Origin of the sequence: Cryobacterium sp. TMT2-17-1 (assembly GCF_004402765.1) — a bacterium.
Lineage (GTDB): Bacteria > Actinomycetota > Actinomycetes > Actinomycetales > Microbacteriaceae > Cryobacterium > Cryobacterium sandaracinum.
In genome coordinates, this window is sequence record NZ_SOGC01000038.1 from 57,672 (window position 1) to 114,470 (window position 56,799).

Genomic DNA, 56,799 nt, shown 5'->3' on the forward strand with positions numbered 1-56,799 from the left:
CGCGCACGTTCCCGATCCCGGGCGTCGCGGACCAGGCCATCGGTCTGAAGACCATCGAGGAAGCCGTCGCCATCCGTGACCGCGTGCTCACCAACTTCGACAAGGCTGCCCAACTTCCGGCCGGCCCCGAGCGCGACCGCCTGCTCACCTTCGTCGTCATCGGCGGGGGCTTCGCCGGCATCGAGGTCTTCGCAGAGCTGCGTTCCTTCGCGTCATCGCTGCTGAAGTCCTACCCGCAGATCGGGTTCGACGACACCCACTTCCACCTGATCGAGGCGATGGGGCGCATCATGCCCGAAGTTTCGCTGCCGACCAGCCTCTGGGTCATCAAGCACCTCGACGAACGCGGCGCGCAAATCCACCTGAACACGCAGCTGACCAGCTCGGTCGACGGCAAGGTCGAACTGTCCACCGGTGAGAGCTTCGAGACCGATCTGATCGTCTGGACAGCCGGAGTCATGGCTAACCCGGCCATCGTGCGCCATACCGACCTGCCGATCGAAGATCGTGGTCGCCTGCAGGTGCGCCCCGACCTGCGCGTCGGAACCGATGACGAGATCATCGCGGACGCCTGGGGCGCCGGCGACATCACCGCCGTTCCCGACCTGAGTGGCGGGGGAGTGGGCGGCTTCTGCGTGCCCAACGCTCAGCACGCGGTTCGCCAGGGCAAGCTCCTCGCGAAGAACATCGTCGCGGTGCTGCGCGGCGAGAATCCCGAGGAATACCTGCACAAGAACTTGGGTGCCGTCGCCGGCCTCGGCATCGGTTCCGGTGTCTTCCAGTCCGGCAAGATCGCCATCACGGGTCTGCCGGCCTGGTTCGCCCACCGCGGCTACCACGGCCTGGCCATGCCCAGCTGGGAGCGCAAGCTGCGCATCATCTGGGGTTGGATGAACAACTTCTTCCTCGGTCGCGACATCGTCTCGTTGGCCGCGGTGCAGAACCCGCGGGCCACGTTCGCGGAGTTCGCCTCGCGGCCCAAGCCGGTCGTGGATTCTGCCGCTCCGGCCAAGGCTCCGGTGACCGTCGCCGCATCGGCCAAGGCAGCGGCCACCGTAGCCGGCCCCGGCACGGGTCCCGCCGCCAAGGCAACGGCGCGTGCACCCCGAGCCCCGCGAAAGACCGCGGCCGACAAGGCTGCGGAAGTCGCTCCGGCAGGGACGACCGAGAAGGCCGCGGCGACCGCAGCCGTCAAGTAACAGCGTCTGCGGGCGTCACCGAGAGAAACCGATGACGCCCGCAGCCCCTACGCTTGAGGCGTTCGGTTTCGCCGGGCGTGCCCCCGTAGCCCAATGGCAGAGGCAGACGACTTAAAATCGTCACAGTCTGGGTTCGACCCCCAGCGGGGGCACCACACGGTACGTCACAGCGTCACAGCGTCACCGCGTCACGGCCCCGACTCCCGCCGCCCGGGCGACAGCATGCATGCCTAGTCGTTCAACCGGCCGGCAGACCCTGAACGGATGCCGCGGTAAATCCCTGCCCCCGGTCTGTGCCGGGTGAGGCAGCCTGTCCGGCCCGGTTTCGTCGCGCTACGATCCGCGAGTGAAACGGTCGATGCCTCCTGCCACGTGCCATTCCCCGATGTAGGAACGGTGTCAGGGGCTTTCTGCAAACAACGTGGGACATCACCCGGTTCTTCTTCTGGAAGTGATCACCACGTCGAAGGTGCTGCCCGGGCGCGGAACCATCACGACCGGCGAGGGCGCCGCTCACGGCCAAGGTGCTGCGCCGACCCGGCCGCTCCCTCGGCGTCACCGGCGCTTTGCACCACCGACGCCCCGCGCGCTTTCCGCTCACGGCGTCACTCTGTTGGAGTCCAGACGGCCGAGGGCGGAACCAATTCGACGGAGATTTTGGCCTCAGAGCCCGGTTCCCGTCTGTTTGGCGCCATTCTCGGCAGAATCTCCGTCGAATTGGTTAGGGGCAGCTACTCCAGGTGGTCCAGATACCTCAGGATGATGCCCTCGCGGAGCGCCCACGGCGACACTTCCAGCTCGGTCACCCCGAACGCGGCCATCGCCGCGTGGAGCACGATGCCGCCGGCCACGATCTGGAAGGTGCGGTCGGCGGTGATGCCGGGCAGCGCCGGGCGCGCCTCAGCCGGGATCCGGGCCAGCCGGGGGACCCAGTCGCTCAGCTGCGAGCGGCTCAGCTGCATCCGCTCGCCTGAACCGAAACCCTCCGCGGTGGAGCCGGCCAGTTTGGCCAGGGAGCGGATGGTCTTGGACGAACCGACGACGTGGTGCGGCGCCGGGAGCCCCTCGAACGCCACCAGGGCTTCCGCGAGCACGGCGGCGGCGTGCTCGCGGAGGGCGGAGACCTGCGCGGGCAGCGGCGGGTCGTCGTGCAGGAAGCCGATGGTGGAACGGCCGGCGCCCAGCGGCAGCGACAGCGCGACCGCAGGCACCTCGTTCGCGCCGGCGGCGATCTCCAGGGAGCCGCCCCCGATGTCGAAGAGCAGGATGTCCCTGGCGGACCAGCCGTACCAGCGCCGCACGGCCAGGAACGTCAGTCGGGCCTCGTCCTCGCCGGACAGGACCTGCAGGGCGACCCCGGTTTCCCGTTCGACCCGGGCGAGCAGTTCGGGCCCGTTCACGGCCTCACGGAGTGCGGAGGTAGCGAACGGCAGGAGGTCGTCGACGTGGTGGCGGCGGGCCACCTCGGCCGCGTTCCGCACCGACTCGAGCACGGCGGTGCACCCCTCCTCGGTGATGGCGCCCTCAGGGGTGAGGTAGCGCATCAGGCGCAGCACGGCCTTGTCGGAGGCCATCGGCACCGGCTGGGCGCCTGCGTGCGCGTCGACGACCAGCAGGTGGACGGTGTTCGAACCGACATCAAGGACTCCGAGGCGCACGCTCTCGACGATAGCGTGCGCCGCGGACGCGCCGTTACGCGCTGATGCTGTGGCGGCTCGTCGTTCGGGTGCCGTCGACCATGGTGTGCAGGGAGTCCACCAGCGGCAGCAGCCGCTGGTCGTGGGTGACCAGCACCGTGGCGGTGTCGTGCTCGACGGTGAGCCGCGCGGGCCGTTTGCCGGCCTGGCCCAGGAGACCCACGGCATCCGGCAGCAGGTTCGACTGCTGGAAGACGATGCCGAGCCGATCCCAGCGCAGCTGCGTTTTTTCGGCCAGGGACAGCAGGGTCGCATCGATTTCGCCCATGTGCACGGACCCGCTGTCGGGCGTGATCAGGGTGGATGCCACGGCGAGCAGGCTTGACGTGCCGCTGGATGCTCCAGACCGTGAAGAATGCGCCGAAGACCAGCGCCGAGATGCCGAACAGCATCGCCACCACGAGCAGCAGGCCGCCACACATCTACCCGAAGCTCGGGGTGTCCTCACGCCCGGCAGGCCGGCCTGATCCGTCGGGCCTGACCGGCCGTGTGACCTCTTGGCGGGCCTGACCCCGCGCCCTCTCGGCGGAATCATCGGGGGGGGGGGGCGAGGCTCAGACTCGGGCGGGCGTGACGAACCGCTGCCAGGCCCAGGCCCCGATGNTGCCAGGCCCAGGCCCCGATGCTGAGGGCGGCGAACAGGGTGCCTGCCACCCACCACAGGCTGAGGCTGCCACCTTCGTGCCAGAGTTCCACCGCCGGGGACAGCACTCCGAACATGATCGTGAAGGCGAGCACGGTCAGGCACGCCCAGATCGGCGGTGACCAGGCGAGGATGCTCCGTCCGCTGGTGCGTCCGATCGGGATCAGCACCAGCGCTGCCGAACCGATCGCGGCCAGTACCACACTGTTGATGATCTCGGCCGCCAGCGCGCTGAGGAAGCCGTCCGCGGCCGGCAGCAGGCCCAGCGTCAGCCAGCCGACCACGGCCAGCCCGATCAGGCTGCCGGCCCGAACGGCGGCGAGTGGGCCGCGCCTCGGCGTCAGTACCTCGGGGGCCACGGTGACGCTGCCGAGCAGCCCGAAGACCAGCGCCGGGTGAACGTCGAAAGCCCGGGAGGCCAACGCGGTCAGGGCGACCAGCAGCAGGTAGCGGGGCAGGAAAGTCACGGATGCTTTCGTCCGCCACATGCGGGAGCTCCACCAGAGCGGAACGAGCGCTCCGACCGCGTTGACGATGAGGAGGGCCAGCGCCACGGCGAGGAGCAGCCGCAGGTAGGCAGGCTGGCTGGTGACCGGCCCGGACAGCATGACGAGGGTGGCCGCGGCCAGCACGGCGGCGCCGGCCACCAGCCACCGGTTCAGAGGTAGTTCGGGAACGGTCTCGAATTCCTCGCGGGACCGGTTGCGGCCCGCGATCGGCATGCTCTGCCAGAGCGGGTGGCCGTCCGTGGCCCGGAACACGGTCCCGGCGAGGAGGCGCGCGGGGATGCAGAGCAGCAGGAGGGCACCGAGCGCCAGCAACGCCGCCTGGAACCAGGAGAGGTCGGGGGTCGACCACGGCGGCAGCACTGCCGTGGCGAACCGGGTGGGGTCGTTCCAGCCGCCCGGCAGCGGTGTGGCCAGGGCCACGGCCGGACGGTCTGCCTGCGGTGCCGGCGAGGCCGGGGCTGCAGAACCGGGCGGGGCTTCCGCCGGTGCCGTCTCCTCGGCCGGCGGCGGGGCGGCGGGGGCGTCGGCGGACGGGGCGGTCGCCTCGGGGCCGGTCGAGCCGGAAGGGGAAGGGGTGGGGACGCCGTAGAGCACGTCCACCCCGGGGCTGCCCGGGCCGAGGTTGCCGGCCAGGTCGAGTTGCACCGCGATCACCCGGAAGGTACCGGCAGCGACTCCGCCCGCCGAGCAACTCCACGACCCGGATGCGACGACGGCGCTGCAGACCGAATATGACCCGGCGAAGACGGTCACGGTCGCACCCTCTTCTCCGGTGCCCGTGTACCCGGCGTCGGTGAGCGGCAGCTGGGCGCCGCTCGCCGGCGTGGTCAGCGTGGGCGGCGCCGGACGGTCGAGGTCGAAGACGAGGTCGACCGGTGCGCTCGAATTGGACCATGAGGGATTGCTGTAGCTCGTCTGCTGGCTGGCCGAGACCTCGGCCTGCCCGCCGGCGAGGCCGTCGGCGAACGTGCACGACCAGTTGCCGGAGGAGTCGGCGGTGGCCGTGCAGCGCGGGCCGCCGCTCACCGTGATGACGACGGAGGCCCCCGGATAGCCGGTGCCGCGCACCGTGCCGTTGGTCAGGCTCCCACCGGTGGGACCGCCCGTCACCCGGGGGGCGGACAACACGGCGATCGTGTGCTCGTCGGTCAGGTCGGCGGCTCCGTTGACGACGACGCGAAGCGGCACGGATGGCCCGCTCGGCAGGGAAAACGCGGCGCAACTCCACTGGCCGGCGCCGTCGACCACGGCGAAGCAGGGGTCCTGACCGTCGACGGGGGAGAGCAACCAGATCTCCCGGCCGGCTTCGCCCGTGCCGGAGACGGTGGTGGTTCCGCTACCCACGAAACTGCCCGGCGGTGGGCTGACGATGGCCGGCGCGTTCGTCGGCGCCGCCTTGGCGTCCCGCTCGCTTGTGGGAGCCGGTGTGGGAGCCGGCGTGGCTGCGGCAGTCGGTTCGGCGAACGCCGCGCCCGGCACGCCGAGGAGAGACAAGCCGACCAGGGCGACGAACAGAGGCAGGGTGCCGGGCGTCCACCGTCGACGACGGCGCCCGGGCGTTCCGCCCGAACCGGCCATACGTGTCCCGTACATTATTCCCCCTGTGACCATTTCACGGGCCAGCGCCGGGAAAGTCAACGTGCGACACGCAATTTGACGGCGACGGCACCCATTCGTGATCGGCGGGGGCCATAGGGCATACTGGCGTCGGAACATCCACGCTACTGCTTCCCCGCGCAAGAGCACGGGGCGGCTGTGGCTGGGTCACCGCGCCGGGTATCCTCAATCCCGGCTACTGAAAGCGGTGCGCCGATGCTCGACCTCTCCCACCGCCTTACGGGCCGGCCGTGGCAGACCCCGGGGCTGTTCTGGCCCGAGCTCACGGCCGCGACGGCGCACCTGGACGCCCCCGTCGCCGCCCTCCACCTGGGTGCCCTGCGCCACAACGCGCACGACCTGCTGGACCGCGCGGCCGGCACCTCCCTCCGGGTCGCTTCGAAGTCGATTCGGTGCGCGGCGTGCTTGAGGCCATCCTGGCCGTGCCCGGCTATCGGGGTGTGCTGGCCTACACCCTGGCGGAGGCGCTCTGGCTGGCTGAGACGGTGACGGATGTCGTCGTCGGCTACCCCACGGCCGACCGGTCCGCGATCCGGAAGTCGGGCCGCTCGCCCGAGCTGGCCAGGGCGGTCACCCTGATGGTCGACTCGATCGCGCACCTCGACGTCATCGACGCCGTGCTTCCGCCCGGCAGCCGGACCCCGATCCGGGTCTGCCTCGAACTCGACGCGGCCTGGGACGCCCCCGTGCTCGGCCATCTGGGCGTCTGGCGTTCACCCGTGCACACACCCGGCGAGGCCCGCCGGGTCGCCGCGGACATCGTCGCCCACCCCGGCTTCGTCCTCGTCGGCGTGATGTCCTATGAGGCGCAGGTGGCTGAGATCGGCGACAGGCCGGCCGGGAAACCGCTCCGGGGCCTGGTCACCCGCTGGGTGCGGCGCCGGTCCGTTGGCGAGCTCAGGGAGCGGCGCAGCGCGGCCGTCGCCGCGGTGCGCGAGGTCGCGCCCCTCGAGTTCGTGAACGGGGGCGGAACCGGCTCGGTCGAGAGCACGCGCGCCGACGCATCCGTCACCGACATTGCCGTCGGCAGCGGCTTCTTCGGCGGCCACCTCTTCGACAATTTCGCGAGCTTTCGGCCCGCGCCTGCGGCCGCGGTCGCGGTCGCCCTCACGGTGGTGCGGAAGCCCAGCCCCGACACGGCCGTACTGCTCGGCGGCGGCTGGATCGCGTCCGGCGTGCCCGGGGCCGACCGGCTGCCCCGCGTGGTCTGGCCGGAGGGCCTCAGCCTGGCGCCGCGGGAGATGGCCGGTGAGGTGCAGGCGCCGCTCACCGGTGTCGGTGCGGCCCGGCTCCGCGTCGGTGACCGCGTCTGGGCGCGGCACACCAAGTCGGGGGAGCTGAGCGAGCACGTGAACGAGTTCGCGCTGGTCGAGAATGGAAAGGTGGTCGATATCCTGCCGACCTACCGGGGTGAGGGGAAGGCCTTTCTGTGAGTGCGAGCGGAGCGGTGTGGCGCAACTGGGCCCGGAACCAGGCGGTGACCCCGGTGCGCGTGGAGCGGCCGTCGAGCGTCGCCGCCGTGCAGCGCGCCGTGGTGGCGGCCGGGGCGGTGGGCCTTCGGGTCAAGGCCGTGGGCTCCGGGCACAGCTTCTCGGGCATCGCGCTCGCGCCCGGGGTCCAGCTTGACCTGTTTGACCTCGCCGGGCTGATCGGTGTGGACACCGTGGCCGGGCAGGTCACTCTGGCCGCGGGCACCCGACTGTTCGAACTGCCCCGGCTGCTGCGGCCCTACGGTCTGGCCCTGCCGAACCTGGGCGACGTGGACCGGCAGACGATCTCCGGCGCCACGTCCACCGGGACCCACGGCACGGGCGGCCGGTACGGCGGCCTGGCCACCCAGATCGTGGCGCTGACCCTGGTGGTCGGTGACGGCACCCTGCTGCGCGTGAGCGCCACGGAGAACCCGGAGCTGCTGCCCGCGACCCGGCTCGGTCTCGGTGCGCTCGGAATCGTGGTGGACGTGACCCTGCAGTGCGTGCCCGCGTTCCTGCTGCACGCGGTGGAGGCGGCCGAGCCGCTCGAGGAGGTCCTGGAGCACTACCTCGACCGGTCCGACCACAGCGATCACTACGAGTTCTTCTGGTTCCCGCACACCGAGACCGCCCTGACCAAGACCAACACCCGGCTGCCCCTGGAGTCCGGCCGGTCGCCGCTCGGCAAGGTCGCCCGCTTCGTCGACGACGAATTGCTCGCGAACGGGGTCTACCGCGGCATTTGCGCCCTGGGCGCCGTGGCGCCGGCGACAGTCCCCGGATTCAACCGACTCGCCGCCCGCCTGACCGGCAGACGCGAATTCACGGATGTCTCCCACCGCGTGTTCCTGACGAACCGCACGGTGCGTTTTCAAGAAATGGAATATGCCCTGCCGCGCGCCCTGGTACCGGCCGCGCTGCGGGAAGTGCGGGCGCTGATCGAGGCGCGGGGTTGGCGCATCTCGTTCCCGATCGAGGTGCGCTCGGCCGCCGCCGACGACGTCTGGCTGTCCACCGCAGCGGGCCGGGAGACCGGCTACATCGCCGTGCACCGTTACTACCGGGAGGATCCGGCTGCGTATTTCCAGGCGGTCGAGGCCATTATGCGCGCGCACGGCGGGCGTCCGCACTGGGGCAAGACGCACGACCGGGATGCGGCGTCCCTCCGCACCGACTATCCGCACTTCGACGACTTCCTCTCGGTGCGTGACAGGCTTGACCCGGAGCGCCGCTTCAGCAACAGCTATCTGGAAAGAGTCCTGGGTCGATGAGCAACAGCAACACCCCCGCCGCCCGTGCTTGGGAACACCGTGCGGGGGAGCTGGGAGACCGGCTGCCCGACGGCTTCACCGTGGGCGTGGCAACGTCCGCTTTCCAGATCGAGGGTGGCGCCAGGCAGGGCGGTCGCGGCGAATCGAGTTGGGACACGTTCACGGCCACCGCCGGGCGCATCCGTGACGGCTCCAACGCATCCGTTTCGACCGATCACTTCAATCGGCTCGAGGAGGACGTCACGCTGCTCCGCGAACTGGGCGTCGACGTCTATCGGTTCTCCCTGGCCTGGTCCCGGCTGCAGCCCGATGGCCGCGGCTCGCTCAGCCGGGCCGGCCTGGCCTTCTACGACCGGCTGCTCGACGGGCTCCTGGTCGCGGGGATCAGCCCGATGGCGACCCTGTTCCACTGGGACACCCCGTTGCGGTTGCGCGGCGGCTGGCTGAACCGAGACACCGCGATGCGGTTCGGCGACTACGCCCACCAGGTCGGCGAGGTGTTCGGGGACCGGATCGACTCCTGGCTGACCCTGAACGACCCCGCGACGGTGACCCTCAACGGCTACGCCCTCGGCACGGATGCCCCGGGGGAGGCCCGGCTCTTCGGTGCCCTGCCGGCGGCGCACCATCAGCTGCTTGCTCACGGACTCGCTGTGCAGGGGCTGCGCGCCGCCGATGTGCGCGGCCGGATCGGGATTTCCAACGTGCACTCGCCCGTGCAATCCGCCAGCGGCCGCGAAGCCGACGAGGTCGCCGCCGCGCTCTTCGACGTGCTGCACAATCGCGTCTACGCCGACGCGGTGCTGCTCGGCCGCTACCCGGAACCGCCGGAGCCCTACCAGGTGCCGATGCGGATGCTGCTGGAAACCGACCCGGACGACCTCCGCACCATCCACCAGCCGCTCGACTTCTACGGGCTGGGCTACTCCCAGCCGAGCCGGATCAAGGCCGGCGCCGCTGCCCCGAAGACCCCGAACGGGCCGCCGCCCAGCGGGCCGCCGGAAAAGGTCGTGGCCTTTCCCTTCCACGTCACCCCGTTTCGCGAGTTCCCGGTGACCAACGCCGGCACGGCCATCGCGCCCGAATACCTCGGTGTGGCCCTCGGCGAACTGCGCGACCGCTACGCGGAGAACCTGCCGCCCGTCTGCATCACGGCCGGGGGAGCGAGCTTCCCCGACGTCGCCGACACGTGGGGTGCCGTGCACGATCCGGCGCGGATCGACTACCTGGCCGAGCACATCACGGCGGCGCTCGCCGCGGTGGCCCCCGGCGGGATCGCCGACGGGGTCACCCTGCAGGGCTACCTGGTCTGGTCCCTGCTGGACAGCTTCGAATGGACGGCCGGCTACACCCAACGGTTCGGCCTCGTGCACGTCGACTTCCAGAGCGGCACCTGCACCCGCACCCCCAAGTCTTCCTACCGCTGGCTGCAGACGGTGCTCTCCGCCCGCTGACGGTCGCGTGGGGCCGGTCGTCGCCGCGTTACTTGGAGTGTGTCGGGAAGCGCATGTGAGCCTCAGGGCGCGCGGTTATGATAACTCGTGCGTCGTAAAAAACGCCGCCGCGGCCTGCTTGCCCGCCCCGCCTCACCTCAAGGAGAAGCTGCCATGGAATGGCTCATCCCGGTCCTCATCGTTGTTGCACTCGTCGTCATCATTGGGATTTACCTCTGGGCCACGTACAACTCTCTCGTCACCCTCAAAGTGCGCGTGGACGAGGCATGGAGTGATATCACCGTTCAGTTGAAGCGCCGGGCCGACCTGATCCCGAACCTGATCGAGACGGTCAAGGGCTACGCGGCACACGAGCGGGCCGTTTTCGAGAACGTCACGAAGGCACGGGCCGAGTCGCTCAACGCGCAGGGTCCGGCCGAGGCCGCCGCCGCCGAGAACCACATGCAGACCGCGCTGCGCAGCATCTTCGCCGTAGCGGAGGCGTACCCGCAGCTGCAAGCCAGCCAGAACTACCTGCAGTTGCAGGGCGAGCTTGTCGACACGGAGGACAAAATCCAGGCCTCACGCCGGTTCTATAACGGCGGCGTTCGGGAACTGAACACGAAGATCCAGGTCTTCCCCAACAACCTCATCGCCCGCAACCTCGGGTTCACCCAGCGAGACTTTTTCGAGGTGTCCGACTCCGCCGCCATCGCGGAGCCGCCTCGCGTTCAGTTCTAGCGGACGGCTTCCATGTACAGCGCAATTGCGCGCAACAAGCGCAACACCGTCTTCATCATCATCCTGTTCATCGCCATCATCGCGGGTCTCGGCTGGCTCGCCAACGCGGTCTATAGCACGCCCGGTGACTACAGCATCCTGATCTTCACGGTCGTCTTCGCCACGGGGTATGCCGTGGTGCAGTACTTCGTGGCCGGTCGCCAGGCGATCGCGATGAGCGGCGGCATCCGCATCACCAATCAATCGGAGAATCCGAGGCTCTGGAACATCGTCGAGAACCTCTCGATCACCACCGGCACGCCGATGCCCGCGATCTATGTCATCAACGACCCGGCGCCGAACGCCTTCGCCACCGGGCGCGACCCGGAACACGCGATCGTCGCGGCCACCACCGGCCTGCTGGAGATCATGACCGACTCCGAGCTCGAGGGCGTCATGGCGCACGAGCTCGGCCACGTGCGCAACTACGACATCCGCCTGTCGATGGTCGTGTTCGGCCTCGTCGTCGCCGTCGGGTTCATCTCGGACATCTTCCTTCGAATGGCGTTCTTCGGCCGGAACAGCAAAAACAATGGCAGCCCCGTCATCATGGTGGTCGGTCTCGTCGCCATGCTCGTGGCGCCCCTGATCGCCACGATCGTGCAGCTTGCGGTGTCGAGGCAGCGCGAATACCTGGCGGATGCGACGGCCGCCCTGACCACGCGGCATCCGGACGCCCTGGCCAGCGCACTCGGCAAGCTCGAGGCCTTCGGGCGCCCGATGAAGAAGCAGAATACCTCGATGGCCCACCTCTGGATCGCCGACCCGCTCAAGCCCGGCGTGATGGACAAGCTCTTCGCCACGCACCCGCCGATCGCCGAGCGCGTCGAGCGCCTGCACACGATGGGCCGCAAGTTCTGACCTGCTTCGACGGCCGCTAACGCAGCTCGGCGGCCAACGCCTCGGCGAGATTGCCGCGCCGTTCCACCTCGATCTGTGGCAGGCCCTGCCAGGCGGCGGCCTCCTTGAGAACAGATGAGAGACGCCCGGCCGTGTCCGACGGCGCGCCCGGCTCCACCCAGGCCGCGCGCACCCGCAGCACCTGCGCCTGCCGGTCGTTCTTCAAGTCGACCCGGCCCACGATCGTGTCTCCGAGCAGCACGGGCAGGCAGTAGTACCCGAACACCCGCTTCGGTTCGGGCGTGTAGATCTCGATCCGGTAGTGGAACCCGAACAGGCGCAACGCGCGCGCCCGTTCCCAGACGACCGGGTCGAACGGCGACAGCAGGGTCGCGGCATCCACCCGGCGCGGGAGCCGCGCGTCGCGGTGCAACCAGGCGCCCCCCGATGCGCCGCCCGCACCCCAGCCCGGCACCTCGACCGGGATGAGCTCGCCGGCATCCTCGAGGTCGTGGATGGCCGCCAGGGTCGCCGGGCCGCGCAACCGGAAGTAGTCGGCGAAGTCCTTCCCCGTGCCGATTCCGTGCGCTCGCGCCGAGCGACTCACCAGCTCGCGGTGCGCGTCGTCCCGGCCGATCGTGCGCTCCCGCAACTCCCGCGGGAACACCTGCTCCGGCAGCCCGTAGACCCGCTCGAACCGTTCCCGGCCCGAGATCGCCACGTCGCCCCAGCGGAACAGGGTCTCCAACCCGGTCTTCACGTCCGACCAGCCCCACCACGGGCCGCGGCGGCGGTTCGCGTCGTGCTCGATGGCGCTCGCGCGCAGGGGACCGTTGGCGGCAAGCTCGGCGAGCAGCCAGTCGAGCATCGGCCGGTTGCCCTGAGCCCACGCCTCGGTTGCCGACCGGGTCCGGAATTCGCGCATCCGCCAGCCGAAGAGCGGCCAGGCGTCGCGCGGCAGGAACGATGCCTCGTGCGCCCAGTACTCGGTGAACCGGGATTCGCGGCCCGAGGTCAGCCGGTCCAGCTGCGCCTTGTCGTAGGCGCCGAGTCGGCTGAACGCCGGCATATAGTGGCTGCGCTCGAACACGTTCACGGAGTCGATCTGCAGCAGCCCGAGCCGGTTCACCAGGGCATCCAGTTGACGGATGCCCGGCGTCACTGACGGCGGGCGGCCGAAGCCCTGCGCGCCGAGCGCGATCCGGCGGGCAAGGGCTGGGGAGATCGTCTGCACCACTCTCCGACCCTAGTGGCACGCTTCAGACGGCATTCACCCGATGTTCAGCGGCGCACCCCCTCACGGTCGACGGCTGCTCCTAGCCTCGCTTTTACCGGCTACCCGGCTCCACACGTCCGCGTTCTCGCGCGGCGGCCGACACCGGTCCGACGGAGGAAACTTGTTCACCACCCGCATCCTGGCCGCCCTGGCCACGGCCACCGCCCTCGCCCTGAGCCTGTCCGCCTGCTCCGGTGCCGCGGATGCCGGTCCCGGCACCACGGGGGTCGATGCCGCCTCCGCGACCAGCCTCTCCGCCTTCGGCGACCTGGCCGCCCTCGAGGACGCGGCCCGGGCCGAAGGCGCCCTGAACGTGATCGCCCTGCCGCGGGACTGGGCCAACTACGGCGCCGTGCTCGACGCATTTTCCGAGAAGTACCCGGAGATCACCATCACCGAGGCCTCGCCGGACGCGTCCAGCGCCGAGGAGATCCTGGCCGCGGACAACCTCGCCGGGCAGGACACTGCCCCCGACGTATTCGACCTGGGCCTCGCGGTGGCGCTGTCCAGCACCGATCGCTTCGCGCCCTATCAGGTGGCGGCATGGGCCGAAATCCCGGATGCGCTCAAGGAGGCCTCCGGGCTGTACACGGGCGACTACGGCGGCTACCTGGCGGTCGGCTACGACCCCGACGCCGTTCCCGCGCCGACCGAGCTGCGTGACCTGCTCGGCGCCGAGTACACGGGCAAGGTCGCGATCAACGGCGACCCGACACAGGCCGGGGCTGCGTTCGCCGCTGTCGGGCTGGCCACCGTGCAGAGCGGGAGCGATGTGAGTGACTTCCAGGCCGGCATCGACTTCTTCGACGAGCTCAACCAGGCCGGCAACTTCGTCAAGATCGACCCGACTTCGGCGACCATCGCGTCGGGTGAGACCCCGGTGGTCTTCGACTGGGACTACCTCAACGTGGGCTACGGCACGAGTCTGGCGGGCGAGCGCAACTGGGAGGTCGTCGTCTTTCCGGGAACCGGGTACGCCGGCTACTACAACCAGGCCGTGAACAAGGATGCCCCGAACCCGGCCGCAGCCAGGCTCTGGCAGGAATTCCTCTACAGCGACGAGGGCCAGAACCTCTGGCTCTCCGGTGGCGCCCGCCCCGTGCGCGCCGAGGCGATGGCGGCGGCCGGCACCATCGACGCCGCGCTCTTCGCCGCACTCCCTGCGGCCCCGGCCGAGACGGTCGTCCCCTCCGAGGCGGAGAGCGCCGCGGGGGCCGCGCTCCTCGGCGCGAAGTGGGCCGCAGCTGTCCGGTAGCCGGCGCGGCACGGCGGCAGCCTTCGGGCTGTTGCCGTTCGCGGCATATGTGGTGCTCTTCCTGCTCGTGCCTACCCTGATCGCAGTCGGAAGCGGCTTCGTCGACGAGTCCGGGGTGTTCACGCTCGACACTGTGGCCGCGCTGGGCAACCCGGTCGTGAGAGACGCCTTCGCCGCGTCATTCGGACTGTCGGCACTCACCGCCGTTGTGGGTGCGATCGTCGGTGCCCTTGCCTGCTACGGCTTGCTCGGCGCGCGCGAGAACGGCCCCCTCCGCGCCGTCGTGGACTCCCTCAGCGGCGTGCTCGCCCAGTTCGGCGGCGTCATGCTGGCCTTCGCGTTCGTGGCGACTATCGGCATCCAGGGTCTGGTCACCGTGATCCTGCGCGACACCTTCGGCGTCGACATCTTCGCCGACGGGGTATGGCTCTACGAACTCCCCGGCCTCGTGCTGCCCTACATCTACTTTCAAGTTCCCCTGATGATCATCACCTTCCTGCCCGCGCTGCAGGCACTCAACCCGCACTGGGCCGAGGCCAACGCAACCCTCGGCGGCAACCGGGCCACCTACTGGTTCCGGATCGCGTTCCCGGTGCTGGCGCCCTCGTTTCTCGGCAGCCTGCTGCTGCTCTTCGCCAACGCGTTCTCCTCCTATGCGACCGCCGCCGCGCTCACCAGCCAGGGATCGCAGATCGTTCCGCTGCAGATCCGCTCGGCCCTGACCAGTGAAACCCTGCTCGGCCGGGAGAATCTCGCCGGGGCGTTGGCGCTCGGCATGATCCTGGTGATGTTCGTCGTCATGTCCGGCTACTCGGCGTTGCAGGCACGGGCGGCCCGGTGGCAGCGATGAAGGCGGTGGCGCACACCCCCACCCGGCTGGCGCGCGGCCTCATCCTCGGCAGCATCGGCCTCCTCTTCGCCATCCCCATCGTCGCCATGGTGGAGTTCACCTTGCGCCGCGGCCTCGCCGGCGGCCACGACCTCTCCCGCTGGACGGCCCTGTTCCAGGGTGGCTTCGCCGGCCCGTACCGTTCGGTTCTCGTCGCGCTCGGGAACTCGGTCGGGCTGGCCGTGGGCACCGTCTCGATCGTTCTCCTGCTGCTGGTGCCGACCTTGCTGCTGGTGCACCTGCGGTTTCCCCGCCTGCGCCGCGTGATGGAGTTCGTCTGCATCCTGCCCATCAGCATCCCGGCCATCGTCCTCGTGGTCGGCCTGGCCCCGGTGTACTCGGTGCTCGCCCGCCTGCTTGGCAGCGGCGTGTGGACCCTCGCGTTCGCCTACGGCATCACGGTGCTCCCGTTCGCCTACCGGGCCATCCAGACGAACCTCGACGGCGTCGACGTGTGCACGCTCAGTGAGGCGGCCCGCACGCTCGGCGCGGGCTGGGTGAGCGTGCTCGTGCGGGTACTGATCCCGAACCTGCGCCGCGGCATCCTCGCCGGCGCGTTCATCTCGGTCGCAGTCGTGCTCGGCGAATTCACGATCGCCTCCCTGCTCAACCGCATCACCCTGCAGACCGCGCTCGTTGTCGTGAGCAAGGCCGACCCCTACACGGCCGTCATCCTGTCTCTGCTCGCACTCACCTTCGCATTTCTGCTCTTGCTCGTCATCGGGCGTCTCGGCACGGTTCGCGCCGGCAGCCGGCGACGGCCCACCACCGGAGGTCAGCTATGAACCAGAACCAGCTTCGGACCCAGAATCAGAACCGGGACCGTTCGGTGGCGACCGCTCCGGCGGGAGCCTCGGTGCGCTTCGCGGGCGTGGTGAAGGACTTCACCGGCCACCGTGCCCTGGCCGGCTTCGATCTCACCCTGCACGCGGGCGAGTTCGTCGCCCTGCTCGGCCCGAGCGGTAGTGGCAAGACCACCGCGCTGCGGGTATTGGCCGGGCTCGAATCCACGGATGCCGGAAGCATCCTGATCGACGGAGCCGACGTGTCGACACTGCCGACGAGCCGGCGCGACCTGGGCATGGTGTTCCAGTCCTACTCGCTGTTCCCGCACCTCAGCGCGGGCGAGAACGTCGAGTTCGGCCTGCGCATGCGGAAGGTCCGCGGCGAGGAACGGCGCGCCCGAGCGGCCGCGGCCCTCGCCCTGGTCGGGCTCGACGCCCACTACGACCGCTTCGCGCACCAGCTCTCCGGCGGTCAGCAGCAACGGGTGGCGCTGGCGCGCGCCCTCGTCACCGAGCCCCGGGTTCTCCTGCTCGACGAGCCGTTGTCGGCCCTTGACGCCCAGGTTCGGGTGGTGCTGCGCGAGGAGATCCGGCGCATCCAGACCGAACTGGGCATCACGACCCTGTTTGTCACGCACGACCAGGACGAGGCGCTCGCCGTGGCCGACCGCGTCGCCGTGATGCGGGCGGGTTCCATCGAGCAGGTCGGAGCACCGGAAGAGCTCTACACCCGGCCGGCCTCGTCGTTCATCGCGGACTTTGTGGGGCTCAGCAATCGACTGGTCGGCGTGGTGCGCCACGGGTTCGCGCGGGTTCACGGTGCCTCTCTGCCGCTACTCGACCCCTCGCAGGCGGATGGCGCTGTGTCCGTCTCCGTGCGGCCGGAAGACCTCGAATTCGGCGCTGCGGGGGCACCAGGGGTCGTGCTCTCGTCGAGTTTCCACGGCTCGCTCCGGCGCACGAGGGTGCGCCTGGACGACGGCGCGTCGCTCGTCGTGCAGCACGGCGCGCGGCTGCATCCGTCGGCCGGGGACCGGGTCCTGGTGCGGTTCACGGGCGCGCCCGTCTCGGTCGACCCGCTCCCCTCTCCGGCGTAGTGACCGGTCCGGGGCCTGAGGCAGCGAGCACCTTTGGCCCATACCGGAGACGGCACGTGTGATTGCCTAGACTGATGCCGTGATGGAAACCGACGGAAAACCCGCCCGCAGCGGCTTCTTCGGCGTGTTCGGACGCCGCCGCACCGTACCCCCGATCCTGGTCGAGCTCCCGCCCTCGCACGGCTACGGAGTCGACGAGAACCTGCCGGCCGGCATCCGACTCGCCGCCGCCTGGTCCTGGCGCCTGCTCGCGCTCGCCGGCGCACTTGCTGTTTTCATCTTCATCGTCATCCAGCTCCGGTTGATCGTCATCCCGCTGCTCGTGGCCGTGCTGGTGTCGGCACTGCTCGTGCCCTTCGTCGGATTCCTGGTGCGACACCGATTTCCCAAGGCTCTCGCGGTCGTGGTCGCTCTGATCAATACCTTCGCGATCCTCGGCGGACTGATCACGCTGGCCGTGAAGCAGATCGCCATCGGCACGGTCGGCCTGAACGAGAGGCTCGCCGCCTCCTACGAGAGCCTCAAGGCCGTTCTCCTGGCGTCGCCGCTGCAGCTGACCGAACCGGAGCTCAACGCGTTCCTCGGCCAGGCCTGGGACGCCATTCAGGCGGACAGCCAGGTTTTCGTCTCTGGGGCGCTCTCCGTGGGGTCCTCGCTCGGCCACCTGGTGACAGGTTTCCTTCTGGCGCTGTTCAGCCTGCTGTTCATCCTGATCGATGGCAAGGGCATCTGGTCCTGGATCGTGCGCCTGTTCCCCCATGGCGCGCGCGCGGCCATCGATGGCGCGGGGGTGGCCGGCTGGACCACGCTGGGGAACTTCGCCAGGGTGCAGATCCTGGTGGCGTCCATCGACGCGATCGGCATCGGGGTCGGGGCCGCACTGCTGGGGGTTCCGCTCGCCATCCCGATCGGCGTGCTCGTTTTCCTCGGCTCGTTCATCCCCATCGTCGGCGCCGTGGCCACGGGCGCGGTGGCGGTCGTGATCGCCCTGATCTTCAACGACTGGGTGGTGGCTTTGCTGATGCTCGGCGTTGTGCTGCTGGTGCAGCAGATCGAGGGTCACGTGCTACAGCCCCTGATTATGGGTACGGCGGTCAAGGTGCATCCACTGGGTGTCGTTCTCGTGGTGGCGGCCGGCGCCCTGCTCGCGGGCATCGCCGGCGCCCTCTTCGCCGTGCCGATCGCTGCCGTACTCAACGTCATGATCAGCTACATCAACAGCGGGGCGTGGCGATCCGAGCAGACCGCCTCGGCACCCGTCTTCGCCTCCTCGTTGTGGCAGACCGTCCCGCAACGCCCCGGTTTCCGCCGACCGGCATACCGCCTCGAGAAAAGTGCCTCCCATGACTAATGTCTCGCTCGTCGGACCGACCCTGGCCGATTTCGAGTCCGCCCGGGACATCGTCGGTCGGGTCGCCGCCGTCACCCCGATGGAAACGTCCCGCTACCTCTCGGAGCTCCTCGGCGCGCCGGTCCTCCTCAAGTGCGAGAACCTGCAGCGCACCGGGTCCTACAAGATCCGCGGCGCGTACAACCGGATGTCCAAGCTCACCGACGAAGAGAAGACCCGCGGCGTCGTGGCCGCCTCGGCCGGCAACCACGCCCAGGGCGTCGCCTTCGCGGCGCGGGAGCTCGGCATCCAGGCCACGATCTTCATGCCCGTGGGCGTCGCCCTGCCCAAGCTGCAGGCAACCCGCGACTACGGCGCGCACGTCATCCTGCGCGGCAATACGGTGGCCGAGCCGCTGCTCGCGGCCGCGGAGTGGGCCGCCGAGACCGGCGCCATCCTGATCCCGCCGTTCGACCACGCGGATGTCGTCACCGGCCAGGGCACCGTGGGTCTGGAGATCCTCGACCAGGTTCCCGACCTCGCCACCGTGATCGTTCCGATCGGCGGCGGCGGCCTCATCTCCGGTGTCGCCAGCGTGCTCAAGCAGCGCGCGCGCCGGGACGGCCGCCAGATCCGGGTGATCGGGGTGCAGGCCGCCAACGCGGCCGCTTACCCTCCGTCCCTCGAGGCCGGCCGGGTGCTGGAGATCCAGATCATGCCGACCATCGCCGACGGCATCGCGGTGGCCAAACCGGGCCTGCTCAATTTTGAGATCGTGCGTGATGCCGTCGATGAGGTCGTCACCGTCACCGAGGATGACACGGCTCGTGCCCTCCTGGTGCTGCTCGAGCGCGCCAAGCTCGTGGTCGAGCCGGCCGGCGCGGTCGCCGTGGCGGCGATCCTCGCAGGCAAGGTCACCGCGACCGGCCCGACGGTCGCGATCCTCAGCGGGGGAAACATCGACCCGCTGCTGATGCAGCGCGTGATCAGCCATGGTCTCTCGGCATCCGGCCGCTATCTCACGTTGCGCATCATGCTGCCCGACCGTCCCGGGCAGCTGGCCCGCATCTCGGAGCTGCTCGCCGAGGCGCACGCCAACGTGATCGAGGTTCTCCACACGCGGCACGGTGTGGGGCTTCAGATCAGCGAGGTCGAACTCAACGTCAGCGTCGAGACTCGCGGGCCCGACCACCGCCAGCTCGTCGTGGATGTGTTGCGTGCGGCCGGATACGACCCGCAGATCGACTAGCGGGGGAGCTTCGACGAATCGTGCGTCGTGGGTTTGACGCTCGTGACGGTGCCGTGCCTCTAACGAATTCGACGGAGATTCTGCCCGGATCGGCTCCAGAAGCCCCGAGAACTCGCATTTTCCGCAAAATCTCCGTCGAATCGGTTCGACGACGGGAGCCAGGCGGGGCGCGGCGCGAGCGGGGGACCGGTGCGGCTAGTCGCCGGTCCAGGTCTCCACGAGGAAGATCTCGACGGCGATTTCCTTGCCGGTGGGCGTCACGTACGACGTCGTCGCTCCGACGGCGAGGCCGATGATCGCGGTGCCGAGCGGGCTCTGCTCGCTGAAGACGTCGAGGTCGCTGTCCCCGGCGATCTCGCGGCTGCCGATCAGGAAGCGGGTCTCATCGCCGGCGATCGTGGCCGTGATCACGGTTCCCGGCTCGACGACGCCCCGGCTTTTCGGCGCATGGCCGACCTCGGCGTTGCGCAGCAGTAGAACGAGGGTGCGGATGCGGGCCTCCATCTTCCCCTGCTCATCCTTGGCCGCGTGGTAGCCCGAGTTCTCCTTGAGGTCGCCCTCCTCGCGAGCCGATTCGATCTTCTTCGCGATCTCGACGCGCCCGACGGTGCTGAGCGTGTCCAGCTCCGCGGCGAGGCGGTCGTGGGCCTCCTGCGTCAGCCAGGTGACCGTGGTTTCGGTAGTCATGGGTGGAATCTCCTCATGCTTGTTCGTGCTCGTTCGATGCCCGTGCGGGTGAACCCGCAGATATACAACGGACGCCCCGACGATCACGTCAGGGCGAAGTCATCAGTCTAGGTCAGCCAGCAGCGGTAAATCAATCCGGTGTTGCTCTGCTCGGTGGTGCGCACATCCGTCGTCGTCGACCGCGAATACACGATGCTCGCGGGCAGGTCGACGACTTTCCAGCCAACCACCGTGAAACTCTCGTTGAGCGCCTGAACCGCGCAGCTGGCGGTGCGGCCGACCGGGATGGACGCCTCGAACGTGACGCTCACAGTGTTCTCGTCGATGATGCTGTGACGGATGTCCCGGGTCTCGATCAAAGGCTGCGATGCCCCCAGTCCCACCCAGACCACGAAGCCCAGGAGGATTGCCGCGAGGGAGCCGGCTGAGACGAACAGAACGCGGCGGTCTCTCGTGCCCCGGTTCGGGGCGCGCCCGTACCGGGTGTCGAGGTTGCTGCTCAGGGCCACTCAGACTCCACACTCACGGATCAACGATTAGTCTTGGTACCAAGGTTATCTGGCATTTCTGAGGAGTTTCATGGCGCTGCGACTCTTGGCGGTGCACGCCCATCCCGACGACGAGTCGAGCAAGGGCGCTGCGACCTATGCCCACTACCGGCGTCTCGGCGTCGAAGTGATGATCCTGAGCTGCACGGGCGGCGAGCGGGGGAGCATCCTGAATGAGGCTCTGCTCGGCCATCCGCTGGCCGAGCGGGACCTGCCGGGACTGCGCCGTCTGGAAATGGCCGAGGCCCAGCGGGCCCTCGGCGTGCAGCACCGCTGGCTCGGCTACGAGGACTCCGGCATGAACGAAGACGGTTCGGTGCCCCGGAACTCGTTCGCGGACATCCCGGTGGCGATCTCCGCCGAACCGGTCGTCCGGCTGATCCGCGAATTTCGGCCGCAGGTCCTGGTGACCTACGACGAGAAGGGCGGCTACCCGCATCCCGACCACATCCGCTGCCACGACGTGTCGATGGAGGCCTACCGTGCGGCCGCCGACCCGACCCGGTACCCGGATGCCGGTGAGCCCTGGCAGGTCGAGAAGCTCTATTACGATCGGATTTTCAACCTTGAACGCGTCGACGCCATGTTCCTGGAACTGAGCGTCACGGAGCCGGACTCGCCCCTGCTGGAGCCGCTCGGAGCGGCCAGGGAATGGATGAAAGACTACCCGAAGCTGGCCACGACCCATGTGCCCGTCGGTGACTTCCTCGAGGTGCGGGACGCGGCGCTTCGAGCCCACGCGAGTCAGGTTGCTCCCACCAGCAGTTTCTTCTTCTGGCCGAACGACCTCATCCGCGAGGCGTGGCCCTATGAAGACTTCCAGCTCGTCGAATCGAAAGTGGACACCGTGATACCTGAATCCGACCTCTTCACCGGAATCCGGGACGACTCGTGAGCGGCCTGATCCTGGCTCCCCTCGTGAGCATCGTCTTGGCCGCCACCCCACCGCCGGAGTTCGACCCGAACACGGTGACGCCGGGCCCGGAAGGCTTTGTGGCGATTGCTCTGGTCGCCGTGGGAGCGGTGCTGCTGGCGATGGACATGGCCCGCCGAGTGCGCCGCAACACCTACCGCGCCGAGATTCAGGAACGTCTGCAGGCGGAGATGGCCGCACAGAAGGCCGCAGAGGCCGGAATCGCCGACAAGGACTAGCGAACTACGGGTGGATCGGGTTCGTCGCGATGATCATGATCGCCGCCCAGTGGCAGAGGAAGGCCACCACGGTCAGGGTATGGAAGATCTCGTGGAAGCCGAATACGCCCGGCAGCGGGTTCGGCCGCTTCATGCCGTAGATGACGGCGCCGACCGAGTAGCAGAGCCCGCCGACCATGATCAGTGTCATCATCGCTGCGTTGGCCTGGAAGAAGTCCACGATGAACATCAGCGCTCCCCAGCCGAGTGCCAGGTACAGCGGAACGTAGAGCCAGCGTGGGGCGTGGATCCAGAACACTCGGAACGCGATTCCGAGGATGGCGCCGCCCCAGACCAGCGACAGAAGCAGCGTGGACTTGGCGGGCGGCAGGGCCAGCACGGCGATGGGCGTGTAAGAGCCCGCGATCAGCAGGAAGATGTTGGCGTGGTCGATCCGTTTGAGGATGACCTTCGTGCGCGGACTCCAGTCGAACCGGTGGTATAGCGCCGAATTGCCGAACAGCAGCATCGAGCTGAGCACGAACACGAGCGAACTCCACCGGGCCGCGCTGCCCTCGGCCGACAGGAGCAGCACGATCCCGGTCACGATCGTGACCGGGAACGTGCCGGCGTGGATCCATCCTCGCCAGGTGGGCTTGACGTCCACCTGCGGGGGCAGGTCGTCCTCGAACAACGGCAGGTTGGGGATGTCATCCGCTGAGGCCATGCTGCAAGAATAGGACAGTGTGCATGCCGCGCGCGGTACGCGACGCTCCCGAGTGGGCTAGCGTAACTGTGTGCAGAAACGGGAAGTTCCTTGGGCGCGCGGCATTCTCTACGGGGTTTATCAGCGTCGGCTTCGTCGCGGGCTGACGCCGGATGTGCTTCCAAACCACGTCGCCATGATCATCGACGGCAACCGGCGCTGGGCCAAACAGCTCGGGTTCGACTCCGCCGCCCACGGGCATCGGGCCGGTGCCGCCAAGATGCGGGAGTTCCTCAAGTGGTGTGACGACCTCGGCATCTCCGTCGTCACGCTCTACCTGTTGTCGTCCGACAATCTCACCAACCGGCCCAGCGAAGAACTCGCGGAGCTGACGAAGATCATCGCCAAGCTCGCGGAGGAGTTGTCCCGGTACCGCGACTGGCGGGTGCAGCAGGTCGGCTCGAAGACCGGACTGCCCGAGCCGCTGGTGGCCGCACTGAACGCCGCGGAAGCGCGCACGGCCCGCAAGAAGGGGCTGCACGTCAACCTTGCCGTCGGCTACGGCGGGCGCACCGAGATCACCGACGCAATGCGCAGCATCGTGGGAGCGCACCTTGCCAGCGGCGGCGTGCTCGAGGACCTTGCGGAGACGCTGACCCCGGATCTGATCGGCGCGCACCTGTACACGGGCGGCCAGCCCGATCCGGACCTGGTCATCCGCACGTCGGGGGAGCAGCGCATCAGCGATTTCATGCTCTGGCAGAGCGCACACAGCGAGTTTTACTTCGTGGAGGCGCTCGGGCCTGACCTCCGCCAGGTCGATTTTCTGCGCGCCCTGCGCGATTTTGCCCGGCGCCAGCGCCGCTTCGGAGGGTAGGGGCACCTCATGACGGCTCTCGAACGGTTCCTTGACGGGTTCATCGCGGAACCCGGTTACCTCGACTATGCCCGGATCGGCCCGCTGTCGGCGGGTGTGGTCGCCGAAACCCTCGGCCAGACCGAGGTGCTCTCGCGGGCCCGGTTCGGCAGCCTGGACCACTTCCAAGCCCAGGACGAGCGGCTGCGCACCGCCGTGGCCCGAGCGACCGGATTCCGCGCCGACCAGGTCGTTTCCGAGCCCAACACCACCACCGGCGTGATGCAGGCCATGTTCGGCCTGACGGGGGCGGTGCTGCTGTCGTCGGGCGACTTTCCCACGGTCCCGTTCGCGGCCGTGCGCGCCGCGGAGGCGCTGCAGGTGGTCACCCCGCTCTGGCTGGCGACCGACCACGGCCGCGTCACCCCTGGTCAGATCCGGGAGCAGCTCACCCCGGCCACTGCCGCAGTGGCGGTCTGCCTCGTCGATTCCCGCACCGGCCATCGCGTGGACCTCGAGGGCATCCGTCAGGTTATCGGCGACCGTTTGCTCATCGTCGACGCCATCCAGGGTTTCGGCGCAGTGGATGTCCCCTACGAGGTGGCAGACGTCGTCGCGTCGGGCGGGCAGAAATGGTCCAGGGCCGGCTGGGGCACCGGGTTCCTGGCTCTCAGCGACCGTGCGGTGGAACGCCTGGTCCCCGTGTTCTCCGGTTTCGCCGGCACCGACGTCCCCGAGCCGTGGGACGAAGTATTGCCGCCGAGCCGCAGCGCAAACGCGTTCCGGGTGAGCAATGGCGACGCCATCGCCCAGGCCCGGTTCGCGGCCGCCCTCGAGGAGGTGGCCGAGGTCGGTATCCGTGCCATTGAAGATGCGATCGCCGTGAACGTGTCGCTTCTGATCGATCTGGCGGACGAGTTCGCTGTGCCCGTGGTTTCCTCCCGAGACGACCGGGAGCGGGCCGGCATCCTGGTGCTCGAGCCACCGGCGAGCCAGCTCACGCTGCTGAGCATCGCGCTGCACAACCACGGGGTGACGGCGACGACCCGCAGCGGGACCGTGCGGCTGAGCACCCATGCTGCGCTCAGCCCGGACACGGTCGACATGCTGCGCGGGGCGTTCACCTCGTATGCGACCGCCGTGACCTACTGACGACGGCTCGGTGAACATTGTTTCGAATGGGCGTGTCGCTCTTCCCCTGGAGCGTGCGGGTAAGTAGCGTCATGCTTATCAGGTATGGCGCCTGATCGAGACGGCCACATAAGTACGGCTCGAGAACCCTGTGGCCGCTCGCCAACACAATCTGTGCCTCACGGGGCACGGGGTGGGAGTGGTTGTGACCGCTAATCAGATCGATAACAAGGGTTCTAACCAGAGCGCGTCGGCGACGGGGCAGACCGAATGCACGTACGTTCTTGACACCTCGGTTCTGCTCTCCGATCCCAAAGCGATCTTCCGTTTCGCGGAGCACGCCGTCGTGCTCCCCGTCGTGGTGATTGCGGAGCTCGAGGCCAAACGCAACGACCCGGAGATCGGCTACTTCGCTCGCCAGTCACTGCGGTTCCTTGACGAACTGCGGGTGAAGCACGAACGGTTGGACTTCCCGATCCCGGTCGGTGACGGCGGCAGCCTCCGCGTGGAGCTCAACCACTCGAACATGTCGGTGCTTCCGTCCGGACTGCAACTCGGTGACAACGACTCCCGCATCCTGGCCGTGGCCCTGAATCTCGCCCACGACGGCTTGAATGTGACCGTCGTCTCCAAGGACCTGCCCCTGCGGGTCAAGGCGGCCTCGCTCGGCCTCACCGCAGAAGAGTACCGTCATGAACTTGCCGTGGATTCCGGCTGGACCGGCATCGACGAGATCACCTTGGGCTCGAACCTGATCGACGAGCTCTACGACAAGGAGGTCGTGCACACCCGTCTCGTGCAGGACATGCCCGTGAACACGGGCCTGGTCATCCACTCCGACCGCGGTTCGGCGCTCGGCCGGGTGACCGGCAACGGCGCGATGAAGCTCGTGCGCGGCGACCGGGACGTCTTCGGGCTGAAGGGACGCTCGGCGGAGCAGCGGCTCGCCATCGACCTGCTGCTCGACCCGGAGATCGGTATCCTGTCACTGGGAGGTCGGGCCGGCACGGGGAAGTCGGCGCTCGCCCTCTGCGCCGGGCTCGAGGCCGTGCTGGAACGCCAGCAGCACCGCAAGATCATGGTCTTCCGACCGCTCTACGCGGTCGGCGGCCAGGAGCTGGGGTACCTGCCCGGCGACGCCGCCGAGAAGATGAGCCCGTGGGCCCAGGCGGTCTTCGACACACTCGGGGCCATCGTCTCCGAGAACGTTCTGGAGGAGGTCATCGAGCGCGGCATCCTCGAAGTCCTGCCGCTGACGCACATCCGCGGCCGGTCCCTGCACGACGCTTTCGTGATCGTCGATGAGGCTCAGTCGCTCGAACGCAACGTGCTACTCACGGTGCTCAGCCGGATCGGGCAGAACTCGCGGGTGGTCCTCACCCACGATGTGGCGCAGCGGGACAACCTGCGGGTCGGCCGCTTCGACGGGGTGGCGTCGGTGATCGAGACGCTCAAGGGACATCCGCTCTTCGCCCACATGACGCTCACCCGCTCGGAGCGGAGCGCGATCGCCGCCCTCGTGACCGAGATGCTCGAGGGCAACGAGGTGCGCTAGCGCCCTGACGAATTCGACGGAGATTTTGCCCCAGAAGCCGCTTTCGGTACGAAAACAGGCAACTGGGAGCAAAATCTCCGTCGAATTGGTGAGCGCTGAACGGACAAGGAGCTGCGCAAGTGAGAAAGTGCGGGGCTACTTCGCCTGAGGCGGGCGGGTCATGCTCAGCACGTCGAGGGCGGTGTCGAGCAGTTCGAGGGTGACCTCGCCGCGCTCAACGAAACCGAGCGCGATGACGGAATCGCGCACGGTCACCCCTTCGGCCACCGAGTACTTTGCCACCTTGGCCGCGGCCTCGTAGCCGATGACCCGGTTTAGAGGAGTGACGATGGCGGGGGAGGACTCGGCCAGCGCGCGCGCGCGCTCGACATTCGCTGTGAGGCCGTCGACGGTCTTGTCGGCGAGCACGCGGGCCGCGTTCGAGAGCAGGCGGATCGACTCGAGCAGGGCGGTGCCCATCACCGGGATCGCGACGTTGAGCTCGAACGAGCCCGACGCGCCCGACCAGGCGATGGTGGCGTCGTTGCCGATCACGCGGGAGCAGACCATCAGCACGGCCTCGGGGATCACCGGGTTCACCTTGCCCGGCATGATCGAGGAGCCCGGCTGCAGGTCGGGGATGTTCAGCTCTCCGAAGCCCGTGTTGGGTCCCGAGCCCATCCAGCGCAGGTCATTGCAGATCTTGGTGAGGCTCACCGCGATGGTGCGAAGGGCGCCGGATGCGTCCACCAGGCCGTCCCGGTTGGCCTGCGCCTCGAAGTGGTCGCGTGCCTCGGTGACCGGCAGTTCGGTCTCCTCGACGAGCAGCTCGATCACGAGCTGCGGGAACCCTGCGGGCGTGTTGATGCCGGTTCCGACCGCAGTGCCGCCGAGGGGGACCTCCGCGACGCGGGGAAGCGCGGTGCGCACGCGCTCGATGCCGAGGCGCATCTGCCGCGCGTATCCGCCGAACTCCTGGCCGAGGGTGACCGGGGTGGCATCCATCAGGTGGGTGCGGCCGGCCTTGACCGCGCCGGCCCACAGCTCGGCCTTGGCCTCTAAGGCCACAGCCAGGTGGTCGAGTGCGGGGACGAGCTCGTCGATGAGCGCGCTCGTCACGGCGAGGTGCACGGATGTCGGGAACACGTCGTTGGAGGACTGAGACGCGTTCACGTGGTCGTTCGGGTGCACCGGGCGCCCGAGGCTGCGGGTCGCCAGGGTCGCGAGGACCTCGTTCATGTTCATGTTCGAGGAGGTGCCGCTGCCGGTTTGGTAGACGTCGATCGGGAACTCGGAGTCGTAGCGACCGGTGGAGACCTCGTCGGCGGCGGCGGCGATCGCGTTGGCGATGTCGACATCGAGTACCCCTAGTTTCGCGTTCGCCAGGGCGGCGGACTTTTTGATGCGTGCCAGGGCGGCGATCTGGGCGGGCTCCAGTACCGAGCCGGAGATCGGGAAATTCTCGACGGCCCGCTGCGTCTGCGCCCCGTAGAGGGCGGCGACCGGAACCCGGACCTCGCCCATCGTGTCGTGTTCGATCCGGTACTCGGCTTCAGCGGTCTTGTCCACCACGGTGTGTATTACCTTTCGGTTGGGAATCTCTTCGGTACGGGAACGCGCGGCGACGGCCTGGGCGGCTCGCCGCAGGCGGGCTGCTCGGCTAAACCACGCCGACAACGATGTCGGGTACGGCACGGCCTTCGAGCAGCCGGTAGTTCGCCCCGACGATAGCCAATGTACCTTCTGCCACGGCCGCCCTGATCATCTCAGAGCGCTCGAGCAGTTCGGACACCGTGTCGCGAAGGTGTTCGCGGCCGACGGCGAGGGCGTCGACCAGCTCGGGATCGATCGACGTCGCATCCTTGGACTCCGCCACCCGGCGGACGGCCGGCACGATCTTCTCGATGATCCGGCTGATGTGCGCGGGCAGAGGTTGCGCGTCGGCGGCCTGGGAATCGATGGCGGCGCGCACGGCCCCGCAGCCGTCGTGGCCGAGCACCAGGATGAGCGGCACACGCAGCACGGCGACCGCGTATTCGAGTGAGCCGAGCACCGAATCGGAGATGACCTGACCGGCATTGCGCACGACGAAGAGGTCGCCGAGGCCCTTGTCGAAGATGATCTCGGCGGCCAGCCGCGAGTCGCTGCAGCCGAACAGGGCCGCGTCGGGGGTCTGTACGAAGGCGAGTTCGGCTCGGCGGTCCACATCCTGCCGCGGATGCCGCGGCTCGCCGCTCACGAAGCGGTCGTTTCCGCGCTGCAGGTCGGTCCAGACGTCTGCCGGTGTTGCTGCCTCGCCCATTACTGTCCCTCGGTGCTGTTGGCACTGATCTGTTCGGCCAGCACTGCGGCCAGGACGGCGAGTTCCTCGTCATCGGCGGTGCCGACGAGGAGGTAGGTACTGTCGCCGGCCGTGGTCACCAAAGCGGATTCGAAATTGCCGCGGTCATCTTCCGGTGCGGTGTTGCGGTAGACGTCCCAGGTGACTCCGGCGATCATGACGGTGCCGGCGACCGGAGCATCCTGCAGCTCGTCGGCGAGCCAGCTCGGGTTGGCGCCGAGCGCTTGGGTGAGGCCGATGAACTCGGTCTTGGCCGTGATCAGACCGATGTACCAGGACGGGATCTTGTCGCTTCCGCCCAGGCGCCACTGCGCGGCGTTGGCCGTCCACCCACTCGGCAACTCCGGAACCAGCAGGGGATCGGTGAGGCCGGGTTGCACCTGCGCGGCGACGGCGGCGAAATCGACGTCGCGGTTCTGCGGGGCGTCGCTGCGCGGCACCAGCAGCACGAGCACCAGGACTGTGCCCAGTGTGGCCAGCAGGGACAGGACCAGATTGTTCACGGTCTTGTGGGAGCGGTACTTGCGGGAGTTCTCGGCCAGCCGGGTGCGGGTTTCATCCGGCGTCTCCGGGCGACCCAGCTCTGCGACGATTCGGGGCGCGCGCTTGGCGGGGCTCATCCGGCTGTCGCGGCGGAGTCGACCTGGCCTGCCCTGGCGGCATCCAGCCTGGCTTTCGCGCCGATCAGCCACTCTTCGCAGCGGCGGGCGAGAGCCTCACCTCGTTCCCACAGCGCGAGCGATTCCTCCAGCGACGAGGCTCCCTGCTCGAGGGCGTTCACCACGCGCACGAGTTCATCCCGGCCCTGTTCGTAGCTCAGTGCGTTGATTTCGTCTGGTGCCGAGGTCATGGTGTCCATTCTAATTTCTCATTCGACGGTGTCGGGTCGGAGGTTGCCACGTCCGCGGTGGCCGCCAGAGCGCCCTCGGCGAGCGTGATCAGGAGTTTCGTTTGCGACGGTGCCTGCCCGGGCGAGCGCACCACCTGGCCGCCCTGCAACTGCACGATCGAGTAGCCGCGGTCGAGGGTGCCCTGGGGGGAGAGGGCGCGCAACTGGGAACGCAGGTCGACGATCACCGCTCCGGCCCGCTCGACCGCCCGGTCGATTAGCTCGGCGCCGCGGGCGACGTAGCGGGTGAGGTCCTCGGATCGGGAATCGATGATCCACTCGGGGGTGCTCAACACCGGGCGTGAGCGAAGCTGACCGATCCGGTCGACCTCGTGCGCGAGGATACCGGTCAGCCGGTTGCTGAGGCGGGCCCGGGCCTGCTGTACCCGGTTGAGTTCGTCGGAGACGTCCGGCACGACGCGTTTGGCGGCATCCGTCGGCGTCGACGCGCGAAGGTCGGCCACGTCGTCGAGCAGCGGCCGGTCGGCCTCGTGGCCGATCGCGCTGACCAGCGGGGTCGTGCAGGCCGCCGCAGCCCGGATCAGCGTCTCGTCGCTGAAGCCGAGCAGGTTCTGGAAGTCGCCGCCGCCGCGGGCGACGATGATCACGTCGACCTCCGGGTCGGCGTCCAGCCGCTGGATGGCCGCGGTCACCTCGGACACCATGCGATCACCCTGCACGGCGGCGTAGGCCAGGTCGAAAGTGACGGCCGGCCAGCGCAGCTGGGCGTTGCGGATGACGTCTTTCTCAGCGTCGGAGTCTTTGCCGGTGACCAGGCCGATGCAATGGGGGAGGAAGGGCAGCGGCTTCTTGCGGGACGCGTCGAACAGACCCTCGCCGGCCAGCCGATTGCGCAGTCGTTCGAGCCGTTCCAGCATGTCGCCGAGGCCCACGTGGCGCATCTCGAGCATCTGCATGGTGAGAGTGCCACCCTTGACCCAGTAGTTGGGTTTGACGAGGGCGATGACCCGGTCGCCCTGCTTGAAGTCGTTGGTCAGCTTCGCGCGCACCGACGACCAGATCGTGAAGCCGACCGTGGCGTCTTCGGTGAGGTCCTTGAGCTTGCCGTAAACGTTGCCGCCGCTGGCGCCCCACTGGGTGATCTCGCCCTCGACCCAGGCCGTGCCGAGGCGCTCGATGTAGCCGCGGATCTTGTTGGCCAGCAGCCCGACCGGCCAGGGGGCCTCGAGGGTGGGTGGTGCGTCCGTCATCAATCGTTCCTCCCACGGACTGCACAGTCGGCCCCCATAAGATGAGGAGGTGACTATCAGTACGGATTCGCCTGTGATCGGCCTTGGCATGCCACGGATTCCCCGCGCACGCAACAGGCTCAAGGATACCCCGGTGCTCGGACGCAAACGGGTGCTGCTGGCCGCCCCGCGAGGATACTGCGCCGGCGTGGACCGTGCCGTCATCGCCGTCGAGAAGGCCCTCGAACTGTATGGCTCCCCCGTGTATGTGCGCAAGCAGATCGTGCACAACATCCACGTGGTCTCCGAGCTGGAGAAGAAGGGGGCGATCTTCGTCGAGGAAGTAGACGAGGTGCCCACCGGCTCCCACATCGTTTTCAGCGCCCACGGCGTGTCACCGGCCGTCGTCACTGCGGCGGCGGACCGCGGCCTGCTGGCAATCGACGCCACCTGCCCACTGGTCACGAAGGTGCACCGTGAGGCCGTGCGCTTCGCCCGGGACGACTTCCAGATCCTGCTGATCGGCCACGAAGGCCACGAAGAGGTCGAGGGAACCGCGGGGGAGGCACCCGAGCACACCACGCTCGTCGGGAGCCCTGACGACGCCGACACCATCGAGGTGCGCGACCCCGACAAGGTGGTCTGGCTGTCCCAGACCACGCTGAGCGTGGACGAGACCATGGAAACCGTGCGTCGCCTGCGTGCCCGTTTTCCAAATCTGCAGGATCCCCCCAGCGACGACATCTGCTACGCCACCCAGAATCGCCAGGTGGCGATCAAGAAGGTGGCCCGTGATTCGGACCTCGTCATTGTGGTCGGCTCGGCGAACTCGTCCAACTCGGTGCGACTGGTCGAGGTGGCGCTGGAGTACGGTGCTCGGGCTGCCTACCGCGTGGACTTCGCCAGCGAGATCCAGCAGGAGTGGCTCGACGGGGTTGTCACCGTGGGCGTGACCAGCGGGGCATCCGTGCCCGACGAACTCGTGCACGAGGTGCTCGCCGATCTGGCCGAGGCCGGCTACGGCGACATCGAAGAGATCAAGACGGCCGAGGAGGACCTGCTGTTCTCGCTGCCGAAGGAACTGCGCAATGACCTGGCCGGCAACGCGGATGCCCGCGGTCTCGGCGGACGGGTCAGCAGCTAGGAACCGGCCAGCCGCGTTCACCACGAAGGCCCCCGTCGATCAGATCCAGGATCTGACCGACGGGGGCCTTCGTGCACGCCGGACCCGGCAGAATGGCGTCGTCTACAGCTGGCCGTAGACGTCCATCAGGTTCGGGTCGTTGAGCAGCGTCGGGTCGGTGGCCAAAACCGCGGTGGTGAAGGCGATGAACACGAACGCGGACAGGACCACACCGATCAGCGGCACGTAGAACGCGCGCTTGCCTCGGACCAGCAACAGGATCACGCCTGCCGCCGTGGCCAGCCAGACCAGGGACACACCGATGATCCCGGCCGTGACCAGCCCGGCCGCGGAGGGATCCGGCTCATACGCGGCGAGATCCAGCTGGGTATGGAGCAACTGAATGGACTCGGTGATCATCGTGAGCATGCTGACCGCGAAGAACGTGGACAGGAGCCCGAGGACGAGCAGGCTCATAGTCACCGGCCGGTCCCAGGCCGGCGCGGTTCCGGCCGGGCGCACAGCCCGCTCGGGGGCCGCGGACGGCCCCGGAGCCGGCGGTGTGGCGAGCGTGGGCTCATCCGGGCTGGGAGTCCAGCTCCAACCCTCGGGCGCAAGCTCACCGTACTGGGGACGGGGCCGGGAATCCTCCGGAGGGGTTCCCGAAGGAGTCGACGAAGAATTCTCGGCCATCGTCATCCGGTGCTAGCTGTTCGAGTGGCCGGCGGAGCCGAGCTGGCGGGTGGCGTCGGCGACGCGAGCGGCCATGCCCGTCTCGGCAACCTTGCCCCAGGCGCGCGGGTCGTAGACCTTCTTGTTGCCGACTTCGCCGTCAACCTTGAGCACGCTGTCATAGTTGCTCAGCATGTAGCCGGCGACCGCGCGGGTGAACGCGTACTGGGTGTCGGTGTCGATGTTCATTTTGACGACACCGTTCGCGACGGCCTCGGCGATCTCGGCGTCGGTCGAGCCTGACCCACCGTGGAAGACCAGGTCGAGCGGCTTCGGGCCGGTACCCAGCTTGGCGGCGACGCCGTCCTGGATCTCCTTGAGGAGCTCCGGGCGCAGCTTGACGTTGCCGGGCTTGTACACGCCGTGCACGTTGCCGAAGGTGAGGGCAGCCATGTAGCGGCCGTTCTCGCCCATGCCGAGGGAATCGATCATCGAGAGCGCGTCGTCGAGTGTCGTGTACAGGTTCTCGTTGATGTCGCCCTCGACGCCGTCTTCTTCGCCGCCGACGGCGCCGATCTCGACCTCGAGGATGGTGTTGATCGCCTGGGTGCGCTTCAGGATGTCCTTGGCGATGTCCAGGTTCTCTGCCAGCGGGATTGCGGAGCCGTCCCACATGTGCGACTGGAAGATCGGGTTGCGGCCGGCCTTCACCTCGTCTTCGGAAGCGGAGATGAGCGGGAGGACGAAGTCCTCGAGCGCGCCCTTGGGGCAGTGGTCCGTGTGGAGCGCAACGGTAATGGGGTAATTGTCGGCGACGGACTGCACGAAGCGCGCCATCGCGAGCGCACCGGATGCGCGGTTCTTGACCGTGTGGCCGGCGAAGTAATCTGCGCCACCAGTGGTGACCTGGATGATGCCGTCAGAGCCGGCTTCGGTCAGGCCCTGAAGAACGGCATTAATGCTTTGAGAAGACGAAACGTTGAACGCCGGGTAGGCGAACCCCTTCGTCTTGGCCTTGTTGAGCATCTCGGCGTACTGGTCTGGGGTTGCGATGGGCATTGTTGAGTCTCCTCGATTGAACCGTTTCGGTCTTCTCATCCTACCGAGGTGGGTCTCCGGCCGTGCCAGCGAGCGAACGCCCCCGCGACGAAGAGCGGGCGCTAGGCTGAACGAGGCAGCACCGACACCGGTGCCGGCCCAAAGATGGGTCTTGCCACTGCCGCACTCTTCGTCCGGGAAGGACCATCTGTGAACAGCCCCGAAGTCGCCCCCAATTTCATGCACCCCGACCGCAACCTTGCGATGGAATTGGTGCGGGCCACCGAGGCCGCAGCGATTCGTGCGGTCCCGTTCATCGGCCGCGGCGACAAGAATGCCGCAGACAAGGCAGCCGTCGACGCCATGCGCGTCTTCCTCGGCACCGTGAACTTCGACGGACTCATCGTCATCGGCGAGGGTGAGAAAGACGAAGCCCCGATGCTCTTCAACGGTGAGCGCGTCGGCAACGGAACCGGACCCGCCTGCGACATCGCGGTCGACCCGATCGACGGCACCAGCCTCACCGCCGCCGGACGCCAGAATGCCCTCTCCGTGATCGCGGTCTCCTCCCGCGGCACCATGCTCGACGCGTCATCCGTGTTCTACATGGACAAGATCGTCACGGGCGCCGCCGGGCGCGGAGTCGTCAGCCTCGACGCCCCGATCGGCGACAACATCCGTGAGCTGTCGAAGGCGACGGGCAAGCCAGTCGGCGAAATGGTCCTCGCCGTGCTCGACCGTCCCCGCCACGCCGAACTTATCGACGCCATTCGCAGCGCCGGAGCGGGCACGCGGCTGATGAGCGACGGCGACGTCGCCGGCGGCATCAACGCGGCTCGCTGGGAAACGCGCATCGACATGTGCGTCGGCACGGGTGGCAGCCCGGAAGGCATCACCACGGCCTGCGCGCTCAAGGCCATCGGCGGCTACATGCAGGGACGCCTGGCACCGAAGGACGACGCCGAGCGTGCGGGTGCCGTCGCGGCCGGCCTCGACGTCGACAAGCTGCTCGAGCTGGACGACATGGTCAGCGGCGACAACACCTTCTTCGTCGCCACGGGCGTGACGGATGGCGGACTCGTCGACGGCGTGCGCCGCCAGGGCCCGATCATCCGCACCGAGAGCATCGTGCTGCGCTCGAAGTCCGGCACCACGCGTCGGGTGATCGCCGAGCACCTCGCCTCGAAGTGGCTCTAGGCGCTCGGCTTTAGCTGCCTGCAAGGCCGAAAATCGCCGTCCCGACGGCGATTTTCGGCGTTATCGGCGATTCTCGGAGTCAGTCAGTGCGGCGGTCTCGAGTGCGGCGGCATCGAGTGCGGCGCTTTCGAGTGCCGCGGCCTCCAGCTCCGACACGAACTCCCAGGCGGCCAGTTCGCGCGGTGTGTCCTCGATGCCCGCCAGCGGCGCCAGCACCTTGGACTCGTCGAGGGCATTGAGCTTGCGTGCGGTGGGCAGTACCTGGCGTTCCATCGAGCCGACGAAGCCGTTGTAGTCCTTCACCGTGCGCTCGATCGACCGGCCCAGTTTCTCGATGTGCGTGGCCGTGGTGGCCAGACGGCCGTATAGCTCCCGACTGAGGTCGAACAAGACTTTTGCGTCATGCGTGAGCACGTCCTGCTGCCAGGTGAAGGCCACCGTCTTGAGCACCGACCACAGGGTCACCGGGGAGGCGAGGGCCACCCGTTTCGAGAACGCGAATTCCATGATCGAGGGGTCGGCCTCCAGCGCCGAGGAGACCAGGGACTCGCTCGGGATGAAGGCGATCACGATCTCCGGGGAGGCCTCCAAGCCCTGCCAGTAGGCCTTGCTGCCGAGGGCGGTGATGTGGTCGCGCACGGCCTTGACGTGAGCTTTCATGTAGACGGCCCGCTGGGCTCCCAGGGCACCGGTGGCGGTGACCGGGATCTGGCTGGCTTCGAGGAACGCCGTGAACGGCACCTTCGCGTCGACGGCGATGTTCTTGCCGCCGGGCAGGTGCACGACCATGTCGGGGCGGCCGGCGCCGGCGTCGGAGGTGATGCTCGACTGCACATCGAAGTCGACCCGCTCGATCAGGCCGGCGGCCTCGACCACGCTGCGCAGCTGGGTTTCGCCCCAGACCCCGCGCGTGTTGTTGGCGCGCAGGGCCGACGCGAGCGACTCGGCGGTGCTCCGTAGGCGCTCCTCCGACTCGGTCGCCGACCGCAGCTGCTGGCTGAGTTCGCCGTGCTGCAGGCTGCGCTGGGCCTCGAGCTCGGCGACCTTCTGCTGCATGTCCTGCAGGCTCTCCTTGACCGGAGCGAGGGCCTGGAGCACCTTGCTTTCCTGATTCTGTTGCTCGGTGCGCGCGTCCTGGTCGTTGCGCTGGCGGTCGCTCAGTTCGCGGTATTGCCGCCCCGCGTCGACGACCTGTCCGCGCAGGGCGTCGGCGGTGGCCTGGACTGAGGCCAGCTCTTCGCGCAGGATGGACTGGATGCCGGCCTCCCGGGCATACACCTCGGCCAAGGCCACCTGGTGCCGGGCCTCGATGACGAGGGGATCGGTGCCGGACGAGCCTCCGTTGCGGCGCTCGGCGGAACGCGCCGTGAGGACCACCGTGAGCAGGGTGCCGAGCAGGGCGCCGACGACAAGGCCGAGAAGAAGACTGAACCAGGAATCCATGGTTCTACTCTGCCAGTGGCCACCGACATTGCCCGAGCCGGTGCCCCAAGGATGCCTAGTTCAGCGCCATCGGGCCGTGCGTGGCGGACTTCTCCTTCGTGGCGAACGGCCCGATGGCGCCGATCTTCACGCCGGTGATCTGCGCCAGCTCCTCGAGAGTGTCGGCCCCGTGCCGGTCGGCGGCGTGGATCATGATGGCCGCGCAGGCCTCCGCGTCGGCCAGGGCGTCGTGGTGGGCGAAACCCTCGAAGCCCGCGGCCATCGCGGCCACCGGGAGCCGGTACGAGTCGAGGTGGTAGGTGCGGCGGGCCACCTGGAGGCTGCAGACGTAGTTGAAGTCGGGCACGACCAGCCCGGCGACCGTGGAGGACGTCTTGATGACCCCCAGGTCGAACCCGGCGTTGTGCGCCACGAGGTGGTCGTCGCCGGCGAAGGCGACCAGGTCGGGAAGCTGCTGCGCCCAGGTGGCCGCACCGGCGACATCCGTCGGCCGGATGCCGTGGATCTTGATGTTCCAGGCCAGGAAGACGTCGTGCCCGACGGCCGGCTTGATGAACCAGGCGATGCGGTCGACGACCTTGCCGTCACGGACCTTCACCAGCCCCACCGAGCAGGCCGAAGCGCTGGAGGAGTTGGCGGTCTCGAAGTCGATGGCGGTGAAGTTGACTGGCACCGCTTCATCCTGTCACGGGCCGCCGACAGCGCGTCGCCGCTGTGCCGACCGGCCTCGGGTCGCAGACGGTACGATTGACTTTCGTGGCTCTTACTATTGCAATCGTCGGACTGCCCAATGTTGGCAAGTCCACCCTCTTCAACGCGTTGACCAAGAACAACGTGCTCGCGGCGAACTACCCGTTCGCCACCATCGAGCCCAACGTCGGCATCGTCAACCTGCCCGACCACCGCCTGGCTAAGCTGGCCGCGGTCTTCGGTAGCGAGCGTCTGCTGCCTGCCCCGGTGTCGTTCGTCGACATCGCCGGCATCGTGCGCGGCGCCAGCGAGGGGGAGGGGCTCGGCAACAAGTTCCTTGCCAACATTCGGGAGGCCGACGCCATCGCGCAGGTCATCCGCGGCTTCGCCGACCCCGACGTGGTGCATGTCGACGGCGCCGTCGACCCGGCCGGCGACATGGAGACGATCAACACCGAACTCATCCTCGCCGACCTGCAGACCCTCGAGAAGGCGGTCTCCCGCTTCGAGAAAGAGGTCAAAGGGCGCAAGCTTCCCCTCATCGTGCTGGAGACCGCGCTCAAGGCGCAGGCCATCCTCGACGCCGGAGCGCCGCTGTCATCGGCCACGCTCGACATCGAGCCCATCCGCGAGCTGGGCCTGCTGACGGCCAAGCCGTTCATCTACGTGTTCAACGTCGACGAGGCGGTGCTGCAGGATGCCGGGAAGCTCGCTGTTCTGGCCGCGCTGGTGGCCCCGGCCAACGCCGTGTTCCTCGACGCGAAGCTCGAATCCGAGCTCAGTGAACTCGACGCCGAGGACGCCGCCGAGATGCTGGCCTCCACCGGCCAGGCCGAGAGCGGACTCGACCAGCTCGCCCGCATCGGCTTCGACACCCTCGGCCTGCAGACCTACCTCACGGCCGGCCCCAAGGAAACACGCGCCTGGACCATCCGAAAGGGCTGGACCGCTCCGCAGGCCGCCGGCGTCATTCACACCGACTTTCAGAAGGGCTTCATCAAGGCGGAGATCTTCTCCTTCGACGACCTGATGGAGGCCGGTTCCGTGGCGGAGGCCCGCTCCAGGGGCAAGGCCCGCATCGAGGGCAAGGAATACATCATGCAGGACGGCGACGTGGTGGAGTTCCGCTTCAACGTCTAGCTCGTAGTCCCGGCTGCAACTGTTCCTGTTTCGGACAATTGTGGCCGGCGCACCGGCAGCAGTTGTCCGTTCCGGCAACAACTGCCCTGATCTCGTGGGTGAGTACCTCTCTCGTGGACCGCGGGCCCGCATGCGGCAGCAGAGTTTCCGTCTCGCTCAGGTGTGATTTACCTCCTCTTGGCCGGCTGGACGGCCTATTTTCGCGTCATGCACTTCCCGGTCAGCTGGCGCAGTTCCGCTTCAACGTGGAGCCCGCAGACTAATAGACCCGGGACGACTCTCGCGATGGGCGCAGCAGCCGGCGGGGTTGGGCAGACCCTTTCACGGGGTGTGTGGCGGCTCAGGCCCCTGAATCCACCGAGGGGACATAGAAGTGGGTGATCGGCCCGAGTGGATCGTCGGCGATGAGGACGACTGACAATGTGCGGTCTTGTCGGTCTGATGATGGCGTGCAGGGTGGAAGTGAAACATGACCCACGACGATGCGGAGCTGGAGCGGGTCATCCGTGGGCTGGCCAAGCGAAGAGATGTTCCACGAGGAATCGGGATACTGGGCTTCAAGTTCAGCGGCGTTGTCTCCGACGGCGATTCCGTCGACTGTGCCGATGTGGACCCCGTTCACGGTCTCGGCTGACACTGCGAAAGTGGTGTTCGGGCAACGAGGTGCATTCGGGCTATCCCAATCCCGATCCCAATCCTGCACGACAAAATCGGCCCAGGAGTAGGTGATTCTCGGATGCCGCTCGTCGCCCAAGGTATCGAATATTGGCGCGCTGCCCAGGGCCAACGAAAGTGCAGGGACCAACTCGCTGGCGGGCTGGAAATAGTCGAATGTGGACAGGGCATTGCCCGATGCATCCCGCAGCTCGATCGACGTCGCACTGAGGAAGATGTCCGTCACTTCGGCTGGATCGGGCGGCGACACCGATTGAGTTGGTGTCGGTGCCGCCGTGGGCATTGCCGTCGGGCTGGGAGTGCGGGGGATAGGAACTGCTGGACCAGAACAGCCGGTCAGCAGCACCGCGCCAAAAGCGAGGAGCAGGGCTGAGAGGACTGCGCCCACACCAGACACGCCGTGATCGGCCATGGTTTTCCCCCAGAGTCATCGGACGCATAGCGCCCTCGGTACATCGTTACACAGACGATCAGATATTCCTCAGGAGTGGGTTGGTGTTGCCGTCTCAAGGTAACGTTCTTTGGTTCCGAAACGTGGTGGAGTTCAGGTTCAATGTATAGGCTCTAGCTCCTCGCGCTAGTCATCGAAGCAGCAGCAATCGAAGGAGACCATCGTGCCTGTCATCGTCATCATCGGAGCCGGACCGGGACTCGGAGCAGCAGTTGCGCGAAGGTTCGGGCGCGAGGGCTTCTCAATTGCCCTGATCGCCAGAAACCAGTCGAAACTAGACGCTATGGCAGCCGAGCTCACCGCTGCCGGCTTCACCGCGAGTGCTTACCCTGCTGATGTCCGCACGCCGGCGTCGCTCGAAGCTGCCCTTAAGCGTGCCGCGGCAGAGCTCGGGCCCATCACCGCGCTGCAGTACAGTCCGCTCCCATCGCGTGACTACCTGAAGCCGGTGCTTGAGATGACTCCGGAGCTCGCCTTGGAGGCGTTGCAGTTCTCGGCTCTCGGGCTCATCCACGCGGTGCGTACGGTGCTCCCAGCAATGCGGCAGGCAGGAAGCGGCAGCATCATCATGATCAACGGCGGAACCTCGGTGAAGGCCCGCGCTGACTTCGCAGGTACATCGGTCGCCTTCCCGGCTGAGAGCGCCTACGGCGAAATGCTCCACGACGCCCTCGCGGGTGAGGGCGTCCGTGTCAACCAACTCGTGATCCCAGGAGGCATTCCTCAGCTTCAGCTTGCCAACGGCATCGACGGCGTCGCCGATCGGATTTGGGACCTCCACGCCGTTGCCGGACCATTTCGAACAATGCTCATCCCGCTTGAGGAAGGCAGAGAGTAGGGGGCACTACGCTGCTGGCAGCGACGATGCGGAGACAGCCAGGAGGGCGCGAAACGTGGCTCTAAAGGTTGCTCCGCGATGCCACTCCGTGGATTTCGCTTCAACGTGTAGCCCGCTCCGGGTTGGGCATGACAACGGTCGAGAGTCTGTATCCGTCCGACCTGGTGCGGGAAGTGGGACACAACGTCATGTCTGCGGCGTGCGTCGAGGACGAGGCAGGTGAGTTGATCCAGCTCGTCCCGACGTTTGAGGGCGCGGCTATGTTAGCGAGAACAAGTCGGTGGGGGCGAGGATTTTTTCGATGATGCCGGTGTCTCGGCCGGTGAAACCGATCACGCCGTAGGTCATTGGCAGTCCGTAATCCGGAATCGCGCCTGAGAATGACGACGGCATGTCGAGGGTGACAGAGTCGGTCCCGAAGGTTTCGTCAAAATGCACTTGATCGGCAGGCTTGCCGTCAGCTGTTGACTCGAAGTCCTGCCCGGTCTGGTTGCCGTTGACATCCTCAATGGCGACACCGTTGGTGGCCATGGTTCCGGATGCCCTGACCTGAAAGGCGGGGATGTACGGGCCCGGCCGCGGATTGAAGTCTGCGTCAGGACGGTTCACCCCAATCGTGAAGCAGTCCCATTCCGTGAGTTCGGCCCTTGGGTAATGGGAGGACTCCTCCACCGATTCTGACGTCGGCTCGCCGAGAAGGCCCCTGAGTACGGCCACAGCTGCATCCCCATCGCTCTGATAGTTCAGCGATGCGAGGACCGTACCGTCGGCTGTGACGATATCGGTGGCTTCGGCGCCGATGATTATGGTTGCCGGCAGCGCGGCAGGTGTCGCCGATGGAGTGGGTTCCGGTTCGGGTGCTACCGTGGCGGTCGCGACCGGTGTCGGTGACGATGCGGCGACATCGCCGTCGACCTGGTCGGTGCTGCATGCGGTAAGGGTGAGCAAAGCGGCGGCCACAATGGCGGTCAGAGCCAGCGGCCGGCGCATTACAAAGTCCTCCAGGTGTTGAAGTTGGGGCTTGGTCGGAGCCTGCTTCTTCCCCGCGCGGCTTCGGTCGATTCAGGGCTCCGGGGCATAGCCTCCGTTCATTCACGCTTCCCCAGAAGAGGTCACTCGCAGTGGCCGGAACGTTTCGTACAGAGTCTCTGGCTCCCGGATCCTCACCGCGAGATACTGTGTCCTCTCACCAAGAGTGAAAACCTCACACGCCCCAGTTAGGTGAGGGAGAGCGGAATTCGGTGATAGGGCCGAGTGGGTCGGCGGCGATGAGCCAGACTGAAAACGTCAGTTCTGACAGGGAGTCCAAGGGTGGGAGCGGTACGAGACCAACGAAGATGTCGCGTCTGCTGCCTTGTGGGCGCGCGGTGTCGGGGTGTCGTGCCGCGATCTCGGCGGCATCATCTCCAACAGCGATTCCGTCGACGGTGCTGATCTGAACACCGTTCACGGCGGACGAGGAAACCTTCACCCAGGTGTTCGGTTCATGTGGTGACGTCCCGCCTGGCACACCATCCACGAGGACGAAATCGCCGTCCCATGGAGTAGGCGACTCAGAGCCCGTAGGCAGGATATCGCCCCAGATGTAATTGGTTCCCGGAGGCACCTCGCTGCCGCCCTCGAAGTGCTCTGAGGTAGGTGCGCTTCCGAAAGCCGTGGACAGACCGGCAACCAACTCGCCGGCAGGTTGAAAATAATCGAACGTGGACAGGGTCGTGCCGGACGCGTCTCGAAGTTCGATCGACGTTGCAGTGATGAGGAGGTCCGTCACAGGGGCCGGAGCTGACGGACGCGCCGCTTCAGTGCGGCCCGGCGTTGGCGTTGCTGTCGCCGTCGGCGTTGCTGTTGCCGTCGGGCTTTCGCCGCCGAGGACGGGACCCGGTGGGCCGGAACATCCGGTCAGAAACAGAGCTGCAATCAGAAACAGAGCTGCCAGCGCTCTGCCGAACTTATCTGGCACCCCGTAAACGATCATACTTCCCCCGATGTCGCCTTGGATCTGACTGCAGTCGGGACATCGTTGCACAAATTACGTGTCGGCGGCCTTCGTGGGCGGGGCCATGTCTTTCGGTGACGGAACGTGGTGAAGTTCCGCTTCAACGTCTAGCCGAGTTCCGGCCGCAACTGTTTCCGTTTCGGACAATTGTGGCCGGTGCACGGGGCGCAGTTGTCCGTTCCGGCACCAGTTGCGATGGCGAAGCTCGTTGCACTCGAGCGAGTCGTGATGGTCTTCCTTGGCTTGGCCGGCTGAGTTATCTGGTAGTCGTAATGCGTTTTCGTGCGGTGATGCGGTGGAGCTCCGCTTCAACGTCCAGCGCGTTGCGTGTGGCGTGTCGATCGACCGTGCCCGCGGTCGCGGTCGCCGAGATCGACAGGTCCGGTCGAGTCCCCCTGGTGTTGTGGGGCGATCTCGACCGCAGCCGGCGAACTCCGCTGCCAGCGCTCTCAGCGGGGCATCCGGCGCGTGAGAATTCGCGGTAGGCCTCGCTCGACGGAGCCGGCACGGTGGGGTGTGGCTAAATCAGGAGATCTGTCGCCCGGGGATGCCCCCAGACTGGTCTTTCAATGTGGATACCGCCGCGGGCCGGACAATTCTCCTGAATTAGCCACCGCGCGGGGCTCCCCGCTTCAGCAAATCGTGTTGCAGGGAACGGGGAGATCCCTCGGCCGACACCTCGACTTCTCCGCGGACGAGCAACAGAATCGGGATCGGGGCCACGCTCGATGAACTCAAAACCGCGTAACCCGACGCTCACGGACCAGAGCGACTGCTTCCGCCCCCTCAACCTTCCGCCCCCTCAACCGCCCGCGACGCACAGGATGACGTTGCCTCTCTTATGGCCGGCCTCGACGAAACGGTGCGCCAGAGCGATGTCGGTCAGGTCGTACGTCCAATCGATGACCGCCAGGAACAGACCCGACTCGGCAAGGTCGACCAGGTGCGCGAGGGCATCCGCGGTGCTGTCGATGTTGCCCGCGACGACCCGCCTCCCGCTCCTCCTGGTGCCAGGCGGCCAGAAGCAGCCCCCCGGAGATCGGAAACGACGAGCAACAGGGCCCCGCCCGGAGTGAGGCACGCCGCAGCGCGTTCAAAGGGGGCGTTCCCGACGCAATCCATGATGACGTCGTAGGTTTGCCCCTCGAGCAGGAAATCCTCCGTTGTATAGTCGATCACCCGGTCGGCGCCGAGCGCGGTGACCAGCTCGCGGTTGGCGCCGCTGCACACACCGGTGACTCGCGCGCCCATCTGCTTGGCGAGCTGCACCGCCGCCGTGCACACGGCACCGGATGCGCCGTTCACGAGCACGGTGCTGCCCAATTTGATCGCGGTGCGACTGAAAAAAGCATGGGCGGTGGTCCCGCCGGAGACGAGAGTCACGGCATCCGTGAAGGTCATGTTCCGTGGCTTCGCCGTGATCGCGCCATCCTGCGGGATGCAAACGTATTCCGCGTGCCCGCCGAATCGGCTGCCGAGCATCGCGATCGCCTCCCACCCGGCAACCTGCCCGGCAGAGGCGCCGACCTCGCTTGCAGTCGTCGAACTCGGCGCACAGACCCGCTGCACCCGACCGGGTGACTGCGCTCACACGGCAGTTGGCAACGGGAACGTGGCGAGCACCGTGCGGCCGCTCGCCGCCGATCGGGGCGCCATGTCCACGAGGGCGATCTGGGTGAGAGCGAGCCGCTGGCCCTCGTGCACCCGGGCGCCGTTCTTGATCGTGATGTGGGCCCGGAAGCCGGGACCCGTGAACGCGGGCTCGTCGGGGATGGAGGCAAGCGGCCGCACAGCCTCGATGAGGGCGCGGTGCAACCGGGTCAGGCGTGGATCGTCCCCGACGAGCGTCACCGGCACGTCCTCGCGCCGGCCGAAGAGCGCGTCGGCACCCGCGACCGCCGTGAGGGCGGTGCGGCCGGATGCCGTGGCGGCGACGACGCCGGAAATGACATCCGCGATGACGGATGCCGCGACATCCGTGTGAAAAGGGGGCAGCACGGTGATGTGCAATGGCCATTCCGACACCGGGAAGCTGTCGCCGGTGCTGAGCGCCGTGAGCGGGAGGACGACGACGAGGCGGGACATCCGCCGAGTCTAGGGGAGTCCCGCCGGCGCGCCGCCGGTGGCACAATGGGCGCATGATTCTGTACCTCACCGGCGACGACGCCGCCGACGCCCTGCTCAGTGATGACCCCTTCGCGCTCCTCCTCGGGATGCTGCTGGATCAGCAGATCGCGATGGAGACCGCGTTCGCCGGTCCGGCCAAGATCCGCGACCGGATCGGCACGCTCAATCCGGCGACCATCGCCGGCTTCGACGCCGACGCACTCGTCGAGGTGTTCCGGGCCACGCCGGCCGTGCACCGCTATCCGGGCTCGATGGCCGCTCGCACGCAGACCCTCGCGGGTGTGATCGCCTCAGACTGGAGGGGTGATGCGTCCGCCCTGTGGACCGCCGACTCCCCGGACGGCGCCGAGATCCTGCGGCGCCTGAAAGCGCTCCCGGGATTCGGCGAGCAGAAGGCGAAGATCTTCCTTGCCCTGCTCGGCAAGCGTCAGGGGCTCGTCGCGGAGGGCTGGCGCGAGGCCTCCGAGCCCTATGGCGAGAACGGCTCGTTCCGGTCCGTCGCCGACATCGTCGACCCCGAATCGCTGACCCGGGTGCGGGAAACCAAGCGCGCGGCAAAGGCCGCGGTCAAGAAGGGGTAGTCATGGTGCGTCTGCTGATTCGCACGGCCATCTTCATCGGCTTGGGCGCGGCCGGCCTGGTGTCGACCAGGTCACCGAGCGTGTAGCGGCTGCGCGCCATCCGCAACCACCTGCTCAAGCACCACGCTGTCAGGCGAGGGGTGTTCACCGACGTGGCGCGTACCGGATCGGCCGACCCCCTGCCGGAGAACCCGCTCTTCCGTGCTCCGAGGGGCCGTCATCTGTCTTCCTGCTATTGACCTTTTGACTGGGGGCATACTCTATGCAAAGATTCAGGAAACTCGTACTAAATTTTTAGACAGCAGTCAGCTAGGCAGTTAAATGACTGATCAATCAATAAACACAGCAAAGCTCTACAGCACGGCTCTTTCCTGTTCTTTCTCGCTTATTCGGAGGACAACGTGATTCCCGATTCCCTCACCCAGATTCAATACGACACCGTCTACAACGTGTTCTCGCTCGTCATCGCGTCACAGCTGTTCACGTCGATCTTCATCATCATCTCGCTCAAGCGGGTCCTGCCCCGGTACCGTCAGGCGATGACCGTCGCGGCCATCGTCTGTGCGATTGCCGCCTACCACTACTTCCGCATTTTCGACTCCTTCAAGGCGGCCTTCGTCACCGAGGCCATCGGCGGGGCGGGCAACTATGTGCAGGTCGCCGGGGAGTCCTTCAATGAGGGCTACCGCTACGTCGACTGGCTGCTCACGGTTCCCCTGCTGCTGCTCGAACTGATCGCGGTTCTCGCCCTGGCCCGCAAGGTGCAGACCAGTCTCCTGTACCGGCTCATTCCGGCTTCGGCCCTGATGATCATCCTCGGGTACCCCGGCGAGCTCAGCGGGGACAACGGGGTGCGCGGAATCTTCGGTCTGCTCTCCACCATCCCGTTCGCATACATCCTCTATGTTCTGTTCATCGAACTGACCAAGTCCCTCGACCGCCAGCCGCGGAGTGTGCGCCGCACGATCAGCCAGCTGCGTCTGCTTCTGCTGCTGACCTGGGGTGTCTACCCGATCGCCTACCTACTGCCCATGCTTGGTATCGACGGCTCGGATGCCTGGGTCGGCAAACAGATCGGATACTCGGTCGCCGACATCCTCGCCAAGGCCCTCTACGGTCTGATCATCTACCGGATTGCGCGGATGAAATCGTTCGCGGATGACCCGGCGTTCGCACACCTTGAACTATCGGTCGATGAGGCCGAGGAGATCGCCGCCCCGGTGCACGTGCGGAACAAGTAGGCCTACCCGGCCACCTGCTCACCGCCAACAGGCCTGGGCCGATCGCGATCATTTTGATCGTGACCGGCCCAGGCCCGTTTCGCTTTCTGCTGCCCCTCAGGCAGGGTCTAAAATCAGGTGTGCTCATCGCTCTGAATGACGGAACCGCGGATGCCGTGGTGCGGCGCCATCTGCACCACCTGGTCGACGACGAGGTGCGGGCGAGCCCGAGCATCCGGGGTGGCCAGACCAGCGCCGACCGTGCCCTCGCGGCATTCTCGGTCGCGGGCTATGCGGCTAGGCGCAGCCAGGTGCTGCCAGAAATCGATCGCGGGGCATCCCGGCTATCACCGTACATTCGGCACTCCCTGGTGCCGCTTAGCCGGGCTTGGGAGCACGTCGCAGACGGACCTGCCCGAGATACCCGCAAATTCCGGGACGAGTTGCTCTGGCAGGAATACGCCCGACATCTCTATGCGCGTGTGGGTGTGGCCCTGCACCGAAACCTGCGCTTTGCGGCACCCTGGTCCGGAGAATTCGAACCCCAGGCCTGGCCGCACCGGATGCACTGCATCGACTCGGTCGTGTCGGAACTGGAAACCGACGGCTGGCTGGTCAACCAGACCCGGATGTGGCTGGCCTCCCAGTACACGGTCCGGTCTGGCGCGGGGTGGCATGCCGGCCAGGAAGAATTCTACCGGCACCTGCTCGACGGCTCCCGCGCGGCCAACCTCCTGGGCTGGCAGTGGACCGTGGGTGCCGGCACCGGCTCCGCCTACGGCTTCGCCCGCTGGCAGGTTGAGAAACGAGCGCCGCAGCTCTGCCGGGACTGTCCGCTCGCCCGGGCCTGCCCGATCGAGCAGTTTCCGGTGGGGGCAGCGCCAGTGCCGGTGACGGATGCGCCGGCGAACCTCACGCACGATCCGCACCTGTCCGACACGCAGGGGCCTACCGACGTCGTGCGCCGCCGCGCACCCCGGTCGGTGCTGCTGACGGTGGATTCCCTGGGTGACGCCGATCCGGCCCTTGCGGCGCATCCCGCACTCCCGGCCGCCTTCGTCTTCGACGAGCCGGCCCTGGCCAGGCTGCGGCTCTCAAGCAAAAGACTGATCTTCACAGTGGAAACCCTTCAGGATCTGGCCCGGCGTCGCGAGGTGGTCGTGTACCTGGGTGACCCGCGAGTGATCGTTCCGGACCTCGACGCAGCAGTCACGTTTGCGCCGGTACCCAGCTTTGCGCGGTACGCGGAGGGCGCGGCCGTGCTGCATCCGTGGCCGTGGCTGGTGCCGCCGCACAGCGGATCGGTGGCCAGTTTCTCGGCCTGGCGCCGTGCCTCGGCCGGCGTCTAGAGTCCGAAGTCGAGCGTGCGGGCTAGCGGCCCTGGCGGCGCTTGCCGGGACGCGGCTGGCCCTTCACCTCGGGCGCGCGGCCCTTGCCCTTCGCCGCCTTGGCCTTTCCGCCCGCCGGAAGCGGCGGCTTCCAGGACTCATCCGAGGCGGCCAGCTCGGTGCGGGCATCCGTGAGAAATAGGTTGCCCGCCGCGGTCAGCCGGGTGGTCTCCGTGGTGCGGTCGATGAGCACGACGCCGATGTTCGCTTCGAGTTTTGCGATCGAGGAGCGCAATTTCGGGGTGGAGATATTGAGGTTCATCGCGGCGCGCGGGAAGTGCAACTCCTCGGCGACGGCGATGAAATGCCGGAGGAGTGTGATGTCCACGGAACGCCTTTCTGTGTGGGCCGCACGAATCGCGGGCGAAGTGACAAGGGTACGCGTTCCCGCTGGAGGTGTCGCCGGGAGGCAACGGAAGCGGCCGCACCGCGCTGCCGGGCCCGCACGCGCTAGGCTCGGAGCGCACACCCTCAAGTGAATATAGGGCCATCAAGGTCGATGCGGGAGAGTTCGGCGCCCTCAGGCAGTCGAACACCGAAGGAGCAATCCTCCCCGACAATCTCTCAGGTACTCGTACCGCATCGAACTGGCCACTCTGAAAAGTAGTCGCGGCTCGACAGCGGCTCGCCCACGGTGAAAATCGCGCCCGACCAACGGCTGCGGTGAAGCTCTCAGGCCTGACGACAGAGGGGGAGTTCCCAGGGGTACGATCGATCGATCGCGCCCCGGAGATTCTTGCTCGGCCCCCGGCCGGCGACAACCTGGAGAACTCATGACCTCGGACACTGAAGCCCACACCGATTCAACCCCCACGGTGGAGCGGTTCTCCCCGCTGCACCTGGCGCACGTGGATGCCGGCGCCAGTTTCACGGACTTCGCCGGGTGGCAGATGCCGGTGCGCTACTCGAGCGATCTCGCCGAGCACCACGCCGTGCGCACCAGCGCGGGCATTTTCGACCTCTCGCACATGGCCGAGATCCTGGTGGCCGGGCCGGACGCCGGAGCGTTCCTCGACTATGCCCTCGCCGGCCAACTCTCCACGATCGACCTGCTGCAGGCCAAGTACAGCCTCATCCTCAACCGTGCCGGCGGCATCATCGACGACATCGTCGTCTACCGCACGGCCGAGAACGAGTACCTCGTCATCGCCAACGCGGGCAACCGTTTCCCGGCGGTCAAGGCGCTCACGGCCCGGGCCACCCGCTTCGACGTCACCGTCACCGATCAGAGTGACGACGTCGCCCTGATCGCCGTGCAGGGGCCTAATTCGCGCGCCATCCTCGAGGCCACGGCGGACCTCACGGTCGACGGCGACCTGTCAGCGCTGAAGTACTACCGCGCCCTGGGTGGTGCCTTCCAGGCCGGCCGCGTTCTCATTGCCCGCACCGGCTACACCGGTGAAGACGGCTTCGAACTCTATGTCGACGTGCCGGATGCCGCGGCGCTCTGGGACGCGCTCCGCGCGGCGGGCGCCTCTTTCCACCTCGTGCCGGCGGGGCTCGCCAGCCGCGACACCCTCCGTCTCGAGGCCGGCATGCCGCTCTACGGCCACGAACTGAGCACCTCGACCTACCCGGCGCAGGCCGGACTCGGCCGCGTTGTGAACCTCGCCAAGGAGGTCGATTTCATCGGCCGCGAGGCCAGCGAAGAGGGTCCCAGCGCGGAGGCGCGCGTACTCGTGGGACTGGAATCTGCCGGCAAGCGTGCCGGGCGCGCCGACTACCCGGTGTATCGCAGTGCCGACGCGACCGTGGCCGACGGCGTGATCACGAGCGGGGCGCTGTCGCCGACGCTCGGACATCCGATCGCCATGGCCTACGTGGCTCCCGGCCTGGCGCGACTCGGCACCCAGGTCTTCGTCGATGTGCGCGGCACCCGCATCCCCGCAACTGTGACCGCCCTTCCGTTCTTCAAGCGTCAGAAATAGTCCACCCCTCGAGAGGAACACCCCCATGGCCGAACAGTCTGAACTCCAGTACACCGCCGAGCACGAGTGGGTTCTCGTCGACGGCGACACCGCCACCGTCGGCATCACCGCCTACGCCGCCGACAAGCTCGGCGACGTCGTCTTCGTCGAGTTGCCAGCCGTCGGCAGCGATGTCGCCGGCGGCACCGTCGTCGGCGAGATCGAGTCCACCAAGTCGGTCGGCGAGCTCTTCGCCCCTGTCACGGGCACCGTCGCCGAGACCAACGACGCCGTCGTCGAGAGCCCCGAGCTCGTCAACAGCGACCCGTTCGGCGCCGGCTGGCTGCTCAAGGTCACGTTCGCGGAGTTGCCTCCTCTCCTCAGTTACGCCGACTACTCCGCCCTCATCGGCGAGTAACGAAAACGAAAAGCCAGGTTCCGCACACATGTCACAGCCCTTTACTCAGCGCCACATCGGCACGGATGCCGACGCGCAGTCCCGCATGCTGTCGATCCTCGGTTACGACTCGGTCGACGCCCTCGTCAACGCGGCCGTGCCCGAATCGATCCAGGTGGACCAGTTCCGCACCATCGGTGATAGCACCCTGCCGCCCGCCGCCACCGAGCGGGAGGCCATCGCGGAGTTGCGGGACCTCGCCGGCCGCAACACCGTGAAGCGGTCCATGATTGGTCTCGGCTACTACGACACCGTCACCCCGGCCGTGATCAAGCGCAATGTGTTCGAGAATCCCAGCTGGTACACGGCCTACACTCCGTACCAACCCGAAATCTCCCAGGGCCGTCTTGAAGCGCTGATCAACTTCCAGACCATGATCGCCGACCTGACCGGACTCTCCACGGCCAACGCGTCCATGCTCGACGAGTCGACCGCCGTGGTGGAGGGCATGCTCCTCACCCGTCGGGCGTCGAAGTCGAAGTCGACCCGTTTCCTCGTCGACGCCGACGCGCTGCCGCAGACGAAGGCCTTGCTGGGCAATCGCGCGGCCGCCGTCGGGATCGACCTCGTGGAGGTCGACCTGGCTGGGTCCGCTGAGGACCTCGGCGAGTACTTCGGTCTCTTCGTGCAGTACCCCGGCGCATCCGGCCGGGTCTGGAACCCGGCCGGCGTTATCGCCGCCGCCCAGGCGCAGGGGGCGCTTGTCGTCGTCGCCGCCGACCTGCTCGCCCTGACCCTGATCACCTCGCCCGGCGAGCTCGGCGCCGACGTGGCCGTGGGCACCAGCCAGCGCTTCGGCGTGCCGATGGGCTTCGGCGGTCCGCACGCGGGTTACATGGCCGTGCGCAGTGGCCTCGAGCGTCAGCTTCCCGGCCGCCTGGTCGGCGTCAGCGTTGACGCGGCCGGCCACCCGGCCTACCGCCTGTCGCTGCAAGTGCGTGAGCAGCACATCCGTCGGGACAAGGCCACCTCGAACATCTGCACCGCCCAGGTGCTGCTGGCCGTGATGGCCGGCATGTACGCGGTCTACCACGGGCCCGACGGCCTGCGGAAGATCGCCGCCCAGGTGCACGAGCGCGCCGGGCAACTCGTCGTCGCTCTCCTCGCCGCCGGTGTCGACGTTGTCACCGCGACGTTCTTCGACACGGTCCGTGCCTCCGTTCCGGGCCGCGCCGCCGAGATCGCCCGGGCCGCCTCCGCCAGCGGGGTCAACCTCTACCTGGTCGACGCGGACACCGTCGGCATCGCCGTCGACGAGACGACGACTCTCGCGGATCTCGCCCTGGTCGTCGGCGCGTTCGGCGGGCGGGATGCCTTCGGCCTGGTGGACTTCAGCATGGTCGAGGCCGGCCTTCCGCCCGAACTTCATCGCACCAGCGAGTTCCTCACCCACCCGGTGTTCAACACGCACCGCTCGGAGACGAGCATGATGCGCTATCTCAAGCGCCTCGCCGACTTCGACTACGCGCTCGACCGCGGCATGATCCCGCTCGGCTCCTGCACCATGAAGCTGAACGCGGCCACCGAGATGGAGGCCGTCAGCTGGCCCGAGTTCGGCGGGCTGCACCCGTTCGCGCCGCGTGCCGACATCGAGGGCTACCTGGAACTGATCCGGCAGCTCGAATCCTGGCTGACGGATGTCACCGGCTACGACTCCGTGTCCCTCCAGCCCAACGCCGGCAGCCAGGGTGAACTCGCCGGGCTCCTCGCGATCCGCGGCTACCACCTCTCCACCGGGGATACCCAGCGCACGGTTTGCCTGATCCCGTCCAGCGCGCACGGCACCAACGCGGCATCCGCCGTGCTGGCCGGCATGAAGGTCGTCGTCGTCGCCTGCGACGAGCTCGGCAACGTCGACCTGGAGGACCTGCGCGCCAAGATCGCGAAGCACGCCGAGAACCTCGCCGCGTTGATGATCACCTACCCGTCGACGCACGGCGTCTACGAGCACGAGGTCGGCGCCATCTGCACGGCCGTGCACGACGCCGGCGGCCAGGTCTACGTCGACGGCGCCAACCTGAACGCCCTGCTCGGTTTCGCCCGTTACGGCGACTTCGGCGGCGACGTGTCGCACCTGAACCTGCACAAGACGTTCTGCATCCCGCACGGCGGCGGCGGGCCGGGCGTCGGTCCGGTCGGGGCCAAGGCGCACCTCGCTCCGTTCCTGCCGGGGCATCCCCTCGCTCAGAGCGACGAGCACTACCTCCTCGCCTCCGGCGATGCGGCGGCGGTCGACGGCGGTGTCGATGAAAGTGGCGGCACGGTCGGCGGCACGCACAACGGCACGGTGGGCGGCACGGTCGTGCACTCCGGCGGGCCGGTCTCGGCGGCGCCGTACGGCAGCCCGAGCATTTTACCGATCTCCTGGGCCTATGTGCGCATGATGGGGGCCGAGGGTCTGCACGCGGCCACCGGCGCCGCGGTTCTCGCGGCCAACTATGTGGCCAAGCGCCTCGAGGCTCACTACCCGGTGCTGTATTCCGGTGACAACGGCTTGGTCGCACATGAGTGCATCCTCGATCTACGCCCGCTCACCGAGGCCACCGGGGTCAGCGTCGATGATGTGGCCAAGCGACTCGTCGACTACGGCTTCCACGCGCCGACCATGAGCTTTCCGGTGTCCGGTACGCTCATGATCGAGCCCACCGAGAGTGAAGACCTGGGCGAGATCGACCGGTTCGTCGAGGCCATGATCGCGATCAAGGCCGAAGCGGATGCCGTAGCCGCCGGCCGCTGGCCTGCCGAGGACAACCCGCTGCACAATGCCCCGCACACTGCACAGTCGGTGATCGAGGGGGAGTGGACGCACGCCTACGACCGTGAGACCGCGGTCTACCCGGTGCGCAGTCTCATCCGTGGCAAGTACTGGCCGCCGGTGCGCCGCATCGACAACGCCTTCGGTGACCGCAACCTCGTCTGCGCCTGCCCGCCCCCCGAGGCCTTCGAGTAGACCGCCACTCCCTAACGAATTCGACGGAGATTTTGCCTGTCCGGCCAGGTTTTGGCCCGATTCGCGCCATTCTCGGCAAAATCTCCGTCGAATTCGCAGGCCGGCCGGCCGGCAGGTCAGGCAGGTCAGGTCGGCCGGCAGGTCAGCCAGCGGGGGCGAGGAGCCCCGGCCACCAGGTGAGGGCGAGCGGGTACCCGATGAAGGAAACTATGTCGAGGATCCAGTGCGCAATCACGAGCGGCATCGTGCGTCCCCAACGCAGATAGCACCAGCCGAACAGCACCCCCATGGCCGCATTGCCGAAGAACGGCCCGATGCCCTGGTAGAGATGGTAGCTGCCGCGCAGAAGCGCCGAGGACACGATGATGGTCCAGGTGGACCAACCCAGCTCGCGCAGCCGGGTAAACAGGTAGCCGACCACAATCAGCTCCTCGACCAGTGCCGAGCGCAGTGCCGAGAGCACCAGGATCGGGATCGTCCACCAGAACGTGTCGAGCGGCGACGGCACGATCGCCACGGTGAAGCCGAGGGACCGCCCGGCGAGGTAGAGCCCCAGTCCGGGGATACCGATCACGAGCACCAGCCCGAAACCGCGCAGTAGGTCGCGCCCCGGCTGCGTGAAGTCGAAGCCCAGCCGCCGGAACGGGCTCTGCCCCGGCAGCCACAGCAGGTAGAGCACCAGGGCCACGGCGAACAGGGCGAAGAAGATGCCGAGGAACTGATAGCTGAAGTCGAGCCATTCCCGCGGCGACTGCGACCCGTTCAGGGTCGCCGACTGCTCCGAGAGCGGCCTGGCGTCGGTCAGCCGGGCGATGATCGAAATGATCGAGTAGAGCGCGGATGCCCCGAGCGACATTCCGAGGACGATCCCCACCTCCCAGCGGAGCCCGGTTCGATTGCCGCGCAGAGTCACGCGCCCGGCTTCATCCGGCAGGCCGGTGTTCCCCCGGGCAGCCGGTGGCGGTACCGCGCCACGAGCCGGTAGCCCACTTCGGCCGCCCACGACCACGGCGGCACGGTGCCGAGCCAGCCCAAGACGCGCATGAGCACATTAGGCTGGTGCCGAAGCAGGGCGGCCACGGCCGCGGCGCCGCCGAACCGGTGGTCGTCGACGATCAGCCAAACCCGGGACTGGGCATCCTTCGTCGTCAGCGCATAGGACGTCAGGTCGGTCCACTGGTAGGGAGCGGAAGCCGGCATGCCGGGAATCAGACGCTTCATGGTGTTCACGGAGGTCGTGCAGAACGCGCAGTCGCCGTCGAAGATCAACAGCGGAGGGCGTGCGTGGGCGGTCACGATCATCCTCCCATCCTCCCACTGCTCGGAACGTGCAGGTTGCTGAATTCGGTGGGCGGATTGCGCGCAAGAACCTGCTGTGGCGCAACTATCCTGCGCAGTTTGTTTCGCATCTGTAACGTTTCCCCAATAGATTATGCGAAGTCCGCGCCCACTCTTTAAAGTCGGTATATCCGAGATGTCTGCTCGCCTGAGGGTCACGCGGCATTTCCCTGTGCACTGGAGGAAAATTGAAAATCAGGAGACTGGGCATACCTGCCATCGCCTTGGCTGCCGCGGGAGCCCTCGTGCTCTCCGGTTGCGCCAGCGGAGACGCCCCGGCAGAGAGTGACACCGCGGCGATCATCACCACGAACGGATCCGAGCCGCAGAACCCGCTGGTCCCGACGAACACCACCGAGACCGGAGGCGGCAAGATCACCACCTCGATCTTCGCCGGGCTCGTCTCGTACAACGCCAAAGGCGAGATCGAGAACGAGGTCGCCAAGTCGATCGAGTCCGACGACGCCCAGAACTGGACCGTCACGCTCAACGACGGCTGGGAGTTCACCGACGGCGAGGCCGTCACGGCTGACTCCTTCGTGGACGCCTGGAACTTCGGAGCGAAGTTCAGCAACGCTCAGAGCGCCTCTTACTTCTTTGACAACATCGCCGGCTTCAGCTACGACGCTGACGCCGAACTGACCGGTCTGAAGGTCGTCGACGAATCCACCTTCACGGTCGAGCTGGCCTCGCCCGAGGCCGACTGGCCGCTGCGCCTGGGCTACACGGCGTTCATGCCGCTGCCCTCCGCCGCGTATGAGGACATGGAAGCCTTCGGCGAGAACCCGATCGGCAACGGCCCGTACATGCTGGCCAAAGAGGGCGCCTGGGAGCACGAGGTCGGAATCGACCTCGTCACCAACCCCGAGTACGACGGCGTGCGCAAGCCCGCCAATGGTGGCCTGAACATCGTCTTCTACGCCTCGATGGACGCCGCGTACGCGGATGTCCAGGGTGGCAACCTCGACGTGCTCGACGCCGTCCCGGACGCCGCGTTCGAGTCCTACGAGTCGGACTTCCCGGACCGCTTCGTGAACCAGCCGGCCGCCATCTTCCAGGGCTTCAACATGCCGTACTACCTCGAGCACTGGAGTGGTGAGGAGGGCAAGCTGCGACGCGCCGCCATCTCGATGTCGATCGACCGCAAGGAAATCACGGACGTCATCTTCCAGGGCACCCGCACCCCTGCGACCGACTTCACTTCGCCGGTCATCGACGGTTACTCCGATTCCCTCAAGGGTGCCGAAGTCCTCGAATACAACCCGAAAGAAGCCAAGGCCAAGTGGGCCGAAGCCGACGCGATCGCACCCTACACCGGCACGTTCGACCTCGCCTACAACTCCGACGGCGGCCATGCCGCCTGGGTCGACGCGGTGACCAACAGCATCAAGAACACGTTGGGCATCGAAGCCATCGGCAAGCCGTACCCGACGTTCGCTGCGGCGCTCGACGACCGTTCCGCCGACAAGCTGACCGGTGGAACCCGCGCCGGCTGGCAGGGTGACTACCCGTCGCTGTACAACTTCCTCGCTCCGCTGTACCAGACCGGTGCCGGCTCGAACTACGAGGACTACACCAGCGAAGAGTTCGACGCGCTGCTCAAGGAAGGCGCGGCCGCGTCCTCCGTCGAGGACGCCACCGCGAAGTACCAGGAAGCACAGGAAGTCCTCCTCGCCGACCTTCCCACGATCCCGCTCTGGTACTCCAACGTCAGTGGCGTCTGGTCCGAGTCGGTCGAGAACGTCGTCTTCGGCTGGGACTCCGTGCCGATGTACACCGACATCACCAAGAGCGAGTAGCTCTCGTTCAACCAGCTCGTCAGCAGTAAACAGATAACACGTGTGGGGTTCGGGGCATACAGCCCCGGACCCCACACGTGACTAGACTCAACCAGTGATTGTGAATTTCATGTACATACGTTCCGGCTTGGGGACCTGATGATCTGGTATACCGGCAAACGCCTGCTCCAGATGATCCCGGTGTTTTTCGGTGCGACACTCCTGATCTACTTCATGGTGTTCTCTCTTCCCGGAGACCCCATCGCGGCCCTGTACGGCGATCGGCCCCCGGCTCCTGGAGTGATCGAGCAGATCCGCGCCCAGTACAACCTGGACAAGCCATTCATCGTGCAGTACTTCATCTACATCGGCAACTTCTTCCAGGGTGACCTTGGCACCACCTACTCCGGCCGCCCGGTCAGCGACGTGATGGCGAAGGCCTTCCCGATCACCGCCCGTCTGGCCCTGCTCGCGCTGGCCATAGAAGCCATCTTCGGCATCCTCGTCGGTCTCGTCGCTGGGCTCCGCAAGGGCAAGCTCTTCGACACCAGCGCCCTCGTGGTCAGCCTCCTCCTGATCAGCGTCCCCACGTTCGTGATCGGTTTCGTGCTGCAATACGTCTTCGCGGTGAAGCTCGGCTGGGCGCGCACCACGGTGAGCAGCGAAGCTCCCCTGAGTGAACTGCTGCTGCCGGCCCTTGTTCTGGCCTCCGTCTCCTTCGCCTACATTGTGCGGCTCACCCGGGCCAGTGTCTCCGACAACCTCAGTGCGGATTTCGTGCGCACCGCCACAGCAAAGGGGCTCTCCCGCCGCCGGGTGGTGGGCGTGCACGTGTTGCGCAACTCCCTGGTCCCGGTCGTCACCTTCCTCGGCGTCGACCTCGGCTCACTGATGGTCGGTGCCATCGTCACCGAGGGCATCTTCAACATCAACGGCGTCGGCGGCACCGTCTATAAGGCGATCAAGCTCGGCGAAGGACCCACCGTGGTGTCGTTCATCGCGGTGATGGTCGTGATCTTCGTGCTGGCCAACCTGCTCGTCGACCTCCTCTACGCAGCTCTGGACCCGAGGATTCGTTATGCCAAATAAGAACCCGAACGCGCAGACCCACTACGTGGCCGCGCTCGAAGAAACCCCGGTCGAAGTCGTCGACCGCCTCGATGAATCGCAGAAGGCCCGCAGCACCTGGGCGGATGCCTGGGACGCCATGCGCGTGCGGCCCACCTTCTGGATCTCTTCGGCCCTGATCCTCCTGATCGTTATCGTCGCCCTGTTCCCGAGCCTCTTCGCCCAGGTGTCGCCCACCGAGTGCGACCTCGGCGACAGCCACGCTGGTCCGGGAGACGGACATCCGCTCGGCTACACCCGTCAGGGCTGCGACATCTACGCGCGAATCATCTTCGGCACGCAGGCCTCGGTCACCGTCGGCCTGCTC

Annotated in this window: 53 protein-coding genes, 1 tRNA gene and 1 riboswitch (2 of these 55 running past the window's edge); of the genes, 31 read left to right on the forward strand and 23 right to left on the reverse strand. The window is 67.4% G+C overall.

The features are described 5' to 3' along the window. On the forward strand, positions 1-1,199 hold the 3' portion of the coding sequence (locus E3O47_RS10530) for an NAD(P)/FAD-dependent oxidoreductase (protein WP_104100836.1). It extends 334 nt beyond the left edge of the window; the window shows 1,199 of its 1,533 coding nt (coding positions 335-1,533); its start codon lies off the left edge, out of view; its stop codon occupies positions 1,197-1,199. Positions 1,200-1,278: 79 nt separating this feature from the next. Continuing rightward, positions 1,279-1,354: transfer RNA gene (locus tag E3O47_RS10535), tRNA-Leu, on the forward strand. A 576-nt stretch (positions 1,355-1,930) separates the two neighbouring features. Here the strand turns inward: E3O47_RS10535 and E3O47_RS10540 are convergent. Both E3O47_RS10540 and E3O47_RS10545 read right to left on the reverse strand, forming a co-directional pair. Beyond that, entirely contained in the window at positions 1,931-2,857 is a 927-nt protein-coding gene (locus E3O47_RS10540; protein ID WP_104100837.1) for a Ppx/GppA phosphatase family protein, read from the reverse strand. A gap of 34 nt (positions 2,858-2,891) precedes the next feature. Then, positions 2,892-3,206, reverse strand: coding sequence for a hypothetical protein (locus E3O47_RS10545; protein WP_134420461.1), 315 nt, complete (start codon positions 3,204-3,206; stop codon positions 2,892-2,894). A 2,860-nt stretch (positions 3,207-6,066) separates the two neighbouring features. Between E3O47_RS10545 and E3O47_RS10555 the strand changes: the two genes are divergently transcribed. The 5 genes from E3O47_RS10555 to E3O47_RS10575 all read left to right on the forward strand — a co-directional run bounded on the left by E3O47_RS10555 (position 6,067) and on the right by E3O47_RS10575 (position 11,482). Continuing rightward, positions 6,067-7,098 (forward strand): alanine racemase, encoded by a 1,032-nt coding sequence (locus tag E3O47_RS10555; protein ID WP_241976893.1) that lies wholly within the window; start codon positions 6,067-6,069, stop codon positions 7,096-7,098. Continuing rightward, positions 7,095-8,408: a D-arabinono-1,4-lactone oxidase gene (locus E3O47_RS10560; protein ID WP_104100840.1), complete on the forward strand. Its 1,314-nt coding sequence runs from the start codon at positions 7,095-7,097 to the stop codon at positions 8,406-8,408. The genes E3O47_RS10555 and E3O47_RS10560 overlap by 4 nt, the downstream gene beginning before the upstream one ends. Next, the gene (locus tag E3O47_RS10565) at positions 8,405-9,862 is read left to right on the forward strand and encodes a family 1 glycosylhydrolase (protein WP_134342312.1); all 1,458 of its coding nucleotides are present in this window, start codon (positions 8,405-8,407) and stop codon (positions 9,860-9,862) included. Before E3O47_RS10560 ends, E3O47_RS10565 begins: the two co-directional genes overlap by 4 nt. Before the next feature lie 153 nt (positions 9,863-10,015). Next, positions 10,016-10,582: a LemA family protein gene (locus E3O47_RS10570; RefSeq protein WP_104100842.1), complete on the forward strand. Its 567-nt coding sequence runs from the start codon at positions 10,016-10,018 to the stop codon at positions 10,580-10,582. A 12-nt stretch (positions 10,583-10,594) separates the two neighbouring features. Continuing rightward, on the forward strand, positions 10,595-11,482 hold the full coding sequence (locus E3O47_RS10575; protein WP_104100843.1) for a M48 family metallopeptidase: 888 nt from the start codon (positions 10,595-10,597) through the stop codon (positions 11,480-11,482). Between the two features lie 16 nt (positions 11,483-11,498). On the opposite strand, the gene E3O47_RS10580 is transcribed toward E3O47_RS10575, so the two are convergent. Continuing rightward, positions 11,499-12,698 (reverse strand): crosslink repair DNA glycosylase YcaQ family protein, encoded by a 1,200-nt coding sequence (locus E3O47_RS10580; protein WP_134415456.1) that lies wholly within the window; start codon positions 12,696-12,698, stop codon positions 11,499-11,501. Between the two features lie 160 nt (positions 12,699-12,858). Here E3O47_RS10580 and E3O47_RS10585 point away from each other — a divergent pair, with 160 nt between their 5' ends. The 6 genes from E3O47_RS10585 to ilvA all read left to right on the forward strand — a co-directional run bounded on the left by E3O47_RS10585 (position 12,859) and on the right by ilvA (position 19,342). After that, positions 12,859-13,992 (forward strand): ABC transporter substrate-binding protein, encoded by a 1,134-nt coding sequence (locus E3O47_RS10585; RefSeq protein WP_233191387.1) that lies wholly within the window; start codon positions 12,859-12,861, stop codon positions 13,990-13,992. Further along, entirely contained in the window at positions 13,982-14,842 is an 861-nt protein-coding gene (locus tag E3O47_RS10590; RefSeq protein ID WP_174720222.1) for an ABC transporter permease subunit, read from the forward strand. Before E3O47_RS10585 ends, E3O47_RS10590 begins: the two co-directional genes overlap by 11 nt. Further along, positions 14,839-15,666 carry an ABC transporter permease subunit gene (locus E3O47_RS10595; protein ID WP_104100891.1) on the forward strand — a complete coding sequence of 276 codons (828 nt, stop codon included), beginning with the start codon at positions 14,839-14,841 and terminating at the stop codon, positions 15,664-15,666. Before E3O47_RS10590 ends, E3O47_RS10595 begins: the two co-directional genes overlap by 4 nt. After that, on the forward strand, positions 15,663-16,763 hold the full coding sequence (locus E3O47_RS10600; RefSeq protein ID WP_104100846.1) for an ABC transporter ATP-binding protein: 1,101 nt from the start codon (positions 15,663-15,665) through the stop codon (positions 16,761-16,763). The genes E3O47_RS10595 and E3O47_RS10600 overlap by 4 nt, the downstream gene beginning before the upstream one ends. An 82-nt stretch (positions 16,764-16,845) precedes the next feature. Further along, positions 16,846-18,114: an AI-2E family transporter gene (locus E3O47_RS10605; protein ID WP_104100847.1), complete on the forward strand. Its 1,269-nt coding sequence runs from the start codon at positions 16,846-16,848 to the stop codon at positions 18,112-18,114. Next, the gene (gene ilvA, locus E3O47_RS10610; protein WP_104100848.1) at positions 18,107-19,342 is read left to right on the forward strand and encodes a threonine ammonia-lyase; all 1,236 of its coding nucleotides are present in this window, start codon (positions 18,107-18,109) and stop codon (positions 19,340-19,342) included. The genes E3O47_RS10605 and ilvA overlap by 8 nt, the downstream gene beginning before the upstream one ends. 195 nt (positions 19,343-19,537) lie before the next feature. Here the strand turns inward: ilvA and greA are convergent, their stop codons facing one another. Together greA and E3O47_RS10620 are read right to left on the reverse strand one after the other, a co-directional pair. After that, positions 19,538-20,029, reverse strand: a complete 492-nt coding sequence (greA, locus tag E3O47_RS10615; RefSeq protein ID WP_104100849.1) for a transcription elongation factor GreA — start codon at positions 20,027-20,029, stop codon at positions 19,538-19,540. 107 nt (positions 20,030-20,136) lie between these two features. After that, positions 20,137-20,538, reverse strand: a complete 402-nt coding sequence (locus E3O47_RS10620) for a DUF4307 domain-containing protein (protein ID WP_104100850.1) — start codon at positions 20,536-20,538, stop codon at positions 20,137-20,139. Between the two features lie 70 nt (positions 20,539-20,608). On the opposite strand from E3O47_RS10620, the gene mca reads away from it, so the two are divergent. Together mca and E3O47_RS10630 are read left to right on the forward strand one after the other, a co-directional pair. Next, positions 20,609-21,472, forward strand: coding sequence for a mycothiol conjugate amidase Mca (gene mca, locus E3O47_RS10625; protein ID WP_174720221.1), 864 nt, complete (start codon positions 20,609-20,611; stop codon positions 21,470-21,472). Further along, a complete protein-coding gene (locus E3O47_RS10630; protein WP_233191388.1) occupies positions 21,469-21,729 on the forward strand; it encodes a hypothetical protein in 261 nt (86 codons plus the stop codon). Before mca ends, E3O47_RS10630 begins: the two co-directional genes overlap by 4 nt. A gap of 4 nt (positions 21,730-21,733) precedes the next feature. Here E3O47_RS10630 and E3O47_RS10635 read toward each other — a convergent pair whose 3' ends face one another. Further along, positions 21,734-22,435, reverse strand: a complete 702-nt coding sequence (locus E3O47_RS10635; RefSeq protein WP_104100851.1) for a hemolysin III family protein — start codon at positions 22,433-22,435, stop codon at positions 21,734-21,736. A gap of 70 nt (positions 22,436-22,505) precedes the next feature. On the opposite strand from E3O47_RS10635, the gene E3O47_RS10640 reads away from it, so the two are divergent. The 3 genes from E3O47_RS10640 (at position 22,506) to E3O47_RS10650 (ending at position 25,956) form a co-directional block, all read left to right on the forward strand. Then, on the forward strand, positions 22,506-23,291 hold the full coding sequence (locus E3O47_RS10640) for an isoprenyl transferase (protein WP_104100852.1): 786 nt from the start codon (positions 22,506-22,508) through the stop codon (positions 23,289-23,291). A gap of 9 nt (positions 23,292-23,300) precedes the next feature. Beyond that, positions 23,301-24,422 (forward strand): aminotransferase class V-fold PLP-dependent enzyme, encoded by a 1,122-nt coding sequence (locus E3O47_RS10645; RefSeq protein WP_104100853.1) that lies wholly within the window; start codon positions 23,301-23,303, stop codon positions 24,420-24,422. 199 nt (positions 24,423-24,621) lie between these two features. After that, positions 24,622-25,956 carry a PhoH family protein gene (locus E3O47_RS10650; protein ID WP_233191395.1) on the forward strand — a complete coding sequence of 445 codons (1,335 nt, stop codon included), beginning with the start codon at positions 24,622-24,624 and terminating at the stop codon, positions 25,954-25,956. Positions 25,957-26,091: 135 nt separating this feature from the next. Here the strand turns inward: E3O47_RS10650 and E3O47_RS10655 are convergent, their stop codons facing one another. From E3O47_RS10655 to xseA, 5 genes are all read right to left on the reverse strand, one after another. Then, positions 26,092-27,507, reverse strand: coding sequence for a class II fumarate hydratase (locus E3O47_RS10655; RefSeq protein WP_104100855.1), 1,416 nt, complete (start codon positions 27,505-27,507; stop codon positions 26,092-26,094). A gap of 88 nt (positions 27,508-27,595) precedes the next feature. Then, entirely contained in the window at positions 27,596-28,237 is a 642-nt protein-coding gene (locus tag E3O47_RS10660; RefSeq protein ID WP_104100856.1) for a carbonic anhydrase, read from the reverse strand. After that, complete coding sequence (locus E3O47_RS10665) at positions 28,237-28,896, reverse strand: DUF4245 domain-containing protein (RefSeq protein ID WP_134401706.1); 660 nt, start codon at positions 28,894-28,896, stop codon at positions 28,237-28,239. The genes E3O47_RS10660 and E3O47_RS10665 overlap by 1 nt, the downstream gene beginning before the upstream one ends. Beyond that, a complete protein-coding gene (locus tag E3O47_RS10670) occupies positions 28,893-29,135 on the reverse strand; it encodes an exodeoxyribonuclease VII small subunit (protein ID WP_134420463.1) in 243 nt (80 codons plus the stop codon). The genes E3O47_RS10665 and E3O47_RS10670 overlap by 4 nt, the downstream gene beginning before the upstream one ends. Continuing rightward, positions 29,123-30,376, reverse strand: a complete 1,254-nt coding sequence (gene xseA, locus E3O47_RS10675) for an exodeoxyribonuclease VII large subunit (protein WP_134342320.1) — start codon at positions 30,374-30,376, stop codon at positions 29,123-29,125. The genes E3O47_RS10670 and xseA overlap by 13 nt, the downstream gene beginning before the upstream one ends. An 88-nt stretch (positions 30,377-30,464) precedes the next feature. Between xseA and E3O47_RS10680 the strand changes: the two genes are divergently transcribed. Continuing rightward, on the forward strand, positions 30,465-31,499 hold the full coding sequence (locus tag E3O47_RS10680; protein ID WP_104100895.1) for a 4-hydroxy-3-methylbut-2-enyl diphosphate reductase: 1,035 nt from the start codon (positions 30,465-30,467) through the stop codon (positions 31,497-31,499). A gap of 102 nt (positions 31,500-31,601) precedes the next feature. On the opposite strand, the gene E3O47_RS16300 is transcribed toward E3O47_RS10680, so the two are convergent. Further along, positions 31,602-32,171 (reverse strand): DUF6264 family protein, encoded by a 570-nt coding sequence (locus E3O47_RS16300; RefSeq protein ID WP_134570296.1) that lies wholly within the window; start codon positions 32,169-32,171, stop codon positions 31,602-31,604. Positions 32,172-32,183: 12 nt separating this feature from the next. Then, positions 32,184-33,209, reverse strand: a complete 1,026-nt coding sequence (gene fbaA, locus E3O47_RS10690) for a class II fructose-bisphosphate aldolase (RefSeq protein ID WP_104100861.1) — start codon at positions 33,207-33,209, stop codon at positions 32,184-32,186. Positions 33,210-33,428: 219 nt separating this feature from the next. Between fbaA and glpX the strand changes: the two genes are divergently transcribed. Further along, complete coding sequence (gene glpX / locus E3O47_RS10695) at positions 33,429-34,385, forward strand: class II fructose-bisphosphatase (RefSeq protein ID WP_233191397.1); 957 nt, start codon at positions 33,429-33,431, stop codon at positions 34,383-34,385. Positions 34,386-34,445: 60 nt separating this feature from the next. On the opposite strand, the gene E3O47_RS10700 is transcribed toward glpX, so the two are convergent. Next, positions 34,446-35,828: a DNA recombination protein RmuC gene (locus E3O47_RS10700; RefSeq protein WP_134420465.1), complete on the reverse strand. Its 1,383-nt coding sequence runs from the start codon at positions 35,826-35,828 to the stop codon at positions 34,446-34,448. Positions 35,829-35,883: 55 nt separating this feature from the next. Continuing rightward, positions 35,884-36,501 (reverse strand): exonuclease domain-containing protein, encoded by a 618-nt coding sequence (locus tag E3O47_RS10705; protein WP_104100864.1) that lies wholly within the window; start codon positions 36,499-36,501, stop codon positions 35,884-35,886. 83 nt (positions 36,502-36,584) lie between these two features. On the opposite strand from E3O47_RS10705, the gene ychF reads away from it, so the two are divergent. Continuing rightward, complete coding sequence (gene ychF, locus E3O47_RS10710; protein ID WP_134420467.1) at positions 36,585-37,658, forward strand: redox-regulated ATPase YchF; 1,074 nt, start codon at positions 36,585-36,587, stop codon at positions 37,656-37,658. A gap of 340 nt (positions 37,659-37,998) precedes the next feature. Here ychF and E3O47_RS10715 read toward each other — a convergent pair whose 3' ends face one another. After that, entirely contained in the window at positions 37,999-38,745 is a 747-nt protein-coding gene (locus E3O47_RS10715; protein ID WP_134393785.1) for a hypothetical protein, read from the reverse strand. Between the two features lie 202 nt (positions 38,746-38,947). Here E3O47_RS10715 and E3O47_RS10720 point away from each other — a divergent pair, with 202 nt between their 5' ends. Beyond that, complete coding sequence (locus E3O47_RS10720) at positions 38,948-39,622, forward strand: SDR family NAD(P)-dependent oxidoreductase (RefSeq protein WP_134420469.1); 675 nt, start codon at positions 38,948-38,950, stop codon at positions 39,620-39,622. Positions 39,623-39,880: 258 nt separating this feature from the next. On the opposite strand, the gene E3O47_RS10725 is transcribed toward E3O47_RS10720, so the two are convergent. The 4 genes from E3O47_RS10725 to E3O47_RS10745 all read right to left on the reverse strand — a co-directional run bounded on the left by E3O47_RS10725 (position 39,881) and on the right by E3O47_RS10745 (position 43,703). Beyond that, positions 39,881-40,612, reverse strand: coding sequence for a hypothetical protein (locus tag E3O47_RS10725; RefSeq protein WP_134420471.1), 732 nt, complete (start codon positions 40,610-40,612; stop codon positions 39,881-39,883). Between the two features lie 214 nt (positions 40,613-40,826). Continuing rightward, positions 40,827-41,597, reverse strand: a complete 771-nt coding sequence (locus tag E3O47_RS10730) for a hypothetical protein (RefSeq protein ID WP_134420473.1) — start codon at positions 41,595-41,597, stop codon at positions 40,827-40,829. Positions 41,598-42,500: 903 nt separating this feature from the next. Beyond that, complete coding sequence (locus tag E3O47_RS10740; protein ID WP_134420477.1) at positions 42,501-43,100, reverse strand: NAD(P)-dependent alcohol dehydrogenase; 600 nt, start codon at positions 43,098-43,100, stop codon at positions 42,501-42,503. Between the two features lie 105 nt (positions 43,101-43,205). Beyond that, positions 43,206-43,703 (reverse strand): 2'-5' RNA ligase family protein, encoded by a 498-nt coding sequence (locus E3O47_RS10745; RefSeq protein ID WP_134374720.1) that lies wholly within the window; start codon positions 43,701-43,703, stop codon positions 43,206-43,208. Positions 43,704-43,756: 53 nt separating this feature from the next. Here E3O47_RS10745 and E3O47_RS10750 point away from each other — a divergent pair, with 53 nt between their 5' ends. The 3 genes from E3O47_RS10750 to E3O47_RS10760 all read left to right on the forward strand — a co-directional run bounded on the left by E3O47_RS10750 (position 43,757) and on the right by E3O47_RS10760 (position 46,895). Further along, the gene (locus E3O47_RS10750) at positions 43,757-44,326 is read left to right on the forward strand and encodes an HhH-GPD-type base excision DNA repair protein (protein ID WP_134374718.1); all 570 of its coding nucleotides are present in this window, start codon (positions 43,757-43,759) and stop codon (positions 44,324-44,326) included. A gap of 401 nt (positions 44,327-44,727) precedes the next feature. Then, the gene (locus tag E3O47_RS10755; RefSeq protein ID WP_104100872.1) at positions 44,728-45,567 is read left to right on the forward strand and encodes a bacteriorhodopsin; all 840 of its coding nucleotides are present in this window, start codon (positions 44,728-44,730) and stop codon (positions 45,565-45,567) included. Between the two features lie 119 nt (positions 45,568-45,686). Continuing rightward, entirely contained in the window at positions 45,687-46,895 is a 1,209-nt protein-coding gene (locus E3O47_RS10760) for an FAD-binding domain-containing protein (RefSeq protein WP_198412868.1), read from the forward strand. Positions 46,896-46,917: 22 nt separating this feature from the next. Here the strand turns inward: E3O47_RS10760 and E3O47_RS10765 are convergent, their stop codons facing one another. Beyond that, entirely contained in the window at positions 46,918-47,262 is a 345-nt protein-coding gene (locus E3O47_RS10765) for a LysR family transcriptional regulator (protein ID WP_134374716.1), read from the reverse strand. Positions 47,263-47,426: 164 nt separating this feature from the next. After that, positions 47,427-47,524: riboswitch (glycine riboswitch) on the forward strand. Positions 47,525-47,707: 183 nt separating this feature from the next. Here E3O47_RS10765 and gcvT point away from each other — a divergent pair. Genes gcvT through gcvP form a run of 3 tightly spaced genes read left to right on the forward strand, consistent with a single transcriptional unit; the run spans position 47,708 to position 52,248 of the window. Further along, positions 47,708-48,862 (forward strand): glycine cleavage system aminomethyltransferase GcvT, encoded by a 1,155-nt coding sequence (gene gcvT, locus E3O47_RS10770; protein ID WP_134420479.1) that lies wholly within the window; start codon positions 47,708-47,710, stop codon positions 48,860-48,862. 25 nt (positions 48,863-48,887) lie between these two features. Further along, positions 48,888-49,259 (forward strand): glycine cleavage system protein GcvH, encoded by a 372-nt coding sequence (gcvH, locus tag E3O47_RS16210; protein WP_104100875.1) that lies wholly within the window; start codon positions 48,888-48,890, stop codon positions 49,257-49,259. Positions 49,260-49,287: 28 nt separating this feature from the next. Beyond that, a complete protein-coding gene (gcvP, locus tag E3O47_RS10780; protein WP_134420481.1) occupies positions 49,288-52,248 on the forward strand; it encodes an aminomethyl-transferring glycine dehydrogenase in 2,961 nt (986 codons plus the stop codon). A 142-nt stretch (positions 52,249-52,390) separates the two neighbouring features. Here gcvP and E3O47_RS10785 read toward each other — a convergent pair whose 3' ends face one another. Then, positions 52,391-53,104 carry a CPBP family intramembrane glutamic endopeptidase gene (locus tag E3O47_RS10785; RefSeq protein ID WP_134400833.1) on the reverse strand — a complete coding sequence of 238 codons (714 nt, stop codon included), beginning with the start codon at positions 53,102-53,104 and terminating at the stop codon, positions 52,391-52,393. Between the two features lie 53 nt (positions 53,105-53,157). Further along, positions 53,158-53,550: a DUF393 domain-containing protein gene (locus E3O47_RS10790; RefSeq protein ID WP_134342330.1), complete on the reverse strand. Its 393-nt coding sequence runs from the start codon at positions 53,548-53,550 to the stop codon at positions 53,158-53,160. A 224-nt stretch (positions 53,551-53,774) separates the two neighbouring features. On the opposite strand from E3O47_RS10790, the gene E3O47_RS10795 reads away from it, so the two are divergent. From E3O47_RS10795 to E3O47_RS10805, 3 genes are all read left to right on the forward strand, one after another. Then, the gene (locus tag E3O47_RS10795) at positions 53,775-55,385 is read left to right on the forward strand and encodes an ABC transporter substrate-binding protein (protein WP_104100878.1); all 1,611 of its coding nucleotides are present in this window, start codon (positions 53,775-53,777) and stop codon (positions 55,383-55,385) included. 138 nt (positions 55,386-55,523) lie between these two features. Beyond that, a complete protein-coding gene (locus tag E3O47_RS10800) occupies positions 55,524-56,453 on the forward strand; it encodes an ABC transporter permease (protein WP_104100879.1) in 930 nt (309 codons plus the stop codon). Next, positions 56,443-56,799, forward strand: partial view of an ABC transporter permease gene (locus E3O47_RS10805; RefSeq protein WP_104100880.1) — the 5' end (the start) only. It continues 591 nt past the right edge of the window; only the first 357 of its 948 coding nucleotides appear in the window; it begins with the start codon at positions 56,443-56,445; its stop codon lies beyond the right edge, outside the window. Before E3O47_RS10800 ends, E3O47_RS10805 begins: the two co-directional genes overlap by 11 nt.

What these genes read in the sequence shown, in the direction of transcription:
- E3O47_RS10565 (WP_134342312.1), top strand. Translation starts at nt 8,405, where the DNA reads ATGAGCAACAGCAACACCCCCGCCGCCCGTGCTTGGGAACACCGTGCG.
- E3O47_RS10575 (WP_104100843.1), top strand. Translation starts at nt 10,595, where the DNA reads ATGTACAGCGCAATTGCGCGCAACAAGCGCAACACCGTCTTCATCATC.
- E3O47_RS10645 (WP_104100853.1), top strand. Translation starts at nt 23,301, where the DNA reads ATGACGGCTCTCGAACGGTTCCTTGACGGGTTCATCGCGGAACCCGGT.
- E3O47_RS10785 (WP_134400833.1), bottom strand. Translation starts at nt 53,104, where the DNA reads ATGTCGCTCGGGGCATCCGCGCTCTACTCGATCATTTCGATCATCGCC.
- E3O47_RS10605 (WP_104100847.1), top strand. Translation starts at nt 16,846, where the DNA reads ATGGAAACCGACGGAAAACCCGCCCGCAGCGGCTTCTTCGGCGTGTTC.
- glpX (WP_233191397.1), top strand. Translation starts at nt 33,429, where the DNA reads ATGCACCCCGACCGCAACCTTGCGATGGAATTGGTGCGGGCCACCGAG.
- E3O47_RS10600 (WP_104100846.1), top strand. Translation starts at nt 15,663, where the DNA reads ATGAACCAGAACCAGCTTCGGACCCAGAATCAGAACCGGGACCGTTCG.
- E3O47_RS10670 (WP_134420463.1), bottom strand. Translation starts at nt 29,135, where the DNA reads ATGGACACCATGACCTCGGCACCAGACGAAATCAACGCACTGAGCTAC.
- gcvH (WP_104100875.1), top strand. Translation starts at nt 48,888, where the DNA reads ATGGCCGAACAGTCTGAACTCCAGTACACCGCCGAGCACGAGTGGGTT.
- E3O47_RS10635 (WP_104100851.1), bottom strand. Translation starts at nt 22,435, where the DNA reads ATGGCCTCAGCGGATGACATCCCCAACCTGCCGTTGTTCGAGGACGAC.
- E3O47_RS16300 (WP_134570296.1), bottom strand. Translation starts at nt 32,171, where the DNA reads ATGGCCGAGAATTCTTCGTCGACTCCTTCGGGAACCCCTCCGGAGGAT.
- E3O47_RS10800 (WP_104100879.1), top strand. Translation starts at nt 55,524, where the DNA reads ATGATCTGGTATACCGGCAAACGCCTGCTCCAGATGATCCCGGTGTTT.
- E3O47_RS10750 (WP_134374718.1), top strand. Translation starts at nt 43,757, where the DNA reads ATGATTCTGTACCTCACCGGCGACGACGCCGCCGACGCCCTGCTCAGT.
- E3O47_RS10725 (WP_134420471.1), bottom strand. Translation starts at nt 40,612, where the DNA reads ATGCGCCGGCCGCTGGCTCTGACCGCCATTGTGGCCGCCGCTTTGCTC.
- ilvA (WP_104100848.1), top strand. Translation starts at nt 18,107, where the DNA reads ATGACTAATGTCTCGCTCGTCGGACCGACCCTGGCCGATTTCGAGTCC.
- E3O47_RS10790 (WP_134342330.1), bottom strand. Translation starts at nt 53,550, where the DNA reads ATGATCGTGACCGCCCACGCACGCCCTCCGCTGTTGATCTTCGACGGC.
- E3O47_RS10680 (WP_104100895.1), top strand. Translation starts at nt 30,465, where the DNA reads ATGCCACGGATTCCCCGCGCACGCAACAGGCTCAAGGATACCCCGGTG.
- E3O47_RS10745 (WP_134374720.1), bottom strand. Translation starts at nt 43,703, where the DNA reads ATGTCCCGCCTCGTCGTCGTCCTCCCGCTCACGGCGCTCAGCACCGGC.
- fbaA (WP_104100861.1), bottom strand. Translation starts at nt 33,209, where the DNA reads ATGCCCATCGCAACCCCAGACCAGTACGCCGAGATGCTCAACAAGGCC.
- gcvT (WP_134420479.1), top strand. Translation starts at nt 47,708, where the DNA reads ATGACCTCGGACACTGAAGCCCACACCGATTCAACCCCCACGGTGGAG.
- E3O47_RS10570 (WP_104100842.1), top strand. Translation starts at nt 10,016, where the DNA reads ATGGAATGGCTCATCCCGGTCCTCATCGTTGTTGCACTCGTCGTCATC.
- E3O47_RS10740 (WP_134420477.1), bottom strand. Translation starts at nt 43,100, where the DNA reads ATGCTCGGCAGCCGATTCGGCGGGCACGCGGAATACGTTTGCATCCCG.
- E3O47_RS10595 (WP_104100891.1), top strand. Translation starts at nt 14,839, where the DNA reads ATGAAGGCGGTGGCGCACACCCCCACCCGGCTGGCGCGCGGCCTCATC.
- mca (WP_174720221.1), top strand. Translation starts at nt 20,609, where the DNA reads ATGGCGCTGCGACTCTTGGCGGTGCACGCCCATCCCGACGACGAGTCG.
- E3O47_RS10660 (WP_104100856.1), bottom strand. Translation starts at nt 28,237, where the DNA reads ATGGGCGAGGCAGCAACACCGGCAGACGTCTGGACCGACCTGCAGCGC.
- gcvP (WP_134420481.1), top strand. Translation starts at nt 49,288, where the DNA reads ATGTCACAGCCCTTTACTCAGCGCCACATCGGCACGGATGCCGACGCG.
- E3O47_RS10665 (WP_134401706.1), bottom strand. Translation starts at nt 28,896, where the DNA reads ATGAGCCCCGCCAAGCGCGCGCCCCGAATCGTCGCAGAGCTGGGTCGC.
- E3O47_RS10730 (WP_134420473.1), bottom strand. Translation starts at nt 41,597, where the DNA reads ATGATCGTTTACGGGGTGCCAGATAAGTTCGGCAGAGCGCTGGCAGCT.
- greA (WP_104100849.1), bottom strand. Translation starts at nt 20,029, where the DNA reads ATGACTACCGAAACCACGGTCACCTGGCTGACGCAGGAGGCCCACGAC.
- E3O47_RS10715 (WP_134393785.1), bottom strand. Translation starts at nt 38,745, where the DNA reads ATGGCCGATCACGGCGTGTCTGGTGTGGGCGCAGTCCTCTCAGCCCTG.
- xseA (WP_134342320.1), bottom strand. Translation starts at nt 30,376, where the DNA reads ATGACGGACGCACCACCCACCCTCGAGGCCCCCTGGCCGGTCGGGCTG.
- E3O47_RS10700 (WP_134420465.1), bottom strand. Translation starts at nt 35,828, where the DNA reads ATGGATTCCTGGTTCAGTCTTCTTCTCGGCCTTGTCGTCGGCGCCCTG.